This window comes from Collinsella sp. TF06-26 (assembly GCF_002232035.1).
Classification (GTDB): domain Bacteria; phylum Actinomycetota; class Coriobacteriia; order Coriobacteriales; family Coriobacteriaceae; genus Collinsella.
Genome location: NZ_NKXR01000015.1, coordinates 1 through 49,394 on the forward strand (window position 1 = coordinate 1; position 49,394 = coordinate 49,394).

At 62.0% G+C, this 49,394-nt stretch carries 34 protein-coding genes and 1 tRNA gene; 29 read left to right on the forward strand and 6 right to left on the reverse strand.

Features of this window, described 5'->3' with window-relative positions; all coding sequences use genetic code 11:
• Window positions 1–186: 186 nt before the first annotated feature.
• A complete protein-coding gene (locus CHY22_RS08355) occupies window positions 187–1,005 on the reverse strand; it encodes an exodeoxyribonuclease III (protein WP_089573457.1) in 819 nt (272 codons plus the stop codon).
• Between the two features lie 135 nt (window positions 1,006–1,140).
• Here CHY22_RS08355 and CHY22_RS08360 point away from each other — a divergent pair, with 135 nt between their 5' ends.
• The 3 genes from CHY22_RS08360 to CHY22_RS08370 all read left to right on the forward strand — a co-directional run bounded on the left by CHY22_RS08360 (window position 1,141) and on the right by CHY22_RS08370 (window position 4,435).
• Entirely contained in the window at window positions 1,141–1,893 is a 753-nt protein-coding gene (locus CHY22_RS08360; protein WP_089573458.1) for an NAD-dependent protein deacylase, read from the forward strand.
• A 94-nt stretch (window positions 1,894–1,987) separates the two neighbouring features.
• Window positions 1,988–3,733 (forward strand): dihydropteroate synthase, encoded by a 1,746-nt coding sequence (folP, locus tag CHY22_RS08365; RefSeq protein ID WP_089573459.1) that lies wholly within the window; start codon window positions 1,988–1,990, stop codon window positions 3,731–3,733.
• Window positions 3,734–4,435 (forward strand): hypothetical protein, encoded by a 702-nt coding sequence (locus CHY22_RS08370; RefSeq protein ID WP_089573460.1) that lies wholly within the window; start codon window positions 3,734–3,736, stop codon window positions 4,433–4,435. It begins immediately after the preceding gene.
• Between the two features lie 194 nt (window positions 4,436–4,629).
• On the opposite strand, the gene CHY22_RS08375 is transcribed toward CHY22_RS08370, so the two are convergent.
• Entirely contained in the window at window positions 4,630–5,403 is a 774-nt protein-coding gene (locus tag CHY22_RS08375; RefSeq protein ID WP_055285368.1) for a type III pantothenate kinase, read from the reverse strand.
• Window positions 5,404–5,600: 197 nt separating this feature from the next.
• Between CHY22_RS08375 and CHY22_RS08380 the strand changes: the two genes are divergently transcribed.
• From CHY22_RS08380 to CHY22_RS08420, 9 genes are all read left to right on the forward strand, one after another.
• A tRNA-Met gene (locus tag CHY22_RS08380) sits at window positions 5,601–5,677 on the forward strand.
• A 529-nt stretch (window positions 5,678–6,206) separates the two neighbouring features.
• On the forward strand, window positions 6,207–8,237 hold the full coding sequence (bilR, locus tag CHY22_RS08385) for a bilirubin reductase, long form (protein WP_233502867.1): 2,031 nt from the start codon (window positions 6,207–6,209) through the stop codon (window positions 8,235–8,237).
• 449 nt (window positions 8,238–8,686) lie between these two features.
• Window positions 8,687–9,082, forward strand: a complete 396-nt coding sequence (locus tag CHY22_RS08390) for a helix-turn-helix domain-containing protein (RefSeq protein ID WP_089573462.1) — start codon at window positions 8,687–8,689, stop codon at window positions 9,080–9,082.
• A gap of 287 nt (window positions 9,083–9,369) precedes the next feature.
• The gene (locus tag CHY22_RS08395) at window positions 9,370–12,252 is read left to right on the forward strand and encodes a proton-conducting transporter membrane subunit (RefSeq protein ID WP_089573463.1); all 2,883 of its coding nucleotides are present in this window, start codon (window positions 9,370–9,372) and stop codon (window positions 12,250–12,252) included.
• 12 nt (window positions 12,253–12,264) lie between these two features.
• Window positions 12,265–12,849, forward strand: a complete 585-nt coding sequence (gene nuoB, locus CHY22_RS08400; RefSeq protein ID WP_089573464.1) for an NADH-quinone oxidoreductase subunit NuoB — start codon at window positions 12,265–12,267, stop codon at window positions 12,847–12,849.
• Window positions 12,849–13,565, forward strand: a complete 717-nt coding sequence (locus CHY22_RS10100; RefSeq protein ID WP_089573465.1) for an NADH-quinone oxidoreductase subunit C — start codon at window positions 12,849–12,851, stop codon at window positions 13,563–13,565. The genes nuoB and CHY22_RS10100 overlap by 1 nt, the downstream gene beginning before the upstream one ends.
• Before the next feature lie 5 nt (window positions 13,566–13,570).
• Window positions 13,571–14,659 (forward strand): nickel-dependent hydrogenase large subunit, encoded by a 1,089-nt coding sequence (locus CHY22_RS08410; protein WP_089573466.1) that lies wholly within the window; start codon window positions 13,571–13,573, stop codon window positions 14,657–14,659.
• Between the two features lie 7 nt (window positions 14,660–14,666).
• The gene (locus tag CHY22_RS08415; protein WP_055251494.1) at window positions 14,667–15,008 is read left to right on the forward strand and encodes a 4Fe-4S dicluster domain-containing protein; all 342 of its coding nucleotides are present in this window, start codon (window positions 14,667–14,669) and stop codon (window positions 15,006–15,008) included.
• A gap of 467 nt (window positions 15,009–15,475) precedes the next feature.
• Window positions 15,476–22,030 carry an FctA domain-containing protein gene (locus CHY22_RS08420; protein ID WP_089573467.1) on the forward strand — a complete coding sequence of 2,185 codons (6,555 nt, stop codon included), beginning with the start codon at window positions 15,476–15,478 and terminating at the stop codon, window positions 22,028–22,030.
• A gap of 606 nt (window positions 22,031–22,636) precedes the next feature.
• Here CHY22_RS08420 and CHY22_RS08425 read toward each other — a convergent pair.
• Both CHY22_RS08425 and CHY22_RS08430 read right to left on the reverse strand, forming a co-directional pair.
• The gene (locus CHY22_RS08425) at window positions 22,637–23,266 is read right to left on the reverse strand and encodes a response regulator transcription factor (RefSeq protein ID WP_089573468.1); all 630 of its coding nucleotides are present in this window, start codon (window positions 23,264–23,266) and stop codon (window positions 22,637–22,639) included.
• Window positions 23,263–24,408 (reverse strand): histidine kinase, encoded by a 1,146-nt coding sequence (locus CHY22_RS08430; protein ID WP_089573469.1) that lies wholly within the window; start codon window positions 24,406–24,408, stop codon window positions 23,263–23,265. Before CHY22_RS08430 ends, CHY22_RS08425 begins: the two co-directional genes overlap by 4 nt.
• A 210-nt stretch (window positions 24,409–24,618) precedes the next feature.
• Here CHY22_RS08430 and CHY22_RS08435 point away from each other — a divergent pair, with 210 nt between their 5' ends.
• The 6 genes from CHY22_RS08435 (at window position 24,619) to CHY22_RS08460 (ending at window position 32,993) form a co-directional block, all read left to right on the forward strand.
• Entirely contained in the window at window positions 24,619–25,557 is a 939-nt protein-coding gene (locus CHY22_RS08435; protein WP_089573470.1) for an ABC transporter ATP-binding protein, read from the forward strand.
• 9 nt (window positions 25,558–25,566) lie between these two features.
• Window positions 25,567–26,754 carry an ABC transporter permease gene (locus CHY22_RS08440; RefSeq protein WP_089573471.1) on the forward strand — a complete coding sequence of 396 codons (1,188 nt, stop codon included), beginning with the start codon at window positions 25,567–25,569 and terminating at the stop codon, window positions 26,752–26,754.
• Window positions 26,741–27,946 (forward strand): ABC transporter permease, encoded by a 1,206-nt coding sequence (locus CHY22_RS08445; RefSeq protein WP_089573472.1) that lies wholly within the window; start codon window positions 26,741–26,743, stop codon window positions 27,944–27,946. Before CHY22_RS08440 ends, CHY22_RS08445 begins: the two co-directional genes overlap by 14 nt.
• Before the next feature lie 240 nt (window positions 27,947–28,186).
• Window positions 28,187–28,900 carry an ABC transporter ATP-binding protein gene (locus tag CHY22_RS08450; protein WP_089573473.1) on the forward strand — a complete coding sequence of 238 codons (714 nt, stop codon included), beginning with the start codon at window positions 28,187–28,189 and terminating at the stop codon, window positions 28,898–28,900.
• Window positions 28,901–28,908: 8 nt separating this feature from the next.
• On the forward strand, window positions 28,909–31,575 hold the full coding sequence (locus CHY22_RS08455; protein ID WP_089573474.1) for an ABC transporter permease: 2,667 nt from the start codon (window positions 28,909–28,911) through the stop codon (window positions 31,573–31,575).
• Window positions 31,576–31,787: 212 nt separating this feature from the next.
• Window positions 31,788–32,993, forward strand: coding sequence for a DUF362 domain-containing protein (locus CHY22_RS08460; RefSeq protein ID WP_089573475.1), 1,206 nt, complete (start codon window positions 31,788–31,790; stop codon window positions 32,991–32,993).
• 250 nt (window positions 32,994–33,243) lie between these two features.
• On the opposite strand, the gene CHY22_RS08465 is transcribed toward CHY22_RS08460, so the two are convergent.
• Entirely contained in the window at window positions 33,244–34,209 is a 966-nt protein-coding gene (locus CHY22_RS08465) for an alpha/beta hydrolase (protein ID WP_089573476.1), read from the reverse strand.
• 186 nt (window positions 34,210–34,395) lie between these two features.
• Between CHY22_RS08465 and CHY22_RS08470 the strand changes: the two genes are divergently transcribed.
• The 8 genes from CHY22_RS08470 (at window position 34,396) to CHY22_RS08505 (ending at window position 43,627) form a co-directional block, all read left to right on the forward strand.
• Window positions 34,396–35,079: a hemolysin III family protein gene (locus tag CHY22_RS08470; RefSeq protein WP_199408783.1), complete on the forward strand. Its 684-nt coding sequence runs from the start codon at window positions 34,396–34,398 to the stop codon at window positions 35,077–35,079.
• 107 nt (window positions 35,080–35,186) lie between these two features.
• Window positions 35,187–36,560: a hemolysin family protein gene (locus CHY22_RS08475; RefSeq protein WP_089573477.1), complete on the forward strand. Its 1,374-nt coding sequence runs from the start codon at window positions 35,187–35,189 to the stop codon at window positions 36,558–36,560.
• A 24-nt stretch (window positions 36,561–36,584) separates the two neighbouring features.
• Window positions 36,585–37,418: a hypothetical protein gene (locus tag CHY22_RS10215; RefSeq protein ID WP_221696333.1), complete on the forward strand. Its 834-nt coding sequence runs from the start codon at window positions 36,585–36,587 to the stop codon at window positions 37,416–37,418.
• Window positions 37,419–37,554: 136 nt separating this feature from the next.
• Window positions 37,555–37,944, forward strand: a complete 390-nt coding sequence (locus CHY22_RS08485; RefSeq protein WP_089573484.1) for a YtxH domain-containing protein — start codon at window positions 37,555–37,557, stop codon at window positions 37,942–37,944.
• A complete protein-coding gene (locus tag CHY22_RS08490) occupies window positions 37,944–38,699 on the forward strand; it encodes a hypothetical protein (protein WP_089573478.1) in 756 nt (251 codons plus the stop codon). Before CHY22_RS08485 ends, CHY22_RS08490 begins: the two co-directional genes overlap by 1 nt.
• Before the next feature lie 72 nt (window positions 38,700–38,771).
• Complete coding sequence (locus CHY22_RS08495) at window positions 38,772–40,178, forward strand: polysaccharide deacetylase family protein (protein ID WP_233502868.1); 1,407 nt, start codon at window positions 38,772–38,774, stop codon at window positions 40,176–40,178.
• Between the two features lie 333 nt (window positions 40,179–40,511).
• Window positions 40,512–42,356, forward strand: coding sequence for a CBS domain-containing protein (locus CHY22_RS08500; protein ID WP_089573479.1), 1,845 nt, complete (start codon window positions 40,512–40,514; stop codon window positions 42,354–42,356).
• 74 nt (window positions 42,357–42,430) lie between these two features.
• Window positions 42,431–43,627, forward strand: coding sequence for an Nramp family divalent metal transporter (locus CHY22_RS08505; protein WP_089573486.1), 1,197 nt, complete (start codon window positions 42,431–42,433; stop codon window positions 43,625–43,627).
• A gap of 517 nt (window positions 43,628–44,144) precedes the next feature.
• Here CHY22_RS08505 and CHY22_RS08510 read toward each other — a convergent pair.
• Window positions 44,145–46,361, reverse strand: coding sequence for an acyltransferase family protein (locus CHY22_RS08510; RefSeq protein ID WP_089573480.1), 2,217 nt, complete (start codon window positions 46,359–46,361; stop codon window positions 44,145–44,147).
• A gap of 187 nt (window positions 46,362–46,548) precedes the next feature.
• Here CHY22_RS08510 and CHY22_RS08515 point away from each other — a divergent pair, with 187 nt between their 5' ends.
• The 3 genes from CHY22_RS08515 to CHY22_RS08525 all read left to right on the forward strand — a co-directional run.
• Entirely contained in the window at window positions 46,549–47,544 is a 996-nt protein-coding gene (locus CHY22_RS08515) for a ribokinase (RefSeq protein WP_089573481.1), read from the forward strand.
• A 4-nt stretch (window positions 47,545–47,548) separates the two neighbouring features.
• Window positions 47,549–48,523: a nucleoside hydrolase gene (locus CHY22_RS08520; RefSeq protein ID WP_089573482.1), complete on the forward strand. Its 975-nt coding sequence runs from the start codon at window positions 47,549–47,551 to the stop codon at window positions 48,521–48,523.
• A 277-nt stretch (window positions 48,524–48,800) separates the two neighbouring features.
• The coding region (locus CHY22_RS08525) for a transposase (protein WP_143759225.1) at window positions 48,801–49,394 on the forward strand (594 nt) is incomplete at its 3' end.

Sequence of the window (49,394 nt, forward strand, 5' to 3'; positions counted from 1 at the left end):
CCGTGGGTTATACCCTAAGAGCAAACCACCCTTTTTAAGGGTGGTTCTGATTGCGTTGTTCGCTGTGGTTGAGGGTAGTGGCTTAAACGTAGTAGATGGGCCAGTTTCGTGGCAAGCGGGCCGCGTGGATGCCCTCGCGAGGTGAAAATGGTCTCTTTTCCTCCGTCCCCAGGGGATTAGTTGGGGCTAGAGCTCTAGGGTGAGGGTGACGGGGCAGTGGTCGCTGCCGAAGATGTCGCCGTGGATGCCGGTGTCGCGTACGTTGCCGGCGATTGCGTTGCTTACCAGGAAGTAGTCGATGCGCCAGCCTGCGTTGTTCTTGCGGGCATTAAAGCGGTAGCTCCACCAGCTGTAGACGCCCTCGACGTTGGGATTTGCCGCGCGCCAGGTGTCGGTAAAACCGGCGTCGAGGAGCTCGGTAAACTTACCGCGCTCCTCGTCCGAAAAGCCGGCGTTGCCGCGGTTGGACTTGGGGTTCTTAAGGTCGATCTCTTCGTGCGCCACGTTAAAGTCGCCGCAGGTTACGACGGGCTTGCCGGCCTCGCGCTCAAGCGCGCTCAAAAAGCCGCGGTAGGCATCGTCCCAGGCCATGCGCACATCGATGCGCGCGAGCTCGTTTTGGGCGTTGGGCGTATAGACGTCGACAAACCAAAACTTGTCGAACTCGAGCGCGCAGACGCGGCCCTCGGTCGCGGCCTGCGCCACGAGCTCTGCCGTCTCGCCCTCGCTAGCGTAGGGTAGCAGTGCGTCGGCGCGCAGCACGCGCAGCGGTTCCTGGCGGCTAAAGACCGCAGTGCCCGAATAACCTTTACGCTCGGCGTAGCTCCAGGTTTGGTGATAGCCGGGCAGGTCGATATCGACCTGGCCCTCCTGCAGCTTGGTCTCCTGCAGCGCCAGGATATCGACGTCGAGTTCTTGCGCGATCTGGATAAAGCTCGGGTCCTTTTTGAGCACGGCGCGCAGGCCGTTGACGTTCCACGAGGCGAAAGTGTAAGTCTGAGGCATGGTGTCCTTTCGACGGGGTTTGCAGGCTTAAGATTAGCGCAACAGGGGCGGGGTGGGCTCCGCGCGTGCTGACTCAAAGGCCGCATGCCGGGATGTCGCCCGATGCTGCCCGACCAACAAGGACGGAGGACTCATATGACGCAGGCAATATCGGACCCCAAGCAGGCCTCCGCCGCACTGGCGGAGCTGTTCGGTACCCACAAGTGTGTGGTGTTCTTTGGCGGCGCCGGTGTTTCCACGGCGAGCGGCATCCCCGATTTCCGCAGCGTGGACGGCCTGTATCACCAGCAGTTTGCCTACCCGCCCGAGACTATGCTCTCGCATAGCTTTTATGAGGCGCATCCGGCCGAGTTCTTCGACTTCTACCGCACCAAGATGATTGCGCTTGGCGCCAAGCCCAACCGCTGCCACACCAAGCTGGCCGAGTTGGAGCGCGCCGGTAAGCTAAATGCCGTGGTGACGCAAAATATCGACGGCCTGCATCAGATGGCCGGCTCACAGCGCGTGTTCGAGCTGCACGGATCGGTCCATCGCAACATTTGCCAGTCGTGCGGCGCGGTCTATAGTGCCGAATGGATTTGCTCGCGCGAGCACGAGGATGCCGCGGGCGTGCCCGTGTGCCCCGCGTGCGGCGGGCGCATCAAGCCCGATGTGGTGCTCTACGAGGAGCCGCTCGACGAGCACGTGCTGACCGGCGCCGTTGCCGCCATCGCCGCGGCCGATGCCCTCATTGTGGGCGGGACCTCGCTCGTGGTGTATCCGGCGGCGGGCCTTACGCGTCACTTTACCGGCGATACGCTGGCTATTTGCAATCTTGCTCCCACCGATCAGGATGCAAATGCCGACCTGCTGATTTCTTGCGACATCGCGGCCGCGTTTGCGTTCTAGCCCGTGTGCGCGGATACAATAGAAAGACTGATTGCAAAGCGACCCCGCCGCCTGCGCCCGAGCGCGGCGGCGCGGGCATTTGAGGAGGATGTTCATGGCGAACGATAGCAAGACATGGCGGTGCGGAAAGTACGAGCTCAGCTTTGACCGTCCGCGCATCATGGGCGTCCTCAACGTGACGCCCGATTCGTTTAGCGACGGCGGGGAACACTTCGACCCGGATGCCGCCATCGAGTACGGCCTGGCGATGCTCGACGCCGGCGCTGACATCATCGACGTAGGCGGCGAGTCCACGCGCCCTGGTTTTACCCCGGTCAACCCCGACGAGGAGGCTCGCCGCGTGCTGCCCGTGGTGCGCGCGCTGGCCAAAGAGGGCGCCATCGTCTCGATCGACACGCGCCACGTGGCAGTTGCTAAGGCGGCCGTGCGCTGCGGCGCCTCTATCGTCAACGACGTGACGGGATTCACCGACCCCAAGATGGTCGAGTTTGTTAAGACGAGCACCTGCGGCGTTATCGTGATGCACGCTGGCGAGGTCGCCGCTCCCGCTCGTACGCACGCGACGGTGCAGCTCGATACCTCGGCCGCGGCGTTTGTTGCCGAGAAGGCGCGCGAGGCGGCTGCTGAGGCCGCGCGCGAGGCCGAGAAGCCCGCTCGTCGCCGCCGTGGCAAGCTGCTGGGCGACCCTAAGCCCGAAGCAAAGCTCCCGGGTGGCGTGGTGCAGCCCTCACTGCCGTTTGGCGATCCGGAGCCCGCGGCCGAGCCTACAGCCGAGCTGGGGCAGGAGACGCCGGGCGCCGAGCAGGCCGCGCCTGCCGCCGAGGCCGCTGCGCCCGAGGCCACGCCCGCGGCTACCGAAACCGCGCCGGAGCCCAATGACCACCTGGCCGCCATGATGCGCCGCAGCGCTCGCCGCGAGGAGGCTTATGTGCCCACCTCGCAGCTTCGCCGCTTTACCCTGCCCGATTCGGCGCCCATCATGCGCCGCGTCATGGGCTTTCTGTCCGATCAGGCCCGCGCGCTCATCCACGCCGGCGTGTCGCGCGACCGCATCTGCATCGATCCGGGCCCGGGCTTTGGCAAGACGGCCAACGAGGATATTGTCATCCAGCGCGAGACCGCCAAGATGGCGTCGCTGGGCTATCCGCTCATGTGCGCCGTGTCGCGCAAGCGCTTTGTGGGCGCTGTCTCGGGCGTGACCGAGGCCGCCGAGCGCGATGCCGCCACGTTTGGCGTGTGCCTGGGCGCTATCCAGGCCGGTGCCAACATCGTGCGCGTGCACGACGTCGCGGGGTTTGCGCAGTTCCTGAACGGTTACTGGGCTGTTGCCAAGCCGCAGCCGCGTCGCGCGTTTGTGGCCGTGGGCTCCAATCTGGGGCATCGTTGCGACAACATCCGCGCCGCGCGCGACATGATCGCCGAGATCCCGCTCACCTGCGTGTCCAACTGCTCACGCATCTACGAGAGCGAACCGGCCTACGAGACGCGTCAGGACGCGTTTGCCAACGCCGTCATCGAGATTAAGACCGAGCTGGCGCCGCTGGTGCTGCTCGACGAGCTTATGAAGATCGAGGCCGAGCTTGGGCGCGACCGCTCCAAGAAGGCCAAGGTCAACGGCCCGCGCACCATCGACCTGGACCTGCTGTGGATGGACGGCGAGACCCACGGCGGCAAAAAGCTGCGCCTGCCGCATCCGCTCATTGGCGAGCGTGATTTTGTGCTGGTGCCGCTCGAGGACCTGATGCACGACCCGGCGCGGTTCTTCCGCTACAACGGCGTCGAGGTCAAGGAGCCCGAGGATCGCGTGGGCCATATCGTGGGCGAATTGGGGCGTATGTAGATGATTGAGATGAACGCTGTAGCCGCTGGCACTGAGCTCGACGCCGCGCGCGATGCGGGTCGCGAGGGCAAGTCCGCGGGTTGGTGCGCCTGGAGTGCCGGCGAGGCGTCGTTGACGTTTTCGCTGGTCGTTCGCCCCGACGTGAACATGCACGCCTTCCACGGTCTGCCGTTTGTGGCCGCAATGGGCATGATGGACGCGCTCGCGGGCACGACGTCGACGCCAGGCCTGGGCCTTGCCGGCAAGGTGGGCATTCAGTGGCCGAGCGATATTGTGTGTGGCGCGCCCGCGTTTGAGACGTCGTTCGCACGTGTCGCCGTCAACGGTGGCGCCGGTGCTGCGGGCATGTTCGGTGCCGTGACGGTGGATATTGAGCGCGCGGCGCTGGGCGAGCTTGGTGTAGATGTGGCCGACGAAGCGCTGGTCGAAGAGTTGGCCGCCGCCGTGCTGACCCGTATGGACGCCTGGGCGGCTGTTGCCAACACGCCGCAGGGCGCCGCCGGGCCGCTGGCTCCCGTGCTGGGCGAGTACTTCGACATGGTGCCGCTGCTCGGTCGCCAGGTTGCGGCGGTGTCGCCCAACGGCCTGCCACTCGCGGTGGGCGTGTTCGCGGGCCTGGACATCTGGGGCCGCGCGACCATCAAGACCGACGCCGGCGAGCAGGAGTTTCCGCCCGAGGCCGTACGCATTCGCGGGCTGTAACGCGGGGTGCCAGCGCTCAAAGACAACGATGACAACAGAAGCTCTCCTCGGCTTGCACCGGGGAGAGCTTCTGTGTGACTGCAGGGGGCATCTCGGTCCTATTCCTCAAAACCGAAAAATTTTCGCTTTTGAGGAATAGGACCGATGCGTTGCCTAGTTCGCCGCTCGCGCTCGTGTTCGACTTGGGCCCTGTCCTACCCCAGCTCCTGCATGCGGCGGTAGATTTCGCAGATGCCTTTGATGGTGAGTTGGCCGTCGACCACGTCGAAGGCATCGGTCGAATCGGCGACGATGCTGGCGAGGCCGCCCGTGGCGATAACGGTAGCGTCCTCGCGGCCCAGCTCGCGCTTCATGCGCGCGACTAGGCCTTCGGCCATGGCGGCGGCGCCCATTACGGCGCCCACCTTGATGCACTCCTCGGTATCGCGGCCGATGGCGTGCTCGGGCGCCTCGAGCGGCACGCTGGCGAGCTTGGCGGCACGGGCGGCAAGTGCGTCCATGGAGATGCGGATGCCCGGCGCGATCGCTCCGCCAATGTAATAACCGTCCTCATCGATGACGTCGATATTGGTCGCGGTGCCAAAGTCCACCACGATTGCCGGCGCGCCGTAGAAGGTCTCGGCCGCAACGGCGTTGGCGACGCGGTCGGCGCCTACGGCCTGGGGACGCGCCGCGCGCAGCTTGGTCACCGCGGCCGTCTGCGGTCCGATGACGATGGCGTCCGCGGCAATGCGGTCGGCCACGGCGTGCCACTCGCGCGAGAGCTGCGGCACCACGCCAGCAAAGGCGATCGCGTCGACCGCGTCGAGCGAAAGGCCGTACATCTTAAAGAAACCCATCAGGCGCACGTGGATTTCGTCGGCGGTATAGGAGCGGTCGGTGGGCATGCGCCACGACTGCACCAGCTCGTCTCCGTCAAACAGGCCCATGGCCGTCTGCGTGTTTCCCATATCGATAGCGAGCAGCATGTCTACTCCCGGTGTCGGCGTAAAAGGACGCGCACCATTGTATACGTGCCGTCGGCGGCGCTCGGCTGCGATTCGTTCACGGCGATATGGGCTGAGGGGTTTTAAATATGAAGGAATTATGCTCTACGAGATTTTCCTTGCCGTTTACCGAACTCCCACGTAATATTCTTTCTTGCGCACATGAGGCGCCCAGACATTGCGGGGTGGAGCAGTCTGGTAGCTCGCCGGGCTCATAACCCGGAGGTCGTAGGTTCAAATCCTGCCCCCGCGACCAAGAACTTGCAGCTCGTCGGCCTAGCCGGCGAGCTTTTTTGTTATTCCGGGACTGTTCTCTCAGCCCAATTCCCAACATCTCAAACAAAATCTCGATCTGTAACATCTAGACCCGATTTGGGCGGCCAGGTGTTACAGATCGAGATATACCGGTGGGTTGGGTCCCGTTTGTCTAAATCTGTAACACGAGGGACGGATTTTGCCGAGTTGTTGTTACAGATTGAGATTTTCTGGCAGGCGGGTTTGGTTTGTCTCAATCTGTAACAGGTAGGGGTCAAAAGTGGGCCTAGCTGTTACAGATCTAGATTGTTGAGGATGGGTTGAGAGGAATGTCTCGATTTGTAACAGGTAGACCCCGGTTTTGCCAAGTAACTGTTACAGATTGAGACAAGCCGACGGGTCGCCCCGCCCCATCCACCTGCCGCTACCTGCTGTCCGCCGATTTCCGTTGCGTCGCCGTGCTCCCATGCCATATCCTCTAGACAACTACGCGGCACCATCGCCGCCGCGCCTACAAGAGAGGAATGTCCATGACCGCACCTGCCACCAAGCTGCTCCAGCCCATTACGGTTGGCCCCCTTGAGCTCAAGAATCGCATTATGTTCCCACCGCTGACCACCGGCTACGAGGAGCGCGACGGCTCCATTGGCGAGCGCAGCCTGGCTTTTTACGAGCGCCTGGCCCGTGGCGGCGTGAGCTACATCGTCATCGGCGACGTTGCTCCCGTTATGACCGCAAGCCCCACGCCCAAGCTGGCGACCGATGCTCAGATCCCCACGTTTAAGGCGCTGGCCGACGCCGTCCACAAGCATGGTGCCAAGATAGCGCTGCAGCTATTCCACCCCGAGTACGATGTGCCCGGTGTCGGCCGCATGGTCATGGGATCCATGGCCGCTGCCAAGGCCGCGCAGGAGGCCAAGGCCGCCGGCGACGAGGAGACCTTTGCCGCCAAGATGGCCGAGTCCAACGAGATTCGCAAGCAGGCCTACGCCAAGCTGCACCACGACATGCAGCACTTTGTAAACGAGGCGAGCGTGGAGCAGCTCACCCAGATCAAAGAGGCCATCGCCGCCTCGGCCGCCCGCGCGCAGCAGGCTGGCATCGACGCCATCGAGGTCCACGGCGACCGCCTGGTGGGTTCGCTGTGCTCGGCCATCCTCAACCAGCGCACCGACGAGTACGGCGGCTCGTTCGAGAACCGCGTCCGTTATGCGCTCGAGGTCGTCGCCGCCATTAAGGAAGCCGCGCCGCAGCTGATGGTGGAGTACAAGCTCCCCGTGATCATGGAGAACCCCGACGGCACGCCGCGCGGCAAGGGCGGCCTGCAGCCCGACGAGGCCTGCGAGTTTGCCAAGCTGCTCGAGGGCGCCGGCATCGACATGATCCAGGTTGCACAGGCCAACCACACCGGCAACATGGGCGACACCATTCCGCCCATGGGGGCCATGCCCTACAACTGGACGCTGCCCGTGGCCGAGCGCGTCAAGGCCCTGGTCTCCGTGCCGGTGGCAACCGTCGGCCGCGTTGTCTCGGTTGAGGCCGGCGAGAAGATTCTGGAAGACGGTTCGGCCGATATCATCGCGTACGGCCGCTCGCTCATGTGCGACCCCGACATTGCGCTGAAGGCCGCCACGGGTGAGCCCATTCGCGAGTGCCTCAATTGCAACAAGGGCTGCGTCGACGCGATTCAAAACCGCAAGTACATCTCGTGCGTGCTCAATGCCGAGAACGGCGACGAGGCGACCATCGCCATCAAGCCGGGCGAGGGCGACAAGAAGGTCGCCGTGGTGGGCGGCGGTATTGCCGGCTTGGAGGCCGCGCGCGTGGCGGCCAAGCGCGGCTACGACGTGACCGTCTATGAGGCGAGCGATCACTTGGGCGGCCAGATTGTGCTGGCAGCCGCGCCTCCGCGCAAGGATGAGATTATGCGCTCGGTCGAGTATTACGAGAAGATTCTGCCCGGCCTGGGCGTGAAGGTCGAGCTCAACCATGCCGCTAGCCCCGCGGATCTCAACGCCGCCGACGCCGCGATTGTGGCTGTGGGCGCGCACGACGTGGTCATCCCCGTTCCGGGTGCCGACTCGGACAAGGTCGTCTCGAGCTGGGACGTGCTGGCCGGCAAGGTGGAGCTCAGCGGGCGCGTCGCCGTCATTGGCGGTGGCCTGGTGGGCACCGAGACTGCCGAGTACCTGCTGCAGCACGGCTGCGAGGTGGCGATTGTCGAGATGCTCGACAAGATTGCCGCGGGCGAGTCCGAGACCATTCTGCCGCTGATCATGAGCGACTTCGCCGCCCACAACGTGGAACAGCACGTTAAGACCCGCCTGACCGCCATTACCGACGAGGGCGTGGAGGCCGTGCACACCACCGAGGACGGCCCCGAGGAGCCGGTGAAGATCGCCTGCGATTACGTGGTGATGGCCGTGGGATCCAAGGCCAACGCGTTTGACCTGGATGGCGTGACGGTGCCCGTGACCTGCGTGGGCGACTGCTCGGGCGAGCGCACCGCCGACATTGCGAGCGCCATTCGCACGGCGTATCACGCGGCCAACGAGCTGTAGTTGAACATCGCAGCCAGGCGGGGCGGTAGCACGGATCCGCCTCGCCCGGCTGTGTCCCGTCGGGTGTCAACCGGTGCGGGGCCTGCAAGCGCAGCAGGCCCCGCCCTTTTTGTTTTGCTCCGGTGGATGGCAATGCGCGGTAATCATGAGGAGTAAGGACGTCTACTGCCTTGCCGATTACTCAAAATTATTGGGGGAGGGGTTAATAATCATATCCGCTATAGCAAAGGACATAAAGAGGTGTCAATTTTGTTGACAGGCGAATGACGATTGGCTGCGAGTCAGCTACCAGCGTAAATAATCGATAAAGAAATGTCGTAAATTGGTGCCAAATGCCCAGATAACGCCGCGTCTATTTTAATTAACTGCTTTGAGCAAACAGTAAAATGCTACTATCTAACTTGCACGTAAGAAAGCAGATTAACGGTTAAGGCTAAGAAGTGGCAGGTATGTCGGAAGCAACTAGGACTCGCACGCATGCGCCCGAGGTTAGGCAGCGCGCCGTCGAGATCCTCCAAGAGGGGGTCGGTCATCGCGCCCTCGCCGCGGAGCTTGGCATTCCCCAGGCCACGGCTCGTCAGTGGGCCCGCGCGTATGCCGTAGGCGGTGCCGACGCCGTTCTCAACGCCGGTTCGCATCATCACACCTATTCGTACGAAGTTAAGCTCGCCGTGGTCAAGGACCGCTTGGAAAACGGCTTAACGGTTCGCGAGGCCATGATCAAGCACAAGATTCCCAGCGAGTCTTCGGTCAAGGCTTGGTGCCGCCAGTATCGCGAGAGCGGTGAGTCCGCGCTGGTTGATAAGCCGCGCGGTCGCAAGCCGCGCGTTAAAAAGGCGGAATAGCGAACGGGATGGTGCGCCCACAGGGGCGCATTTTTCTTGCCGCGCCAACTTTTTGGACCGTCGTGAGCCTACTGGAACATCCTCCAAAGTGGTTAATAAACCGCGCGCAGTGGCCCGTGCGCCCGCCGCCGCGATAGGGGGAGCGTCGCCTCTCTGCTCCAAAGCGGACAGACTCGTTACCCCGTACGCCTAAAACTCCCCAGTTGACCGAAAACCCGCCGCCGCTACTCCTCAACTGAGCTATAACGTTAAACAATTGCAGCGTTTTTGCATGGGGGAGTGATGGTATGACGCTACTGTATTTCCTTACCCTGTTTCCGCTGGTACCGGCGCTGGGCATGCTGCTCGCGCGCGGTGACCGCGCCCGCGATGCGGTAGGGCTTGTAGGCTCTGGCATCATTATGGCGGTGACGGTTGTAGTCGCCGTCATGTTTTTTGGCACGGGCCCGCAGAGCTTCGAGGTTGCCCCCGGCACCTCGCATGTGCTCTCGATCATCAGCTCCGTCATCGACGTGATCCTGTGCGCCGTCATCCTGTACAACGCGCGTAAATATAAGAGCACGCTCACCACGGTGCTCGGCGTGGTGCAGCTGGTGGGTTCGGTTGCCTTCGCTGCCATGACGCTGCCCGCGGCCGAGGTTGTCACCGCCACGCCGCTCTACCTGGATTACATGAGTGTGATCATGGTGCTTGCCATCGGCATTGTCGGCAGCCTTATCTGCGTGTACGCCCTGGGCTACATGAAGGACTTCCAGGCCCACGACGAGCACGAGGCAGCGCTGCGCGGGCAGGCGGCGCCCGACCGACGCCCGCAGTTCCTGGCGCTTATGTTCCTGTTCCTCTCGGCCATGTTCGTCATCGTGACAAGCGACAACCTTGAGTGGCTGTTCTGTGGCTGGGAAATCACCACCGTGTGCTCGTTCCTCATGATTGGCTACACGCGCACGCCCGAGGCCATAAAAAACGCTTTCACCCAGATCATCCTCAACATGCTGGGCGGCATCGCGTTTTTGGCCGGACTCATGTACCTGCACGTTAACGGCATGCCGCTGACCATCTCGGGCATGATCGAGCTTTCCAGCGCCGGAACCGCGCAATCCGCGCTGCTGGTGATGCCGGTCCTGTTGCTGTCGCTTGCCGCGCTCACCAAGGCCGCACAGATGCCGTTCCACACTTGGCTATTGGGTGCCATGGTTGCCCCCACGCCCACGAGTGCCCTGCTGCACTCGTCAACCATGGTCAAAGCCGGCGTGTTCCTGATGGTCAAGCTCAGCCCGCTCTATGCCATCTATCCCGTGACCGGCTTTATGGTCACGAGCGTGGGTGCCATCACGTTTTTGCTCGCTGCCCTCATGGCCATCTCGCAGAGCAACGCCAAACGCGTCCTCGCGTACTCCACCATCTCCAACTTGGGCCTCATCAGTGCTTGCTTGGGTGTCGGCGCGCCCGAGGCCGTATGGGCCGCCATCTTCCTGATCCTGTTCCACACGGTGGCCAAGTCGCTGCTGTTCCTGTGCGTGGGCACGGCCGAGCATCATATCGGCAGCCGCAATATCGAGGACATGGACGGTATGTTCAGCCGCATGCCGCACCTTACGCGTCTGATGATGCTGGGCATCATGGGCATGTTCGTGGCACCGTTTGGCATGCTCGTGTCCAAGTGGGGCGCCCTGGTGGCGTTCGCGCAGACCGGCAACGTGCTCATGATCATGGTGCTTGCCTTTGGCTCGGCCGCGACGTTCTTCTTCTGGGGCAAGTGGCTTGCCAAGCTTTCGGGCGTCGACCCCACGGCTCAAAACGTTGAGGTCAATGTCCATAAGACCGAATGGATGGCCCTCAACACCATCGCCGCGCTGCTGATTCTTTGCTGCGTGGCGTTCCCGCTCATCTCGAGCGGCCTGGTGTCGCCTTACTTGGCCATGGTGTTTGGCCGCGTGCCGTACGTTATTGGCAAGGACTCCATGTATCTGATGGTGGTTATCGTGGCGTTTATCGCCGTGGTGCTGCTGACTTCATTCCGCGTGAGCAACAAACCGCACGTCAACGTGTACCTTTCGGGTGTGGGGACCGACAAATATCGCCATTTCCGTGGCTCGATGGGACACGAGGTGAAGGCCGAAAAGCGCAATTGGTACTCGGAGGACGCCCTTGGCGAGAAGCGTATTGGCCCCGCGGGTAGCGTCGTGTGTTGCAGCATTATCTTGTTTGCGCTGCTGTGTTGCGCGTGGATTGGGCCCGAGAGACTTGCCATGAGCGCGCCCTCGGTGCTGCGCGGTAAGTATTTTGAAGGTTCGGGTGTCGTGGGCATATTTATTGGTACCGTGGCGTTTGCCTTGATTGCGCCGCTTGTGGGAGGCCTGATCGACGGCCTTGACCGCAAGCTTTCGGCCCGCATGCAGGGCCGTGTGGGCCCGCGCCTGCTGCAACCGTTCTACGACGTTGCCAAGCTGCTGCGCAAGGCCCCTGCCAGCGTAAACACCATGGACGATACCTATATGGCATGCGCGCTCATCTTCACCGTCGTGGGCGGCGGCATCTTTGTGTCGGGTTCTAACACGCTACTGTGCGCTTTTATGGTGACGCTCGCCGCGATCTTTGTGGTGCTGGCGTCCGCCTCGACGCAAAGCCCGTTTGCCCAGGTTGGCGCCGACCGCGAGCTGCTGCAGGTCATGAGTTACGAGCCCGCCGTTCTGCTGATGAGCGTGGGCCTCTACCTTGCCACCGATAGCTTTGATTCCATCGCCGTGACGGGGCAGTCGGCCCCCATCATCGTGTACAGCGCGCCCATTTTCCTCGCGCTGCTCGCGGTGCTTACCATCAAACTGCGCAAGTCGCCGTTCGATCTTTCGTACTCGCATCACGCGCATCAGGAGATTGTCCAGGGCGTCGCCACCGAGATGAGCGGCGGCACGCTGGCCAAGATGACCCTTATGCACTGGTGCGAGACCGTGCTGTTTTTGATGTGGGTGGGCATGTTCTTTGTTTGGGACAACCCGGTGAGCTGGGTCGTAGCCCTGGTCGTGATGGCCGCGACGTATTTTGTCGAGGTGCTGATCGACAACACCTTCGCACGCAGCACCTGGCGCAGCTGCTTTAAGCTCGGCTGGGGCGTGGCGCTGGTGTTTGGCCTGCTCAACCTTATGCCCATCCTCGTCGACGTGTTTATTTAGGAGGCGGCATCCATGGATCATAAAATGTCGCGCTCACCGTGGGTTATTCATTACGACGGCTCGAGCTGCAACGGATGCGATATCGAGGTGCTGGCCTCGCTTACCCCACTGTTCGATGCGGAGCGCTTTGGCGTGGTCAACACCGGCAACCCCAAGCATGCGGACATCTTTTTGGTGACGGGGTCGGTCAATGCCCAGAACCTGCCCGTCGTGCGTCAGATTTACAACCAGATGCTCGAGCCCAAGTGCGTGGTGGCGTGCGGCATCTGCGCGTGCTCGGGCGGCGTGTTCCGCGATGCCTACAACGTGATCGGCGGCGTGGACCGCGCGATTCCCGTGGACGTGTACGCGCCCGGGTGCGCCATTCGCCCCGAGACGGTGATCGATGCCATCGTGGAGGCGTGCGGCATCTTGGACCAGAAGGAGGCCGTGATGCGCGCCGGCGGCGATCCGCTCACCGTGGGCGGCGCCGCCACCTGGGACGGTGGCGTTGAGCTGGGCGAGGACGGGTTTGTGGCCGCGGCTGAGGCCGGCGACGCGCCCGCCGCTGGCGACGCACCTGCTGGGACACCCGCCGCTGCAAAGGAGGCCGAGTAATGCAAAAGGCTATCTATACCACCGTTGGGATCGACGAGCTCCTGTCGCATGTCCAGGCGCTCAAGGGCGTCGGCGCGCGCTTTGTGCAAATGCACACCGAGCGCAACGTCGACGACGGCTCGTATCGCTTGGTCTATACGTTTATCAACGTTCACGCTGCTCAGGAACATATTGCGCAGGACGGCAGCTATGCGATCGAGAATCTGGTGGTTGAGGGCATCGACCAGTACCAGGAGATTCCGTCCATCAGCTCGTATTACCCCGCGGTGTTCCCATTTGAAAATGAGGCCCACGACCTGTTTGGTCTTGCCATTACCGATATGCAGATCGACTTTAAGGGCTTTTTCTACCAGGTTTCGACTGCCGAGCCCATGAGCGTTATCACGCCCGAGGTGAAGGCCGCGCGCGAGAAGGCCATGAAGGTCCGCGCGGCTGCCGAGGCCAAGGCGCGCAAGGCCGCTGCCGAGAAGGCCGCCGCGGCTGCGGCTGCTGCAGGGGAGGGCGTTGCGGGCGCCGGCGATGCCGCGGGCGCCGCTGCTCAGCCCGCTGCGGCTGCCGGCTCCGATACTCAGCACGATGGGGCTGCTGCGAAGGCGGCGCTCAAGGCCGCCGAGATGGAGGCAAAGCTCGCCGCCATGGATCCCGAGAAAGCGGCCAAGGTCCGCGCGGCGCTTGCCGCCAAGGCCGCCCGCGACAAGCAGAAAAAGGAGGCGTAAGGTCCATGGCACATCGCTCCGTTATTCCGTTTGGCCCGCAGCACCCGGTGCTGCCCGAGCCGCTTCATCTGGACCTGGTGATCGAAGACGACCGCGTCATCGAGGCAATTCCGCAGATCGGCTTTGTGCACCGCGGACTCGAGAAGCTCACCGAAAAGCGCGATATGCATCAGTTTGGCTACATCGCCGAGCGCATCTGCGGCATCTGCGCCGTGGGCCATAGCTGCGGCTACGCCAGCGCCTGCGAGCGTATGCTCGGCATCGAGGTGCCTGGTCGCGTGCAGTATATCCGCACCATTCTGCACGAGCTTTCGCGCATCCACTCGCATCTGCTGTGGCTGGGCCTGCTCGCCGACGCCTTTGGTTTTGAGGCGCTGTTCTATCGGTCGTGGACCCTGCGCGAGCAGATTCTCAAGATCTTTGAGAGCACGTGCGGCGGGCGCGTGATTCTGTCGATTAACGAGATCGGCGGCCTTAAGCACGATATCGAGGACTCCGAGCTGGCGGGCATTGTCCAGACACTCGATGCCATGCGTCCCGACTACGAGGCCCTGGTGCATACGTTTTTGGACGACGACAGCTGCGGCGAGCGTCTGCATGGCGTGGGCGTGATCAGCAAGAAGGACGCGCTGGAGCTTTCGATGGTCGGCCCGTTTGGGCGCGCCTCGGGCGTGGACTACGACGTGCGCATGTTTGGCGACGGTGCCTATGCGGACCTGGCTGCGTTTGAGCCGGTTGTCGCTACCGATGGCGACTGCTATGCCCGCTGCCAGGTGCGTTGCGCCGAGGTCACGCAGGCTATGGACATCATCAAGGAGCTTGTGGGCAAGATTCCGCACGACGGTATCGGTGGGCGTACCAAGCTCACGCCGGCCGACGGCGCGCGCGGCGAGGTTGTGATTGAGCAGCCGCGCGGCGAGGCGTATTACTATGTGCGCGGCAACGGCACCAAGAACTTGGACCGTTTTCGCGTGCGCACGCCGACGTCGCAAAATCTGGCGGGTCTGACGCATGCGCTGCAGGGCGTGCTCATTGCCAACGTGCCCATGATTATCCTGACCATCGACCCCTGCATTAGCTGCACGGAAAGGTAGGCGCGGCATGAGTTTGCTGACATTTGCCAAGACGGCCTTGGGTTCTATGGTCAAGCAGCCGGTAACGGTGTGCTATCCGCAGGAGAAGCTCGCGGCACCCGAGCGCCTGCGTGGGCACATCGTTAACGACATGGACGTGTGCATTTGCTGCGGCATGTGCGCGCGCCGCTGCCCGGCGGGCGCGCTCGCGGTTGATCGCAAGGGAGGAACGTGGTCGATTGACCCGTATGCCTGCGTGGTATGCGGCGAGTGCATCGAGAGCTGCCCCAAACACTGCCTGACTATGGACACCGCCCGCACTCCAGTCGCGGCGGACAAGACTCCCACGGTAGAAACCAAGCCGGAATAGCACTGGGATGGGGCCGGTGGGGCAAAATTGCCCCACCGGCCCCGCGCTTAAACGCGCGGCTGTGCCGCCGCGAACAAAACTATGCCGGATTACTACGATAAATCGCCTACCCCCAACCGCGCCGCATTTGGCAAAATCAAAACCGCAGGTAGACGGCTTGCGGTTTTGCGAAAAAGTCACGCGTGGTCGGGGATCTTATTTTTATCGTAGTAAACCGGCATAGTTTTGAAATGGCGCCATATCGGTGACGGCCCTTGATCCCCCAAGGACGGAGGAAAACGGGCCCTTTTGCCCCGTCCATCTTGAGTCGCACCTATTTTCCTGCGAAAACGCCGTGTCTCAACTTTGGTGAGACATTTGTCTCACGCCCAAAACAGAATCTGGAACATGTGTCACCTGCCCTAATTGTGTCTCATTCCGTAACTTTAGGCTGATGCAAGGTCTGAGACCGCGAGAAGGGAGACGCGATGAGTAAGTACACGAGGGGTCTCTTGGCGGTGATACTGGCCGTAGTGCTGGTGTTGCCGGCTGCAGCATTTGCCATGCTGCCCGAGGCCAACGCCAGGTCCAGCACCGGAATGGACGGACCGACGGCGAGCAAAAAGATAGTCGACCCCGACACTACCGGCCGCTGGCAATACTGGGCGTCGGGCGGCGAGCAGGACCAGACGACACGTTATGTAGGCCGAATCTGGACGGACAAGACGGTCGAGCCCGCAGAGGACGAAAAGTCCGACTTTGTGACAACGCTCTCCACGATGTCTTCGACTTCTGACACAACGTCGCTGGTCACTAAACCGCTCGATATCGTGATGGTGCTTGATGCCTCCGGGTCGATGGATGAGAGCATGGGCGGCAACGATCAGACCAAACGCATCACCGCACTTAAGAACGCTGCCAGTTCCTTTATCGACGCCATTGCCGAGCAGAATGCAAAGATCGATGCTTCCAAGCAGCATCAGGTTGCCATCGTAAAGTTTGCGGGAAGTAGGGCTGATTGGGTCGGCAACGACACGTATTGGGAGTCGGGGTATAGGTACAACTACTCGCAGACCATGAAGAAGCTGACGCCCTGCACGGGCGATGACGCGACGAGCCTTAAGAGTACGGTCAACTCCATCAGTCCTAATGGCGCCACGCGCGCCGACTATGGCTTACAGCTGGCTGATGGGGTATTTTCGTCTGGTCGCGCCGACGCCAAGAAGATCGTTGTCTTCTTCGCTGATGGTTCACCTACGAGTTCTAGTGGATTCCAAGCAAGTGTTGCCGATAGCGCCGTCAAAAGCGCCAAGAGTCTCAAGAATAAAGGTGCCGACATTTATACGATCGGCATCTTTAATGGTGCGAATCCCGTTGCCGATCCTACGAACTACTGGACGAGCAACGAAAACAAGTTCATGCACGCCGTGTCGAGCAACTATCCAAACGCCACGTCCTACACAACCAATGAGCTTGGTAAGCGCACGGAGAATTCCGATTTCTACAAGGCTGCGTCGAACGCCGATGAGCTCAAGAAGGTGTTTGATGATATCTCGAGCTCTATCACCTCGGGCAAGGGCTCTCCCACTCAGATCGAGGATGGTTACGACGAGAGCAAGTCCGGCTACATCACCTTTAGTGATGAGCTGGGCGACTTTATGCAGGTCGATACGTTTGTCAGCGCTCAGATTAATGGCGTCCCCTTTGATGAAGTGACCAAGACAACCAAGGGCAATACGGACACGTACGAGTTTTCGGGCGTGGCCAAGGACCTGGTCATCACCGTCGAGCGCTCTGCCAATGCGCAGCAGGGCGATATCGTGACGGTCAAGATTCCCGCATCACTGATTCCGCTGATCCGCTATCACGTGGACATGGAAAACGGGATCTTTGAGCGCACGTCGCTCAATGACATCAAGCCTATTCAGATTAAATACACCTCGAGCGTCAAGGACGCCGCGCGTAACAACCTGTTTACGCCCGATGACGGACTCAAGAAGTATATCGAGAAACATAAGGGTGCCGACAACCAGACGGTCTACTTCCTGGCCAACAAGTACTCGGGCGGCGAGCTGGGCGATGTTGTCGCCGAGTTTGAGCCCGCCGATACCAACAGCTACTATTACTTCCAAAAAATCACGCCTATCTACACGGACAAGGAATGCACCCAGCGCGCGACGGTAAAGCCGCAGGGCAACGACGTCTATTACTACAAGGACGAGTTTGTGGCGATGGGCGCAAACGGCAAGCCGAAGGACGACTATGCCGTTGTGGAGTTTGAGGGGCACGAGATCGCCAGCTACGACGGCGCTCTGGTCAAAGATGACGGCTATTGGTCCTTTAATAAGGGAACCGCGCGCTTGGCCTATATCGACCAGCTGCATACCACCAAGGACGATGTGGAGGCGAACGGCAACAAGACCGAGACCGCGCGCGACGTGCTTAACCCCAGGTGGAATGACCTTTCCTCCGTTGCGACTTCCACGCACGTGCATTCGCACCTGGGCAACAACGGCAAGATTATCTTTAGCCTTGCAACCAAGCCGACAGCGGTTGATACCAAGACTGACTTTGGTCTGACCAAGGTGCTCGAGGGCCGCAAGTGGGCGGATACGGATGCGTTTGAGTTTGAGCTCTCCGCGACGTCCGACAACAATGCCCCGATGCCCGACCCCGCGACCGTAACTGTGACCAATGCCGATCTCGACAAGGGCAAGGCAGCCATTAACTTTGGCAAGATTACTTATGCCGAGCCGGGCGAGTACACCTATGAGGTCCGCGAGGTCAAGGGCGACGCCGGTGGCATTACCTACAGCAAGAACGTTGCCACGTTCAAGGTGACTGTGACGGTTAACGCCAAGGGCGAGCTTAAGGCCGACGTTGAAAAGATCTCGGGCGAGACCGAGTTCAAGAACACCTATAGCGTGAAGCCTGTCGAGGACCAGATCACCGCGACCAAGGTCCTGACCGGGCGCGACCTCAAGGAGGGCGAGTTCTCCTTCGAGCTCGTCGAGGGTAACAAGGTCGTCGCCAAGGGCACTAACGCTGCCGACGGCACGATTGCCATGGACAAAATCACTTACGATAAGCCTGGCAATCACACCTACACGCTGCGCGAGAAGCTCCCCAACGAGGCGGGGCTGAGCAACGGGATTACGTACGATAAGACGAACTACACCATCAAGACGAGCGTCATCGACAACGGCGACGGCACGCTTAAGGTGACCCATGCGCTCGAGGGCACCAAGCCGGCACGCTTTGAGAACAAGTACAACACTGCCCCGAATAAGTCCAGCGTCACCGACCAGATCACCGCGACCAAGACCCTGACAGGCCGCGACCTCAAGGAAGGCGAGTTCTCCTTCGAGCTCGTCGAGGGTAACAAGGTCGTCGCCAGGGGCACCAATGCGGCCGACGGCAAGATCACGATGGACAAGATCACCTACACTGCGGCTGGCGAGCACACCTACATGCTGCGCGAGACCAAGGTCGACGCCGACAACGGTATCACCTACAGCACCGCGGCCTACACCATCGTGACCACCGTCACCGATGATGGCAATGGCAAGCTCACGGTTAAGCATGAGCTGCAGGACGTCGAGAAGGCTATCTTCGAGAATGCTTACAGCGTTACTCCCGTGAACTCCAGTGTCACCGATCAGATCACCGCGACCAAGTTCCTGACCGGGCGTGACATGACCGCCGGCGAGTTCTCCTTCGAGCTCGTCGAGGACGGCAAGGTCGTCGCCACCGGCAAGAACGATGCCGACGGCAAGATCGTCATGGACAAAATCACCTACGACAAGGCCGGCGAGCATACCTATATCCTGCGTGAGGCCAAGGGCGCCGAAGGCAACGGCATCGCCTACGACGATAAGACCTATACCGTCGTGACTACGATCACCGATAACGGCAAGGGCAAGCTCGTGGCGAAGCACGAGCTGAAGGATGCCAAGACTGCTGAGTTCGAGAATTCCTACAAGCCGAACCCCGGCGAATTTAGCGTCACCGACCAGATCACCGCGACCAAGGTCCTGACCGGGCGCGACCTCAAGGACGGCGAGTTCTCCTTCCAGCTCGTCGAGGGCGACAAGGTCGTCGCCACCGGCAAGAACGCCGCCGACGGCACGATTACGATGAGCCCCGTGAAGTACGAAAAGGCCGGAACGCACACCTACACGCTGCGCGAGGTCAACGGTGGAACCACTAGCAAGGGCATTACCTACAGTGACGCCAAGTTCACCATCGAGACGACCATCACCGATAACGGCGACGGCACGCTCAGCGCCCAGCATGTTCTGAAGAACGCCGAGGCTGCAATCTTCAAGAACACCTACAGCGTGACCCCGCTCGACACTGAGCTCGACTTTGGCCTGAGCAAGGCCATTGACGGCCGCGACTGGACGGACGCCGATAAGTTCAGCTTTACCATCAGCGCAGCCGAGGGTACGGACGCCCCGCTGCCCGACCCCGCAACCGTGACCGTGAGCAAGAAGGACGCGAAGGACGGCATCGCCGCCATCAACTTCGGCGAGATACGCTACACGGCTGCCGGAACCTACAAGTACGAGATTCGCGAGAACGCGGGCAATGCGGCAGGCATGACGTATGACGGACATGTCGCGACCGCCGAAGTGACCGTGACTGATAACGGCAAGGGCGTCCTGACCGCCAACGTCACCAAGAAGGAAAGCGGCCGCTTCACCAACACGTACCGCACTGAGCTCGATTACGCCGCGGCCGGCGGCCTTAAGCTCAGCAAGACCCTCTCCGGCCGTCCCATGACTGAGGGCCAGTTTAGCTTTACCGTGACGCCCGCCGACGAGGCTTCGGCTGGCGCACTTGGCCTGCTGCCTGGGGCCAACACTTTCAAATCCCCTGCGACGGCAGAGGCAACGGTCGGTCTGATTGACATTCTGGCGGGCCATGAGGTCAAGTTTAAGCAGGCTGACGCCGGCAAGACCTTCAAATACACCGTGGCCGAGAAGAACGACGGCAAGCCCGGCTACACCTACGACGATGCCGCGCGCACCGTGACGATCGCTATCGCCGACGATGGTGCCGGCACGCTTACCGCTACGACGACCGTTTCCGGCGGCCCTGAGGGCACGCATGAGACGATCTACAAGAGCGGCGAGAACAAGGTTGAGAGCGCTGTGGTCCCGTTCAAAAACAGCTATAGCGCATTGACCGATAAGCCTGCGCAGATTGTCGCCACCAAGACCCTGACCGGTCGCCCGATGGTCGACGGCGAGTTCTACTTTGGCATCGCCTATGCGGGCGAGACGGAAGCCATCGAGGGTACGTGCGTTACCAACGTTAACGGCCAAGTGAGTTTTGGTGCTCTGCATTACACGACCGAGATGCTCGCCGACCTGGTAAGCGCCAAACGCGCCATCCGCACCGACACGGATGCCAAGCTTGCGTGGACCATCAACTACACGGCCTTCGAGTACACGTCTCCGCTCGCAGCAAAGGGCATCACGGCCGCAACGCCGAGCTTTAGCTTTAAGGTCATCGTCGTCGACAACGGTGACGGGACCCTGACGGCGACGCCCGCCTACGACGGAATTCAGCCCTTGTTCGAGAACGTCTACGGCGCCGAGGCCGCAGATGCCGCACTCGCCGGCACCAAGAAGCTCCAGGCTGCCGAGGGCCTGACCCCGGCCGATATCACGGGCAAGTTCACCTTCACCGTGACTGCCGACGAGGCCGGCGCTCCGATGCCCGAGCGCACGATCGCAACCAACGACGCGGCCGGCAACGTGGACTTTGGCAAGATCCACTTTACGCTCGAGGACCTCAACCGCGCCCTGGGCGTGACGGACGATGCGACCGATAAGGCCGAGGCAGACGAAGCTGACGAGGCCGAGGCCGACGAGGCAGAGGCTGAAGAGGCCGACGCCGACGCTGATGCCAACGCCGACGAGCCCAGCGACGAGTCCGAGCCCGCGGCTCCCATCGCTCCGCGCTCGCACACCTTTACCTACACGGTGACCGAGTCCGGTAGCGCCCCTGGCGTGACTAACGACGCCAACACCGCGCGCAAGGTTTCCTACACAGTGACTGACGACCGTGCCGGACACCTGAGTGTCGTGCGCAACGGCGACGACGGTGCGGCCTTCACATTCACCAACACCTACAGCGTGACGCCCACCGATTCGTCCGTGACCGATCAGGTCAAGACGGTCAAGCGTCTGACCGGACGCGACCTTGCAGCTGGCGAGTTCACGTTTGACCTGCTCGAGGACGGCGTGACTGTCGCTAGTGGCACCAACGACGCCAGCGGCAACGTTACGCTGAGCCCGATCCGCTACGAGGCGCCCGGCACGCACACGTACACGCTGCGCGAGGCTTGCCCCAACGCGCTCGGCCTGTACAAGGGCGTCACCTATGACGGTACGACCTACACCGTCGTGACCACCGTCTCCGACAATGGCGACGGCACGCTGACCGCGACGCACAAGCTCGAGGGAACCACCGAGTCGGCTGGCTTTACCAACAAGTATCACGCCATGCCCACGCAGGTTTCCATCGGCGCCATCAAGGTGCTCGAGGGACGCGAGCTCAAGAAGGACGAGTTTAGCTTTAAGCTCGTTGGCGAGGACATCGAGTCCACCGTCACCAACGATGCCGACGGCAAGATCAACTTCGACAAGTTTGAGTACGACGCGCCTGGTGCGTACGTCTACACCATCAGCGAGGTCAAGGGCGACGAGGCCGGTATGACCTACGACAAGTCCGTCTTTACCGCGACGGTCAACGTGGTCGATGACGGCGAGGGCAACCTCAAGGCGAGCGTCGCCTTTACCAAGGGCGACAAGAGTGTCGAGGGCATCGTGTTCAACAACATGTACAAGAAGCCCGAGACGCCTAAGCCGGCGCCCGATCCTGGCACGCCCAAGACCGTGACGAATATCGTCAAGACGGTTACGCGCTACCTGCCCACCACGGGCGACCAGCAGGCCGCTGCACTGCTCATGGCATTTGTCATCGCCATGACCGGCGTCGGAGCCTTGGTCTGGGGTATCCGTAAGCGCTAGGCACGATGACAGCGCCCGGGGCCAAAAGGCCCCGGGCCGCTGGCGGAAAGCCAAAATGTAGCCCCCACCCCACCCCCAGCCGCCACGGAGGTATCTCCCTCCTCCGTGGCGGCGCTTTTGTGCGTAGGCGAGAAGGGCTTGGCACGAAACCGGCCCATCTACTACGTTTAGTCCCTTACCCCCAAGCATGCCAAAAAACGCGAACACAAAACCGCAGGTAGAACGCCTGCGATTTTGTTCAAAACGAAGGCATGGTCAGGGGTATCGAGCCAAACGTAGTAGATGGGCCGATTTCGTGGTTGGCACCGCCAGATGATCCCCCGGGGACGGAGGAAAACGGATCGTTTTTGGCCCCACGCGGCTGGTGGGTGCGTTCGTGCAGGACCGTTCAAACAGAACCATGCCGTTTTCGGGGCTAAACTCAGGACTCCCATCCATACCCGCGTTTTCTGCAAAATGACGGCTCGTCTACCTGCGGTTTTATTTTCACGAATATCGGCATGGTTGGGGACTCGTGACTCAGCCCCGGAAACCGGCATAGTTTTGAAATGGCATTAAATCGGTGGCAGCCATTTTGCTATGTCGGAGCGGTTGATCCTCGGGCAACTACCCTCGCAGGTAGGCGATGGCGATCTGCGTGCGGTTGCGCAGGCCCATTTTGGCTAGGATCGAGCTGATGTGGTTGCGCACGGTGCCTTCGCCCATATAGGCGGTGGCAGCGATCTCCTTGTTGTCGAGGCCGCGGGCGATGAGCTCGGCGACTTCGAACTCGCGGTCGGTCAGGCCGGCAAAGGCCGCGGGCCGGCGGGTCGCGCCGGCCTCGTCGTCCGCCCCATCAAAATCGATGTCCTCGATCGCCTTGCCCTCGAGCACGCGTTTACCGTCCATGACCTGCGCCAACGCTGGCGGGATGACGGCGACATCGGTTTTAATCAGGTAGCCGCGGGCGCCCAGCTTGAGCGCCGACACAATGTACTCGTCATCCGAGAACGTCGTCAGAAATACCACGCGCGCCGCAGGGTCGCGCTCAAGGATCTCGCGCGCGGCCGAAAGGCCGTCGCGTCCCGGCATCTGGATGTCGAGCAGCGCGATGTCGGGCGCGTGCTCGGCGCAGAGCGCGACCGCGTCGTCGCCATTGGCGCCGGTGCCCACTACCTCGATCTGCGGCTGGGCGCCCAGGATAATCTTGAGCGAATCGACCACCAAGCGGTCGTCGTCGACAACAATGAGCCTCATCGGGCCTCATCTCCTTGCTGTTTGGGAACGGTGGCAAACACACGCCAGCCGCCGGCGCCGGCGCGCGGGCCGGCGGCGAAAGTGCCGCCAAGCGCCTCGACGCGCTCGCGCATGGAGCCGAGCCCCATGCCCTCCGCGGCGCCGCGGCCGCTTGCTTGGACCCCGCCCGTGCCATCATCGGTGACGATGAGCTGGTAAAACGACGGATGCTCCATGCACCGTACGGCGACGGTCTGGGCGCAAGCATGGCGCATGGTGTTGGAGAGCGCCTCGCGCAGGACCGCCGCAAAGCAGTTGGCGACGTTTGCGGGCGCATGTTCAGCCATAACTTCAAGCTCAATCTGCGGACCGCCGTCCGAGCGCGCGCCTTCAACAATGCGTTCGAGCTGCACGGAAAGGTCGACGGCGTTGTCGTTGAGCGCGTGGACGCTGGTGCGCACAAGCTGGAGCGCCTCGTCAACCGTGTGCTTGACGTCGGCGAAATCGGCGGCGACGCCGGGCTCGTCGGCGTGGACCACGCGCAGGGCTTCGGCCTGCAGTGAGGCGCGCGTGAGCTGGTGCCCGACGTTATCGTGAATCTCGCGCGCGATGCGGGCACGCTCGTCGAGCGTCGCGAGTTCGACCTCGTAGTCCTGTCGATCGGCAAGGTCGCGGTTGCGCGCTTCGAGCGCGAGGGCTCGTTCCTGCAGTTCGTCGCGGATGCGGCGCATACGCTGCTGCTCGCGCTCCAGCTGGGCGGTACGTAGCGATAGCAAGGTGGCGGCAACCGAAAGGATGGCGGTCAGCAGGAGCGTTCGGGCGGTGAGCGCGTCGGTGCGAAGGTCCGCGACGAGCGCAAAGACAAAGGCGATGCCAATGCCCAGCGCGACCCAGGCGTGCTCACGGCGCACCCGCCGCGCGATGTCATAGAGGGCGAGAGGCGCAAACGGCACAAACGGCGGCACGAAGACAGCCGCGATGATGTAAGCGTAACTCGCGGCCTCGCTGGCGCGACGGGCGCGCTCTCCCTGCGCGAGCTCGGCCAGCGAGGTGGTAATAACGCCAAGGCAAAACGCCGCGACCAGGCGAGCGTCGACAGCAAGGCCCATGGCGGCTGCGATGCAGCACGCTAGCACGATCGATTTGTCGAAAAGCCTGTTCATATGGGTATTGTACGCGAAGCTGCGCGTGGTGGAGGGGCCGCCTGCGCAACCGTGACATTCCTCCCGCGCGGCAAAGCGGCGTCGATCGCTCGCGCGAGCGGGGGTTTTGCCTCCGCCCCCTCGCACTCGTGACAAAGCTCACTGGCGCGCGCCGGCGGGTCCTGCGATGATGCAATCGTACCGGGCCGTAATCAACAGAAGGGCCGCCTCATGACAGACATTGTCCACGTCGAAAACCTCGTCAAGCGCTACGACGACCTTATCGCGCTCGACCACTTTAACCTGAACATCGCCCCCGGCGAGATCTTTGGCCTGCTGGGCCCCAACGGCTCGGGCAAAACCACGTCCATCAACTGTATTCTGCAGCTGCTTGCCTACGACAAAGGCACCATCGAGCTGTTCGGCGAGCCCATGACGCCCGCCCGCTACGACCTCAAGCGCCGCTTGGGCGTGGTGCCGCAGCAGGTGGCAGTGTTTGACGAGCTCACGGTGCGCGAGAACATCGACTATTTCTGCAGTCTTTACGTCAACGACCGCAAGCGCCGCCGCGCGCTGGTGGACGAGGCGATCGACTTTGTCGGCCTGGGCGACTTTACCAAGTTCCGCCCCGGCAAGCTCTCGGGTGGCCTGGCGCGCCGTCTCAACATTGCCTGCGGCATCGCGCACAAGCCCGAGCTCATCTTTTTTGACGAGCCCACGGTGGCGGTCGACCCACAGAGCCGCAACGCCATCCTGGAGGGCATCTGCCGCCTGCGCGACGAGGGCGCCACGGTGGTGTATACCAGCCATTACATGGAGGAAGTCGAGCAGATTTGCAGCCGCATCATGATCATGGACGGCGGCCGCGTGCTAGCGCAGGGCACCAACGACGAGCTCAAGCGCATGATTCAGATGGGCGAGAAGATCGTAATTGAGGTCGGTGAGGTTTCGAGTGCGGCGCTCGGTGCCGTTGCGAGCCTGCCGCACGTCCTGGACCTTGCGGCAACCGCGGGGCAGCTCACGTTTTCGTGCGAGGCGAGCCCACATAACCTCACGGATATCCTCGATGTGCTTCGCTCGCACGGCGTGGCGCTCGGTCGTATCTATTCCGAACCTCCCACCCTCAATGACGTATTCCTCGAGATCACCGGCCGCGAGCTGCGCGACTAGGGGGTGGCCATGTTCAACACCATCACCACCACGCTCAAGACGCTATTGCGTCGACCGAGTACATGGGTCTGGGGCGCGATCTTTCCCATTGCACTTTCAACGATGTTCATGTTTATGTTCGCGAACCTGAGCTCTGACGGAAAGGTCGACCCGGTGCCGGTTGCCGTCGTGACGGACGAGGCCTGGGATGCCTCGACCTTTAAGGACGTGGCAGCTTCGCTTGCCAAGGCAGGCGACGATCAGCTGCTCGATGTGAGCGAGTACGAAGACTTGGCTGTCGCGCGCAAAGCACTCAAGGCCGGCGAGGTCGCGGGCATCTATACGGTTGATGCCGCGGGCACGCCCAGGCTCACGCTGCTGTCGAGTTACGACAGCTCGCGCGCCTCGTCGGTGCTCACCGACCGCAGCATCCTTGAAACGGCGGCAAGCTCGTATACGCAAAATGCCGAGCTCATGTCCCAGATTGCCCAGGACAACCCGGCGGCGCTCGCCGATCCGGCGGCGGTTGCGCGCGCCCTGTCGCTCGAGGGCGGAACCCGCCGCGTGAGCCTGACTCGTGCCACGCCCGATGGCACGGTCATCTACTATTACGCGCTTTTTGGCCTGGTCGCGATGATGTCTGCCGAGTTTGCCGCCTTGAGCGTCGTCGATTTGCAGCCCAATCTGTCCGGCCTCGGCGCGCGCCGCTGCGTGGGCGGTCTTTCCAAGACGGCGTCGCTGGCCGGCATTTTTGTCGGCTCGTGGCTGGTTTCCTTTGCATCGATGGCGGTTGCGATCGGCTACGTGCGCCTGGTCGTGGGCGTCGACTTTGGCGGGCGCGAGGGGTTGTGCCTGCTGGGCGGGGCTGCATCCGCGCTTGCCGCCACGGGCCTGGGGCTTTTTGTGGGCACGCTTCCCGTTAAGGGCGGCAAGGCATCCAAGTCGGGCATCCTCACGGGCTTTGCCACCACGTGCGCCCTGTTCGCCGGCCTCTACGGCGAGCCGGCGATGGCGCTTGCCGACGACGTCGCCCGCGCTTGTCCGGTCGAGTGCTGGCTCAACCCCGTCAAGCTCATCTGCGACATGTTCAATCGCCTGTATTTCTTTGAGGACCTGGGGCCCTTCGCTGTTCGCGCCGGCGCGCTCGTCCTGATGGCCCTGGTGTTTGTCGCCGCCGCTACGCTGATCTTTGGAAGGAGCCGCTATGAGCACCTTTAAGACCGCGCTTCGCATGGCGCTGGCGCACCCGTTCTACCTGCTCATCTATACGGTGTTCATCTCGCTCATGGGCGTATTCATCGCGGCTTCGGTGAGCTGGAACTCGTCGCAGCTTACCGAGTACAAGCCCTACGACACCAACGTGATCGTGGTCGACCGCGACGATAGCGACCTTTCGCGGGCGCTTACCAAGCACCTGGGCTCACGCTTTGACCTGGTCACGGGCGTCGGCGACGACACATACGACCTTGCTGACGCGCTCTCCAAGAGCAACAGCGCCAAAGGCAGCGCCGGCTGCGTGTTCTTTATCCCGGAGGGGTTTGAGGACGATCTTGTTGCAGCCGCCCGCGCGGGGGAGTCCCTGCCCAAGCTCGATGTGACCTACGGTGCCGGCACCATGGCGGCGGCGCTTTCGTCTGCCGAGGCCTCGCGGTGGATCTCGCTCGCGGGCGCTGCGGCCGCACTAGAGCCCGCTGCCTCCAACGGCGACGTCGCAAGGGCCGCCGAGCACGCGGCCGCAAAGCGCGCGGAGGTCCAGATCGAGCAGGTCAAGGTCGACTCGACTGCTGCTACCACGCTCGAGTCGTACTTCAACTTTGGCGCGTACGCGATCATCTCGTCGGTCATCGTGTCGGTGGGACTGGTGTTCTCGGGCATGAACGAGCCCGAGCGCGTGCGCCGCATGGATGCCAGCCCGGTCTCTGAGCGCCAGCGTTCGCTCGCTGTGTTCGCGGCCGCCGCCGTGCTCACCGTCTGCATCTGGCTCGTGTCGAGCATGATGGGCGTCGTGGGCTTTGCCAGCGCGGTTGCCGAGGTCGGCGTGGGTCGCGTGTGCCTGGCGCTGGCGGCAACGTTTGCCCTGGCGTGCACGCCGCTGGCCGTTGGCTTTACGCTGTCGAGCCTGGGCGCGCGCGAGGAGCTGCTCAACGGTGTGGGCAACCTGCTCGGCATGCTCATGACGTTTTTGGGCGGCGCCTGGATGCCGCTGTCGCTCATGGGCTCGGCCGTGCAGACGGTGGCGCACTTTGTGCCGACGTATTGGGTGAACGACGCGATCGGCAAGGCGCTCGCTTCGGACCTGACGTCTGCCGTGCTGGGCGACATCGCCTGCGACCTGGGCGTCACGGTGCTCTTCGCCGCTGCCATCGCCGCCGTAGGCCTAGCCCTCGCCCACAACAAATCCCACGCCTAGCCACCTAGTCATTGGGGACAGTCTTTGCCGATTCGCCGGCAGGGCTGGCAGGGATTGTCCCAATATGTCGGCACTTGGGGACCACTCATTGGGGACAGACTTAAATGATCGATTTCACTCATTTAAGTCTGTCCCCAATGAGTAGGTTGGAAAATAGTTCGCGCACGTCGCTTAAAAATAGTTCACCTGGGTTTACTATTAGCCTAGAAAAGTGGCAGAAGGCTAACAACGGGGGATAGCATGGCGACAAAGCAAGCGTATGTCCAGGTCAAAGGGCTCAAGAAACACTATGGCGACGGTGATGCGCGCCTGACGGTACTCGATGGCATCGACACGTCCATCAACCGCGGCGAGATCTGCGTCATGCTGGGGCCCTCGGGCTCGGGCAAGTCGACCTTTCTCAACCTGATCGGCGGCCTGGAGGATGCCGACGGCGGCTCCATCATGGTGGACGGCTGCGATCTCACGGCGCTCAAGCCCGCCGATCTGGGCGAGTACCGACGCCGCGAGCTGGGCTTTGTCTTCCAGTTCTACAACCTGGTGCCCGACCTTACCATCAAGGAAAACATCGAGGTCACGGCGCACCTGTCCAAAAAACCGCTCGACGTCGACGATCTGCTGCGTTCGCTGGGCCTCTACGAGCACCGCAACAAGTTTCCGCGCCAGGTCTCGGGCGGCCAGCAGCAGCGCTGCGCCATCGGCCGTGCGCTCGTCAAAAATCCGGGCCTGCTGCTGTGCGACGAGCCCACGGGCGCGCTCGACTACAAGACATCCAAGGAAATCCTGCAGCTCATGGAGGACGTCAACCGCACCTACGGCTGCACCATCATCATCGTCACCCACAACGCCGCCATCGCGCGCATGGCCAATCGCGTGCTGCGCCTGCGCGACGGGCGCATCGTCGAGGACGAGCTCAGCGAGTCGCCCGTCGCGGCCGCCGAGCTCGATTGGTAGGCGGCGCCATGACACCTTTCGCAAAACGACTCCCGCGCGAGCTGCGCCGCAATATCGGCAAGTACCTGGGCATCTTTTTGCTTATGTGCGGAAGCATCGCCCTCACGTCGGGCTTTTTGCTCGCGGCGCATTCCATCGGCTGCCTCATTGACGACATGCGCGATGCGTACACGATCGAGGACGGCCGCGTGACTACCTCCTTCGAGGCCACCAAAGATCAGCTCAAGGCTGCCGAAGACGCGGCTGAGGACGTCGGCGGCGTTACGTTCTACAAGAACTTCTCTATCGACGCCATCATCAAAAAGGCGGCTGGCGACGACGGCACCAAGCGCACCCTGCGCACCTACGCGCATCGCACCAAGGTTGACATTGCGTCCTACTGCGAAGGCAGGCAGCCCAAGACGGACGATGAGGTGGCAATCGACCGTGTCTTCGCCACCAACAACGACCTCGCCGTGGGCGATAAGGTCGAGCTTGAGGGCCGCACCTACACCATCTGCGGCATCATGACCCAGCCCGATAGCCAGGCGCTGTTCCTCAACAATTCGGACTTTACGGTGAACACCATCACCTATGGTGTGGCCGAGGTCACCGACGCCGGCTTTGCCGCGCTCGAGGATGCCGGTGGTGCACCTGCCTACACCTACTCCTTTGCCTTTACCGATCGCGACCTCCCCACCGCGGATCGCATCGATGCGGAGCAGGATATGGTCGAGGCGCTGACCGATGCCGATGCGCGCGTGGACGATCTGATCGATGCCGATTCCAACCAGGGCATTGGCTATGCGCGCGACGACGTGGACGGCGACTCCATGATGTGGATGACGCTGCTCGACATTATCATCGTGATCATGGCGTTTGTCTTTGTGGTCCTTACCGACGCCGCCATCGAGGAGGAGAGCGCCATCATCGGCACGCTGCTCGCCAGCGGCTATCGTCGACGCGAGATCGTGCTGCACTACCTGGCACTTCCCGCCATCGTGGGCGTGGTCGCGGCGCTTTTGGGCACTGCGCTCGGCATTGTGTTCTTTACCGAGCCCATGCGCAGTCTCTATTACGGTTCGTACAGCCTGCCGCCCTTCCAGGTGTACTGGAGCTGGGAGATCTTTGTGAAGTGCGCCGTGGTTCCCGCCGCCGCGCTCATCCTCATCACGCTGGTGGGCCTGCTTCGCAAAATGGGCAAGACGCCGTTGCAGTTCCTTCGTCACGAGGCGAGCGGCAAATCGGGCACCAAGCGCGGCCTGCAGCTGCCGGAGCGCATGGGCTTTGTCTCGCGCTTCCGCCTGCGCGTCTTCCTGCGCAACCTGGGCAACTTCGCCACGCTCTTCGTGGGCATCGCGTTTGGGTCGCTGCTTTTGCTCTTTGGTCTGGCGATCCTGCCCACGATGACGCACTATGCGGACAACCTCGAGACGAGCCTGGTCGCCGAGCATCAGTACACACTCAAGGCGCCGCTGGAGCTCGAGGGCACTGCCGAGGAGCGCGAGCAGTGGTCGGCACTCGAGCGCTTGCAGTCGGTTGACGGCGCGCTGCTTTCTGCCGCCCAGGATGCCGATGACGAGCTTGACGGCGCGGCCGATGCGGCGCAGACGGCAGCCGATGCCGCGACCGCATCTCCGTCTGCCGAGAGCCTGACCGCAGCGCAGGATGCGCTTGCCAAGGTCCAGGACAAGAAGGATGCGCTCTACGCGCGCCTTGACGATCTTGCCGACGCCCTCGGCTGCAACCGCGATGAGGCCATCGATCTGATCGACAAGGCCTCTAAGATCGACACTGACAACGACGATATCCACCCGGTCAATACGACCGACAACGGCGCGGGCGCAATCGAGCAGGCCGAGAAATATGCCGTTTACCAGCTGCAATACGACCGCGGCGATGGTAATGGCGAGGAGACGATTTCCGTCTACGGCATTTCATCTCATTCGCGCTATTGGAAAGACCTCAACGTCGGCGACGGGCGCGTCGTCTTTGGCGGCGGTCTGCTCGATAAGTTTGGCTGGAGCGAGGGCCAGAAGGTCGAGCTTCGCGACAAGTACGAGGCTCGGGATTATTCTCTTAAGTACGCGGGCAAGGACTGTGCCTGGGGCTCCAAGTCGGACATGAATATCTATATGAGTATCGATGACTTTAACGAGCTGTTCGACAACGATGCCGCCTACTTTAACGGCTATGTGAGCGACGAGAAGCTCGACCTCGACGCGCGCTACTTTGCCGGCGACACCACGCCCGACGACATGCGCGCCGTGGGCGACCAGTTCATCGGCATGATGAGCAAAATGATCGGCATGATGGTCGGGCTCGCGGTGTTTATCTTCCTGCTGTTTATGTACCTGCTGACCAAGGCGGTGATCGACCACAGCGCCCGTTCGATTAGCTATATGAAAGTCTTTGGCTATCGAGATAGCGAGATCTCGCATCTGTACATCCGCTCGATCACGCTGTGCGTGGCGGCGTCGCTCGTGCTGAGCCTGCCGGTCATTATTGGCTCGCTCACGGCCATCTTCCGCTCGATGCTGCTCGCCTACAACGGCAATATCGAGATCTACGTGCCCGCTTGGTCCATGGCTGCATGCGTCGGCATTGGCTTTGCGACCTACCTGGTCGTGGCGCTGCTACACACGCGCTCTATCAAGCGCGTGAGCTTGGCCGAAGCCCTCAAGGTGCAGGAGTAGCAATTGGGGACGCTCTTAAACGACTAGTCGTTGGGGACAGTCTTTGCCGATTCGCCGGCCGGGCGGTAAGCACTCATTTAAGTCCGTCCCCAATGAGTGGTTTCAGTCATTTAAGTCTGTCCCCAATGAGTGGCTGTGCTTGACTTCGACCCTACTTTAACGGGTACCATCCTCTATGTCTGTAACGCCATATAGACCGAGGGGATATATCTATGACCGCAACTGCACCCGCTGCACCCGCCAAGGTGTACTTCACCAACCTGCGCACGCATGCTCGCGAGAGCCAGCTCGACAAACTCAAGCGCCTCATCCGCCGCGCCGGCATTGAGCAGATCGACTTTGAGAACAAGTTCGTCGCCATTAAGATTCACTTTGGCGAGCTGGGCAATCTGAGCTTTTTGCGCCCCAACTACGCCCGCGCCGTTGCAGACGTCGTGAAGGAGCTGGGCGGCAAACCCTTTCTCACCGACTGCAACACGCTCTATGTCGGCAGCCGCAAAAACGCGCTCGAGCACATTGACACCGCTTATCAGAACGGCTTTACCCCGTATGCTACGGGTTGCCAGATCATCATCGCCGACGGCCTCAAGGGCACCGACGAGGCGCTCGTTCCGGTCGAGGGCGGCGAGTACGTGCGCGAGGCAAAGATCGGCCAGGCACTCATGGACGCCGACATCGTGATTAGCCTCACCCACTTTAAGGGCCATGAGCAGGCCGGCTTTGGCGGTGCCATGAAGAACCTGGGTATGGGCGGCGGTAGCCGTGCCGGCAAGATGGAGCAGCACGCCGCTGGCAAGCCGAGCGTCGATACCACCAACTGCGTTGGCTGCCGTGCCTGCGAGAAGATATGCGCGCACAGCGCCATCACGTTTGACGGTACGCGTGAGCGCGAGCTTGCCAACGGCAGCACTCGCACGGTTCACGTGGCTGCCATCGACCACGATCGCTGCGTGGGCTGCGGACGCTGCATTGCGGCGTGCAACCAGGACTGCATCAAGCCCGACTATGATGCCGCGGCCGACGTACTCAACTACAAGATCGCTGAGTACACCAAGGCCATCGTCGACGGCCGCCCGAGCTTCCACATCTCGCTCGCCATGGACATCAGCCCCAACTGCGATTGCCATCCCGAAAACGACACGCCTATCGTCAACGATATCGGCATGTTCGCGAGCTTCGACCCGGTCGCCATCGACCAGGCCTGCGCCGATGCCGTCATGGCATCCGAGCCGCTGCCTAACACCGAGCTTACCGACAGCGCGGCCAAGATGGAGCATAACCACGAGCATTTGGAGGGCGAGCAGGCGCGCGACCCCTTCTGCATCACGCATCCCGACACCGACTGGCGCGCGTGCATCGCGCATGCCGAGAAGATCGGCCTGGGCACGAGCAAGTACGAGCTCATCGAGGTCAAGTAGCACCTAGCTATTGGACAAAACAAGCGCATTCGTGGCGCAATTCAAGCAAAAACCGCCCGCGAGCACAGCGCTCGCGGGCGGTTTTCCGGAAGTATGCGGCAAATTTCGAGACCGCCGAGCACACGACTTTTTTTGGCAACAAAACCCCTGATAAATTGTTGATAAAACTGCGGTTTGGTCGGCAGTTCCAGATTTTGCCGCATACTTTCGAAAATAGGGGTCAGATAAAGCCCCGGACGTTGCTTTTTGCCTAAAAATTCTTTCCGAGGAAGTCGTCGACCGTGTTCCAGTAGAGCTCGGGGTCAACTTGCGCACTCTTGGCGTGGGTGGCGCCATGAATGGTGAGCTTTTGCTTGACCTTGCTGGCGCACGCGTCGTAGTTTTGGTCGAGCATGTCGTACGGCACAAAGGTGTCCTGGTCGCCGTGGATGAACAACATGGGAACCGTCGCGTGTTTGAGTTGTTCCACACTGCTCGCCTTATGAAAGTCGTAGCCCGCGCGCACGTTGCACACCAAGTTTGCTACATCGAGCAAGGGAAAGCTGGGCAGGCCGAACACGTCCTTGAGCTGCAGAGAAAACTCGTCCCAAACACTCGTATAGCCACAGTCCTCGATAATGCATTTCACGTTTGCGGGCAGAGATTCCCCCGCGACGTCCATGGCGGTTGCTGCGCCCATCGACTCGCCAAAGACCAGGATGCGCGCCTCGGGGTCAGCCTGAACGATCCGCCCAATCCATGCAACGACATCGAGCCGCTCGGGCCAGCCCATGCCGATATAGTCGCCGCCGGAGCGCTCGTGGGCACGGGCGGCAGGCGCGAGCACGTTCATGCCGCGGTCATGGAATCGTTTGGCGTATCGGGCCATACCGATGGGCTCATCGGTGTATCCGTGTAGGCAGATAGCGTAATTGTGCGTGCTCTCTGGGGCGGCAAAATACCAAGCGGCAAGTTCGGTTCCGTCATCTGCGGTGAGGCTACTGCTCTCGCGGTTCTCTTTAAACCATGCCCGTGCCTCGGTTCCCTCGGCATCCGGCTGCTCACTTTCCTTGCCGTCCTTGCCGTCCTGCATCATCTTCATGGTGTATGGAGCGCGGGGATTCAGCGCGAAGTCAAACAGAAAGTTGCCGGCAAATCCGAGCAGCGCAACGACAGCCACCAGTGCAACGATGCCGGCTATCTTGAGCTTTCGATGGGAATGTGCGTTTTGAGCCATGCGGTATTCTCCTATAAGATGTTAATACATCAACATTTAAACCAAGCGCATTATGGATGTTCGCCGTTGATGCGTCAACAGGCAAAGAATGGGTAAACAAAGGGTCACGTATGGTGCAAATTTCGCACGTACCCAGACGCTTTGATATAGTGTTGAGAACTCTTTACGTTGGAGGATGTAACCGGCATGTCCGATTCGAGCGACAGTTCCAAGCCGCGACCCAAGACCGCGGCCGTTCCACACTACACGGTGGGCGAGGAGATCATGAACTCCGTCACCCATGGTGTCGGCTGCCTGCTGGGTATCGCGGGCCTGGTGCTCCTGATCGTATTCGCTGCCCTGCGCGGCGGAGGCCCGGCCCACATGGCCGCGGCGATTGTCTATGGTGTCAGTATCATCCTCGAATACTTGGCCTCCACGCTCTATCACGCGATTCAGCCCGCTCGCGCCAAGCGCGTGTTTCGCATCATCGACCACAGCTGCATTTACCTGCTCATAGCCGGCAGCTATACCCCGTTTTGCCTCATCACGCTCGCAAACGACGGCGGCCCTGCGCTGTTCTTTGCCGTGTGGGCCATCGCCATCATCGGCATCGCACTCGAGTGCTTTTTGCGCGAGCGTCAGCCGCACTGGGTAAGCGGCCTGGTCTACCTGCTGATGGGCTGGCTCGTCGTCTTTAAGCTGCCCGAGCTCGTGTCGCTGCTCAACCCCGTGGCGCTTGCCCTGCTCGCCGTCGGCGGCGTGTGCTATACCGTGGGCGTGCCGTTCTATATCGCCAAAAACGTGCGCTATCTGCACAGTGTTTTCCACTTGTGGGTGCTCGCCGGCAGCATCTTCCAGTTCATGGCGGTGATCCTCTTCGTAATCTAGCGACCGCGCCCACGGCCCCGCTCGCACGGGCGACCGGCGCAACTGCCTTATCCGCTACGTACGTCTCCTGCCAACGTCCCGAATCTTGGAGGTTCGAGAAACTCCCGATGGACATAACCATCTCCCTTATTACCACGCTCGTTCTGACGCTTATCAACGGCTACTTCTCTATGTCCGAGATGGCTCTCACCACGGCTAAGCGCGCCGTGTTGGAACACGATGCCGAGGAGGGCGATAAGCGCGCCGAGCGCGCCGTTCAGCTTGCCGCCGATTCCGACCAACTGCTCGCCACCATCCAGGTCGCCATCACGCTCGTGGGCTTCGCCTCGTCCGCCGTCGCCTCGACGAGCCTGTCCGACCCGCTCGCCACGTGGCTCATGAGCTTTGGCATCGCGCCGCTTTCCGCCATCGCGCGCGGCCTGGCGCCGGTCATCATCACCGTCGCCGTCGCCTTTGTGTCCATCGTGATTGGCGAGCTTGTGCCCAAGCGCATCGGCCTTGCTAACGCCGAGGGCGTATCCAAGCAGGTCGTGGGACCGCTCTCCGTGTTCCAAAAGATCGCCCGCCCGCTCGTGTGGCTGACCGGTGCCTGCTCCGACGGCCTGGCCCGCATCCTGCGTATCAAGAGTGCCGATGACCGCCAGAACGTCTCGGAGGAAGAAATCAAGTACATGGTCTCGGAGCAGGACGACCTGCTCGACGAGGAAAAGCGCATGATCCACGAGATCTTCGACCTGGGCGACACCGTTGCCCGCGAGGTCATGGTGCCGCGCGTGGACACCACCATGTGCGAGGACGACGAGACGGTCGCCGACGTGCTGTCCACCATGCGCCAGACCGGCTTCAGCCGCATCCCTGTCTATCACGAGGATCCCGACAACGTCGCGGGCATCGCGCACATCAAGGACCTGATCCAGCCCGCGCTCGACGGCAAGGGCGACCAGCCCATCGCTGGCTTTTTGCGCGATGCCACCTTTGTGCCCGACACCAAGGACATCCTGCCGCTGCTGTCCGAGATGCAGACCTCGCACGACCAGATTGTGGTCGTCGTGGACGAGTACGGCGGCACGGCCGGCATCATCACCATCGAGGACATCGTCGAGGAGATCGTGGGCGAGATTGAGGACGAGTTCGACCCCGACAACAAGTACCTCACGCGCCTCTCGCGCCGTGAGTGGCTCGTCGATGGGCGTTTTTCGTGCGATGACGCGATTGAGCTTGGTTGGCCGCTCGAGGAAAGCGATGATTATGAGACCATCGCCGGCTGGATCTTGGAGCTTTGCGACTCGGTGCCCGACATCGGAGAGGTGTTTGAGGTCGCGGGGTACAAGTTCAAGGTACAGTCGATGCGTGGCCAGCGTATCTCGCTCATTCGCGTGATCGCTCCGGCCGAAACCGATAAGAAGGATTCCGAGTCCCCGGCAGAGAAGCCGGCGGCGTCGGGTGCGGGCTCTGTGGATCCGCACGATGGCGACGAGTAGGGCAAGGACGAGTAGGGGAGAGTTATGGCAGGCCTGTTCAACATCCTTAAGGTCACCGTCAGCGAGGACAAGATTTGCGCGCACGTGCTGGTGAACCCCGGCATGCCGCTCATGACCTCGGAGGATATCGAGGCCACGGCGCGCGTGTACTACCTGGTGCCCGCGATTGCCAAGCATCTGTGCCTGGGCGATTCGGGTCGCGAGTTCCAGGACTGCATGGGCCAGACCGAGCTTTGCCACCTGCTGGAGCACGTGACGGTCGAGCTCATGAACGAGACCGGTCTTGCCGGCAGCATCTCGTGCGGTCGCACCCGCGTGAGCGAGCATGATGAACGTGTCTTTGAGGTTGAGCTTTCGTGTCCCGACGACGCGTTGGCCATTGGCGCGCTGTCATCGGCGACCTTTATGATGGACTGGGCGTACCTGCACGCTGACCAGCCGGCCCCCGACGTGGAAGGCACGGTCGCTGGCCTGCGCAACCTGGTGCTGGGCATGCGCGCCGAGGCCGAGGGCAAGGACCCGCACGAGGCCGTTGCCGCTGCGAACGGCGAGGACGTGGCCGAGGATGCGCCCGAGGACGACGCTCCTGCCGACGCCGGCGCTGAGCCCGTTGCCGAGGCGCCTGCTGGGCCCGAGTCTGCGGAGCCCCAAGGCGTTCCGAGCTTTGACGACGAGCCGCAGATGCCAATCGATACCGAGGGCGCGGTCGTCGAGAACCACGAGGCCCCCGCGGCCGTCTTTGGCGGTGCGGCAACGGCTCCGTCCGGCTCGGCGCACGAGGGCAGCCTGCCGCTCGTCGATGGCGCCGGCGAAGACCCGGCCGCCACGGTGGCCATGCCGGTTGCGCCTCAGGAGTAGGCTCACTCGCTTATCACCATCATGTACCTGCGCCTTTACCGTACGCAGATGAGCGCGACGGCAAGTGTTGCGCTGCGGGTATAATGGACAGCATTCAAACGGTGGGCATCGAGGTGCCCGCAGGAGAGGAATGATCATGGGAAAGACTTTCAGCTTTGTCTCCGGTGCGCTCTTTGGTGCTGCCGCCGGCGCTATCATCGGCGTTGCTCTGGCCCCGCGCTCGGGTGCCGAGACCCGCGCCATGGCCGCCGATATCGCCAACGATGCCTGGGACAACATGCGTGACACCTACGAGCACAGTGCCGAGGAGGCTCGTGCCGCGGTCAACGACTTTGGTCCGATGGTCGACGCCAAGACCGATGACCTGCGCGCCAAGGTCGACCTGGCCCGCGAGCGCATGGACCAGCTTCGCGAGCAGCTCAACGACGCCATCTCGGGCGGCAACGTGACGCCCGCTGCTGACGTCGTGGTCGAGAACGTCGCTGAGGCCGACGCCGAGGCCACGGAGCCCTCGACCGAGGCATAATGCGCGCAGGGGATTTTGTCGGCGTCAAGGTTTATCGCAAACCTGCCGAAGACAAGCGCACCAAAAAGGACGGCACGCCGCGCAGCCCTAAAAAGCTCGGCAAGATTCACTTTCCCGTCTTTACCCCGGGCGGCACGCGCGTGGTGGGCTTTATGGTCCGCCAGTCCGATATCGCGGGTATGATCGAGCGTCCCGACCGCTTTGTGGCGCTCGATGCCATCGGCGTCTATGAGGGTGCTGTCGCGGTCGACGACGTCAAGGGCACCTACGATGCCGCCGCGGCCAAGCGCCTCGATATCAACCTGGACGATTGCATCATCTGGGTCGGCATGGACGTGCGCACGGAATCGGGCGATGTCGTGGGCTACTGCTCGGACGTTGAGTTCAAGCCGCGCTCGGGTATTGTGCAGATGTTCTACGTGACCGCCGGTGCCGCTTCGAGCGTGCTGGTGGGCGACACGCAGGTGCCGCCGACGATGCTGCGCGGCTACGAGAACGGTGCGATGATTGTCTCGGACGAGGTCAAGGCGCTCGGGTATTCGGGCGGCGCGGCCGCCAAGGCTGCCGAGGCCAGTGTCGTGGTAGGCGATAAGGTCAAGAAGGGCGCCAAGGTGCTCGATGACAAGGGATCGGTCGCCGTGGACAAGGGCAGTCGTGCACTGGGCAAGCAGCTCGGCAGGACGCGCGGTATGTTCAAGGCCTTTAAGGACGAATATCAAAAGGCGAGCGGGGGCTCGTCAAAAGCTAGCAAATAGAGACGTACCAAATGATGGGAGGCGAGCCGGAGACATGTTGCTCCGGCTCGCTGTGTTTATGGGGGAGGGCACATGCGCCAAAACGGATCTAACTTAAACGGGCGCTCGGGTGCGCGTCCGACGGCGCGCCGCGACCTGGGGCAGCTGCCCAGCGGTCAGCGTCGACGTCGCCGTAAGCCCGGCGCGATGTACCTCAACCATAGCCGTGGGTTTAGCGAACGCAGCGCGCGCATCGGCAACGGGCGCTCGCCGCGCCGACCGTCCCGTCTGCCCTATGCGCTTATCGCCGTGGGTTGCGCGCTCGTGCTGTTTATCGCTGCCGTCGTGGGCTACGTCAACCGCAGCGTGGACGTGGAACTCAACGGGCAAAAGACCGCGGTGCGCGTGGGCTCTACGTTGCAGAATCTTATCGACGATCAAAGCCTGACCGAAACGTACGACGCCGGTGATCTGCTGGCCGTCGACGACAGCGTGCTTAAGCGCCATGGCGGCGAAAAGCTGTCGGTGAAGGTCGACGGCAAGCGCGTGAAGCAAGGCAAATGGGATAGTCGCGAACTTGAGGGCGGCGAGAAGGTGACGGTCAAGGACGGCCGCAACGCGTACGAAAAGCACGAGGTCCAGGCCACGACTATCGAGCCAAAGCTTAAGGTCGAGGGCACGGGTGCCATTGAGTATGTCAAAGCCTGGGGTGTTCAGGGCCGCTCCGAGGTATGGGTCGGCGAGCAGTCGGGCAAGACGCAGGACCGCGGCGAGGTCGTGCCCGCCACCGACTGCGTAGTCGAGTGCGCAAGCGTAGCGCCCAAGGGCAACGAAAAGTACGTGGCCCTGACATTTGACGAGGGTCCGAGCGGCGCGACCAAGCAGATCTTGCAGGTGCTCAAGGAAAAGGGCGTCACGGCGACGTTCTTCCTTTCGGGCGATGCCGCGGAAGCCTCGCCCGCTACTGCCAAAGCGATTGTCGATGCCGGGTGCGAGATCGGCTCCAACAGCTACAGCGATGATTCGCTCAAGGGCGAGGATCGCGAGACGGTGCGCAAGCAGATCACGAAGGGCACCGAGGCGATTAAGTCGGCGACCGGCGTCGAGACGATGTTGCTGCGTGCCCCTTACGCCGCGTTTGACGAGCAAAACTGGATCGATTCGATGGACCTGGTGTCCGCCGTGGTTTCGTGGAATATCGATTCGGGCGACTGGCTGCTCAACGGCGCTGACGAGCAAGTATCGACCGTGCTCGACTCGGTGACGCCGGGCAATATTGTGCTGCTCACCGATAGAGACGAATGCGCCGAGCAGACGCTCGAGGCGCTGCCGCAGATTATCGACGGTCTTGTCGCCGATGGCTACAAGATCGTGACGCTCGGCGACCTGGTCAAGACGGACACGTCGCTGAGCAAAAAGCTCACCTCGCTGACGAAGGTCACCATGCCCAAGGGCGCCGTGTTCCCCCAACTTGCCGAGGACGATGACACCACAGAGTAGTCATTGGGTAGTCGTTTAAGAACGTCCCCAATGGCTATGTCACGGATACGTCAGCGTTTGGTATGCCTGCAATGTGCAGCGCATAAATTCGATGCCGCAGGGCGATGCTGATGCTATAGTTACTGCGGTTAATGAGGGTCAAGAGAAAGGTTACAGGTGAAATCCAAACCTCGACCATACAGTCGATGACCCCATGCAGGTGCTTTTTGCGCATGCACGGGGTGTAAGCGTCGAGCGGCGTGCCGCCCGCGCATGCGTATACATGTCTAAAAGTCCACGGATTGCGTGCCGGCATGGCCACGCGGTCCGCAGGAATAATGATGGGGAGCACCATTGAATTATCTGAGTGAGATGCTCAAATTGCCGGTCTTGGACGTCGATGGCGAAAAGCTCGGCGTTGTGAACGATTTTGGCATTGCAACCGGCGAAGTTTTTCCGCACGTGACGTCGCTCGCGTTCCGTGGTCCCGGCAAGACGCCGTTTATGATCAGCTGGCGCAAATGGGTCGACCGTATCGACGAGACGGGCGTTCATCTTAAGTCGCCGGCCACCGAAATCCGTTTTTCGTACTTGCAGCCGACCGAGCTGTTGCTGGCTCGCGACGTGCTCAACAAACAGATTGTCGACACGCAGGGCATGAAGGTCGTGCGCGTCAACGACATCAAGTTTTCCATGTCGGGCGAAAACCAGCTGCGCCTGCTGGGTGCCGAGGTCGGTGCTCGCGGTCTGCTACGCGCCATCAGCCCCGCGCTCGAGCATATCGTCGAAGGCTTTATGAAGCACCTGGGCAAGCCACTCAGTGAGGACATCATCGCTTGGTCCTACATGGACCTGCTCGACCGCTCGACCAAGAACATTCAGCTCTCGGTGTCGCACAAGACGCTCGGCGAGCTGCACCCTGCCGACATCGCCGACATTATCGAGCAGCTCGACCCGCGCCTGCGTGCGCAGGTGTTTGCGCAGCTCGATACTGCCCAGGCCGCCGAGGCCATCTCGGAGTTCGATGACGACGAGCTTATGACCGAGATGCTCGAGGGCCTGTCCGACACCGACGCATCGTCGATGCTGGCCATGATGGACCCGGACGACGCTGCCGACCTGATCGACGAGCTCGATTATGAGAAGGCCGAGAAGCTCCTGCGCCTGATGGGCGTCAAGGAGGAGAAGGCGATTCGTAATCTGCTGGGGTATGAGGACAACACCGCCGGCCGCATCATGACCTCGGAGTTTGTCTCCCTGCCCGCAACGGCAACGGTCGGTGATGCCATCGAGGCGATTCGCGAGCTCGACGAGGACTTCGAGAGCGTCTACTACGTCTATACCGAGGATCCGAGCGGCATGCTGACTGGCGTGCTTTCGCTGCGCACGCTGATCGTAGCCGATCGCGAGGCTACGCTGGGTCAGCTGGCCTATCGCGACCTGGTCTATGTGTCGCCCGACGAGGACCAGGAAGACGTGACGGACGAGATGACCAAGTACGACCTGGTCGCTATCCCCGTCTGCGACGAGAACCGCCACATCCTGGGCATCGTGACCTTCGACGACGCCATGGACGTTATCGCCGAGGAGCATCAGGAGGACCTGCAGATCGCCGGTGTCGGCTCGGGTGACAGCGCGTCCGACGACTCGACGAACGTGCTCAGCTGGTTCGTGCATCGCCAGTACTGGGTTGTTGTATGGGGCATCGCATCGTGCATCATGGCGACCGTGCTGGGAACGGCGCTCGGCTCCGCGCATCTGGTGGTGTTCCCCATGTGCGCCATGCCGCTCGTGCTGCTGGCGGCCTCGCGCATGGTGTCGTTCGTCAAGAACTACTTCCTGGAGTATGACGGTCACGACGACGAGCCCAAGCCGTATCTGGGGTTCTTCTTCCAGAGCACGGGCATGGGCCTGATTCTGTCGCTCGTGACCTACCTGTGCGCCCAGCTGGTGCGCACCGCTGCGTTCCCCGATGCGCCCATGTTTGAGGAGCAACTCTTTACCGGGTGTTTTAATATCGCTGCCATCATTTGCCTGGTTGGCAACATGAGTGCCGTGATTTACCTGATGGTGCTGTTCTGGCGTGACGAGCATGACCTCAACACGTCGGGCACCGCCATGAACGTCATTGCCGTCATGATCTCGTGTGTGGCGTATTGCATCGCCGCGGTGCTGCTCGCCATGTCAGTCATGGGTTAGGTGGTCGCGTGCAAAATACCAAGCAAAAGTCGGGCACCAAGCAAAAGCTGACCATCGCGGCCATCTTTGGCGCTATGGGTCCCGGTCTGCTGGCGGCGCTTTCGGGCAATGACGCCGGCGGCATTGCAACGTATTCCAGTGCGGGCGCCAGCTATGGCTACAAGATGCTCTGGATGCTTCCCGTCATGACTGTGCTGCTCATCGTGACGCAGGAGACCGCGGCGCGCTGCGGCTGCGTCACGGGTAAGGGCTTGGCATCGCTCATTCGCGAGCGTTTTGGCGTGCGCAAGAGTGTACTTGCTATGGCGGCGCTGTTGATCGCCAACACGGCTGTGACCATTTCGGAGTTTGCGGGTATCGCCAGCGGTCTTGCTCTCTTTGGCGTGCCGGCGAGCATCTCGGTGCCGTTGGTGGCGCTGCTGGTATGGATGCTTACCATGTCGGGCAGTTTCCAGCGCATCGAGAAGATTCTGCTGCTGGTGAGCTGCGTGTTCGTGACCTATATCGTCGCCGCGTTTATGGCCGGTCCCAACTGGGGTGAGGTCGCGGTCGACCTGGTCGTGCCTAACATTCAAAATGACCCCAGCTACGTGTCGCTCGTGGTCGCAACGATCGGTACCACCATCGCGCCGTGGATGATTTTCTTGGCGCAGAACAACGTGGTCGATAAGAACGCGGGCGAGGACGACATCGTGCTGCAGCGCATCGATACCGTGAGCGGCTCGATCGCTGCCGATATCATTGCCGGCTTTATTATCATCACGACCGGCACGGTGTTGTTCCCGGCGGGTATTCAGATTAGCGATGCTGCCGATGCTGCCCGCGCGCTGGAGCCCATCGCGGGCCAGTGGTCTACGGTGCTGTTTGCCTCGGGCTTGGTCGCGGCGAGCTTCTTGGCTGCCTGCGTGCTGCCGGGCGTTACGTCGAGCGCTATCTGTGAGGCATTTGGCTGGGAGCGCGGTGCCGACCGCAGCTGGGACGAGGCCCCGGTCTATCGCGGCATCATTACGGCCATCATCGGTATCTCTGCCGTGCTGGTGCTTATGCCCGGTGTCGATCTGTTCCAGATTATGATGACCTCGCAGGTCATCAATGGCGTGCTACTGCCCGTGGTTCTGGTGTTCCAGGTGGTTATCGCCGCCGACCGTCACATTATGGGTGCCAACCGCAACGGTCGCGTGTGGAACATGCTCACTTGGGCGACTATCGCCGTGATTACGGTGCTCACGGTCGTCATGTTTGTCCTGCAAGCGATGGGCTACAGCGCTTAACGCCCACTTTTGCTTCCGAACAGGCCGCAGCGATGGGCTGCGGCCTGTTTTTTGTCTGCTATAGGGTGTTAGTTATATAGCAATGGACAAAAAATGCCAAATATGAGTACTGTTGCTAAGTGAATAGCATTTACATCCTAAAAGATAATGAACATAGCCTTTAGTATGTTCATTAAAATTGGCTCCAATACGCCTTAAACCAGTCAGGTTGGCTGCTTTAGGGGGTTGTAGGGGTCGCTCGGACGTCATTTTGGGTGGTTTTGCCTGCTACTAAAATGGTAACAGTACTCATATTTGCCCTTTTTTGCCCACAGACCTTTGAGGGTGCGGCGAAAAGGGCTTGTTTTGATTGTTTGGGGCAGGCACGAGGCGCGGAAACGATGTCTGGAGCGACGGAGCGGCCTGGAATTCATCCGTAGAGGTCTTCATTGGCTGCGCCAGGAGTGTCCCTAACTGCCGGAGGGGGTGTCTGCCGTGGCAGACACCCCCTCCGGATGTGGGAAGTTTGCACTGCAGGTTACTTGTCGGTGCCCAGCTTGTGCGGCTTGAGAGCGAGCGCATTGACGAGCGCGTCGGTGGCAGACTTGACGGCCGCCGGCTGCGGATCGTTGACGTGATCCTCGGGATGCACGGGCAGGTCCTTCTTGACTGCATCGTGGATCAAGTTGAGGTACTCAGTCACGCCAGTGGTCGACAGGTGCGTGCCATCGCCATCGAACAGGTCGTTGCGATTGGCACTGTATCCGTACCAGTCGATAACGCGCACGTTCTTGTAGCGCGTGGCGGCGTTGGCGATGGCCTGGTTGGTAGAGCCAACCCACGGCTGCGGGCTGCGCGTGTTCACAAACACCACAATACGCTTATCTCCTGCATCGGCCATGATGGCGTCGATCTGGTCGTCGGTTACCAAGCCATTGGTTCCCAGCGCAAAGACCACGATCTTGCCGGCAAGGTTCTGTTGGAGATAGCCCTCAAATGTCGCGCGGCCCGCATCAAACTGGCGGCCCTTTTCGGCATCGATGTGACTGTGGGGGAACACGCCGTCAAAGGAATCGACGGCGCGCAGCGACACGGAGTCACCGATCATCAGCAGGTCGTAGGAGCCATCGGGGAAGCCGTCGTTGTCCTTGTCGGTGTCGTCGGCTGCCTGTTGGTCCGTTGGCGCGGTGTTCTTGGCTTCCTTGTTGAGGACTTCGGCGCCCTCACCGCTCAGTGCAGACGTCTCGGGCACAAAGACCAGGCCGCCCAGTGCAACGACCAACACGACAGCGCAGGCTGCGCAGACAGGGACGTGCGCGCGTACCCAGTTGGCGGGCGTGGTGGTGCCGTCGCGGAACTCGGATACGGTGCGCCCAAAGGCACCCTTTCTAAACGGCGTCTCGATAAAGCGATATGAGCATTCGGCTACGGCGACCACCAACAACACCTGCAAAATGTACTGCCACCACGGCGTATCGTTGATGTTGGCGACCGGGTTCATGAGCAACAGCAGCGGATAGTGCCACAAGTAGATGCTGTACGAGCGTTTGCCAACCCACACGAGCGGCTCGGCGGACAGCGCGTGGGCAACCATTCCCTGGGGCTGCACGCAGGCCGCGATGACCATGAGCGTGAGGATGGAGCATAACAGCGTACCGCCGCGATATTGGAACGCGGTGTAGCCGTTGGTGAGCGCGACCATGGCGGCAAGGCCAACCAGACCCACGACGCCCAACACATCGATGGATGCGGGCGAAGACCAAAAGCGCACGAGGGCGCTCGGCTGTGCCGGGACGTTCTCGGCTGCGTCGTCGGTCGTAGCGTCATGCTTGCCCTCGGCGTTCTTGCCGTGCTTGGCGGCGCCAGCCAGGCGATTGAGCCCCAAACGATGAGCGAGACGCACCGGTGCCAGGTCGCAATCGGGGATAAAGGCCATCCAGGCGCCCAGCAGCAGCGAGAACACGCGGGTGTCGGTGCCGTAGTACACGCGGCTGGGGTCGGCGGCGGGGCTATAGAGCACCATCATGGCGATGGCGGAGACGGCAGCCAGGCCCAGAACCACGCGGCGTGTGTTGGGCTTGCTCATGTGCATGGATACCATAGCGAGCAGCAGCGGGGGCCAAACCAGGTAGAACTGTTCCTCGATGGCAAGCGACCAAAAGTGCGTAAGCGGCGAGGGGTCGCCCAGAGCATTGAAGTACGAGACGTCCTGCATAATCTGCCACCAGTTGTTAAAGAACAGCAGCGACGGCAGGATGTCGGGGCGCATCTTGGTGAGCATCACGTGGTTAAAGATGGTGCACAGCGCGCAGGTCACGAAGACTACCGTTACCACGGCGGGGACCAGGCGACGGATGCGGCGAATCCAGAAGCTCTTAAGGTCGATGCGGCCGGTCTTAGCGACTTCGTTGAGCAGCAAGCGCGTGATCAGATAGCCCGAAAGCACAAAGAAGATCGTGACGCCAAGCAGGCCGCCCTGAGCCCACGTGAGGTTGAGGTGATAGAGCACCACCGCGACGACGGCAAGCGTGCGCAGGCCGTCAAGGGCAGGGATGTAGCGGGACTTGGGGCGAGCAGGCGTCTGCTCCGCGGCGGGAGTGTTGGCGCGGCTCGCGTTGTTGGCAGAAGCGCGATGGTGGCTCGCGGTGTGTCGCGGCTCGTTGGCACGGCGCTCGCCCTTCACGCGTTCGTGCGGCGCCGGCTCGGTGCCCGTGCGGCGTCGACCGCGCGAGCCCGATTGCGAGAATTGTTCCATAAAACATCATCCAATGACGAGAATAATCAGCACGTATTCATTGTAGCTGCCTGCCCCTGTGAATGCTTGCTGCTGGCGCAAGCTCAAGCGCGCGTCCACATCAAAGTGGACTAAAGTTATAGGGGGTGCGAGAGTGCACAATCGTTGGTCGACGGTGGGCGCAAAGCCTGAAGACGAGGAGGTTTCCATGGCGGATCACAGCATCGTTGCGGTGTTCGGCAGCATGAACATGGACCTTTCGGTGGCGTGCGAGCGCATGCCGCGTGCGGGCGAGACAGTCGGTGGCAGCGGTTTTATCACCAACGCTGGTGGCAAGGGCGCTAACCAGGCCGTCGCTGCTGCGCGCATGGGTGCGCGCACGTGCATGATTGGCGCTGTTGGGCGCGATACCTTTGGCGATGCGCTTGTGGCAGGGCTCCAGGATGCCGGCGTGGGCGTTGAGTTTGTGGCGCGTCGCGATGACGTGGAGACCGGTACCGCGACCATCATTCGCTGCGAGGGAGACAACCGCATCGTGCTGTCGCCGGGCGCCAACCACGCGCTTACGGGTGAGGATGTGGCCTGCGCGCTGAGGCACCTGGTGGCCGATGGGCTCGACGGCGACGCCAGCGAGATTGCCCCGGCTGCCGGAAGCGTCTTTATCGCCCAGGGCGAATGTGACCTGGCGGCGACGGCCGAGGCGCTTGCTTGCGCTCACGAGCTGGGGTTCTATACGATCTTTAACCCAGCGCCCGCCTGCGACCTGCCGGCAGGAGCGTGGCCTGCGGTCGACCTGGTTTGCCCCAACGAGACCGAGTGCCAGGTGCTGACGGGCGTTCTGCCCACGGATGATGCGAGTTGCGTCGCCGCGCTCAATGCGCTGCTCGACAAAGGCGCCGCCGCCGCGGTCATCACGCTGGGAGGCGCCGGCTCGGTTACGCTCGGCGATGGCGGTGAGCCGCTGCGCATGCCGGCGCTTTCGAGCGCGGTGGTCGATACGACGGCCGCGGGCGATACGTTTATCGGCGCGTTGGCGGCGGCTCGCCTAGAGGGCTTGCCGCTCTTTGAGTGCATGGCCGCGGGCGCCCGTGCCTCGGCACTGACGGTGTCACGTTTGGGTGCACAGCAGTCGATTCCCACGAGTGCCGAAGTTGAGCGCGCGTTTGGTTTAGACGATTACGTACAAGACGGAGAAGCGGAGTAGAGCAATGGCAATTAAGAAGCTGATCCTTGATCTGGATATGGGCGTGGACGATGCGATGGCGCTTGCCTATGCCATCGCGAGCCCCGAGGTGGAGCTCGTGGGCATTACCACGTGCTTTGGCAACGTGCGCGTTGACCAGTCGGCGCATAACTGCCTGGCGGTGCTCGACCTGTTGGGCCGTCCCGAGGTGCCGGTGTACCTGGGTGCCGACCGTCCCCTACAGGCGAGCGAGCCCTATACGCCGCCGGCGTCCACCACGCTCATCCACAGCAAGAACGGCATCGGCGGCGCGAGCGTGCCTGCGTCTCCCTACGAGCCGGTGGGGGCGAGCTCGGCCGATGGCAACGCCGCAGTCGATTATCTGATCGATGCCGCGCGCACCTATGGGCCCGATCTGGTCTATGTAGCGACCGGCCCGCTCTCCAACCTGGCGCTTGCCCTGGAGCGCGATGCGGCGGCGATGATGTCCATCGGCCGCGTGGTAGTGATGGGCGGCGCCCTGACCGTGCCCGGTAACGTGAGCGCGGGTGCCGAGGCCAACATGGCAAGCGATCCCGAGGCCGCCGATGCCGTGCTGCGCTCGGGCCGCAAGCTCACCATGGTGGGCCTGGACGTGACGCATCGCGTGGTGCTCACGCGCCGCGACATTGCCGGCTGGACGGGCTCGGGCACCATGGCGGGCTGCGCCTTTGCGAGCATGGTCGAGCACTATATCGGTTCGTACGAAATGAACGCGCCCTACCTGGGCGGCTGCGCGCTGCACGATCCGCTGGCGGTTGCCGTGGCGATTGATCCCACGCTCGTGGGTGCGCTCGGCTGTAACCTGCGTGTCGACCTGCTGGGCGAGTATCGCGGCCGCACCATCTGCGACGAGCACCGTCTGTCCGATCCAGATAAGAGCGCGCTCGTGGCGCTGACCGTCGACGCCCCGCGCTTCCTGTCCGAGTTCAAGGCCCGTATGGCTCGTGTCCTGGGCTAAATGATTTTCACGCCCCATTACAGTTTGAGTCGTCCGAAAGGGCGGCTCTTTTCCGTTGCACGGTTATACGATTGAGCCGTACCGGTGGTCGCTGGCCGACCGCCCCGGACGGCCGTCAGCCCCTGCCCCGTAGAGGGCCCGGGACGTGTTGCCGCCGGAGCGGGAGGGGCCGCGGGGAACGACTGATAGAGATGTGCCGGGCCCGGACCGGGCCACGGCCGGGTAATGTGGGTGTCGCTTCCGCGGCTAACGGCCGGCTCAAGGGAGAGGATACACCATGCCAGCAGCAGAGACGCCCGTGGCCTGCCTGGGAATCGACGTCGGGAAGAGCTCGCACAGCGCGTGCGCGCTCGACGCGGGAGGGGGCGTCGCCTTCAGGGCCGAGCTGGCCAACAGGCCCGACGACATCGACCGGCTGCTCGAGCGGGCCGGCTCCGGCGCGCTGGTCGTCGTCGACCAGAAGCGAAACATCGGCGCGCTGGTCCTCGCGCGCGCCCATGCGCACGGGAACCCCTGCGCCTACCTGCCCGGGTACGCCGAGAAGCAGGCCCGCGGGATGTTCCCCGGCATCGCGAAGACCGACGCCATCGACGCCGAGGTGATCGCGCGCACCGCGCTCGGCGCGCCCCGCGCCCTCAGGCCGGCGCCCGAGGAGCCCGAGGGGACCGCCTCGCTGCGGATCCTGTCGTCGCAGCGCGAGTTCGCGTCGTCCGCCAGGACCCGCGCGAAGAACAGGCTGCGCGCGACCCTGCTCGAGGCCGACCCCGCGCTCGAGCGCGCGGTCGACCCGTCGAGCCGCTGGCAGGTGTCGATGCTGGCCGAGTTCGGCGGGGCCGCCGGGTGCTCCGCCGCCGGCTGGCGCAGGTTCTCG

What these genes read in the sequence shown, in the direction of transcription:
- CHY22_RS08355 (WP_089573457.1), bottom strand. Translation starts at nt 1,005, where the DNA reads ATGCCTCAGACTTACACTTTCGCCTCGTGGAACGTCAACGGCCTGCGC.
- CHY22_RS08360 (WP_089573458.1), top strand. Translation starts at nt 1,141, where the DNA reads ATGACGCAGGCAATATCGGACCCCAAGCAGGCCTCCGCCGCACTGGCG.
- folP (WP_089573459.1), top strand. Translation starts at nt 1,988, where the DNA reads ATGGCGAACGATAGCAAGACATGGCGGTGCGGAAAGTACGAGCTCAGC.
- CHY22_RS08370 (WP_089573460.1), top strand. Translation starts at nt 3,734, where the DNA reads ATGATTGAGATGAACGCTGTAGCCGCTGGCACTGAGCTCGACGCCGCG.
- CHY22_RS08375 (WP_055285368.1), bottom strand. Translation starts at nt 5,403, where the DNA reads ATGCTGCTCGCTATCGATATGGGAAACACGCAGACGGCCATGGGCCTG.
- bilR (WP_233502867.1), top strand. Translation starts at nt 6,207, where the DNA reads ATGACCGCACCTGCCACCAAGCTGCTCCAGCCCATTACGGTTGGCCCC.
- CHY22_RS08390 (WP_089573462.1), top strand. Translation starts at nt 8,687, where the DNA reads ATGTCGGAAGCAACTAGGACTCGCACGCATGCGCCCGAGGTTAGGCAG.
- CHY22_RS08395 (WP_089573463.1), top strand. Translation starts at nt 9,370, where the DNA reads ATGACGCTACTGTATTTCCTTACCCTGTTTCCGCTGGTACCGGCGCTG.
- nuoB (WP_089573464.1), top strand. Translation starts at nt 12,265, where the DNA reads ATGGATCATAAAATGTCGCGCTCACCGTGGGTTATTCATTACGACGGC.
- CHY22_RS10100 (WP_089573465.1), top strand. Translation starts at nt 12,849, where the DNA reads ATGCAAAAGGCTATCTATACCACCGTTGGGATCGACGAGCTCCTGTCG.
- CHY22_RS08410 (WP_089573466.1), top strand. Translation starts at nt 13,571, where the DNA reads ATGGCACATCGCTCCGTTATTCCGTTTGGCCCGCAGCACCCGGTGCTG.
- CHY22_RS08415 (WP_055251494.1), top strand. Translation starts at nt 14,667, where the DNA reads ATGAGTTTGCTGACATTTGCCAAGACGGCCTTGGGTTCTATGGTCAAG.
- CHY22_RS08420 (WP_089573467.1), top strand. Translation starts at nt 15,476, where the DNA reads ATGAGTAAGTACACGAGGGGTCTCTTGGCGGTGATACTGGCCGTAGTG.
- CHY22_RS08425 (WP_089573468.1), bottom strand. Translation starts at nt 23,266, where the DNA reads ATGAGGCTCATTGTTGTCGACGACGACCGCTTGGTGGTCGATTCGCTC.
- CHY22_RS08430 (WP_089573469.1), bottom strand. Translation starts at nt 24,408, where the DNA reads ATGAACAGGCTTTTCGACAAATCGATCGTGCTAGCGTGCTGCATCGCA.
- CHY22_RS08435 (WP_089573470.1), top strand. Translation starts at nt 24,619, where the DNA reads ATGACAGACATTGTCCACGTCGAAAACCTCGTCAAGCGCTACGACGAC.
- CHY22_RS08440 (WP_089573471.1), top strand. Translation starts at nt 25,567, where the DNA reads ATGTTCAACACCATCACCACCACGCTCAAGACGCTATTGCGTCGACCG.
- CHY22_RS08445 (WP_089573472.1), top strand. Translation starts at nt 26,741, where the DNA reads ATGAGCACCTTTAAGACCGCGCTTCGCATGGCGCTGGCGCACCCGTTC.
- CHY22_RS08450 (WP_089573473.1), top strand. Translation starts at nt 28,187, where the DNA reads ATGGCGACAAAGCAAGCGTATGTCCAGGTCAAAGGGCTCAAGAAACAC.
- CHY22_RS08455 (WP_089573474.1), top strand. Translation starts at nt 28,909, where the DNA reads ATGACACCTTTCGCAAAACGACTCCCGCGCGAGCTGCGCCGCAATATC.
- CHY22_RS08460 (WP_089573475.1), top strand. Translation starts at nt 31,788, where the DNA reads ATGACCGCAACTGCACCCGCTGCACCCGCCAAGGTGTACTTCACCAAC.
- CHY22_RS08465 (WP_089573476.1), bottom strand. Translation starts at nt 34,209, where the DNA reads ATGGCTCAAAACGCACATTCCCATCGAAAGCTCAAGATAGCCGGCATC.
- CHY22_RS08470 (WP_199408783.1), top strand. Translation starts at nt 34,396, where the DNA reads ATGTCCGATTCGAGCGACAGTTCCAAGCCGCGACCCAAGACCGCGGCC.
- CHY22_RS08475 (WP_089573477.1), top strand. Translation starts at nt 35,187, where the DNA reads ATGGACATAACCATCTCCCTTATTACCACGCTCGTTCTGACGCTTATC.
- CHY22_RS10215 (WP_221696333.1), top strand. Translation starts at nt 36,585, where the DNA reads ATGGCAGGCCTGTTCAACATCCTTAAGGTCACCGTCAGCGAGGACAAG.
- CHY22_RS08485 (WP_089573484.1), top strand. Translation starts at nt 37,555, where the DNA reads ATGGGAAAGACTTTCAGCTTTGTCTCCGGTGCGCTCTTTGGTGCTGCC.
- CHY22_RS08490 (WP_089573478.1), top strand. Translation starts at nt 37,944, where the DNA reads ATGCGCGCAGGGGATTTTGTCGGCGTCAAGGTTTATCGCAAACCTGCC.
- CHY22_RS08495 (WP_233502868.1), top strand. Translation starts at nt 38,772, where the DNA reads ATGCGCCAAAACGGATCTAACTTAAACGGGCGCTCGGGTGCGCGTCCG.
- CHY22_RS08505 (WP_089573486.1), top strand. Translation starts at nt 42,431, where the DNA reads ATGGGTCCCGGTCTGCTGGCGGCGCTTTCGGGCAATGACGCCGGCGGC.
- CHY22_RS08510 (WP_089573480.1), bottom strand. Translation starts at nt 46,361, where the DNA reads ATGGAACAATTCTCGCAATCGGGCTCGCGCGGTCGACGCCGCACGGGC.
- CHY22_RS08515 (WP_089573481.1), top strand. Translation starts at nt 46,549, where the DNA reads ATGGCGGATCACAGCATCGTTGCGGTGTTCGGCAGCATGAACATGGAC.
- CHY22_RS08520 (WP_089573482.1), top strand. Translation starts at nt 47,549, where the DNA reads ATGGCAATTAAGAAGCTGATCCTTGATCTGGATATGGGCGTGGACGAT.